The sequence below is a fragment of the Janthinobacterium sp. SUN100 genome (assembly GCF_030397705.1).
Taxonomy (GTDB): domain Bacteria; phylum Pseudomonadota; class Gammaproteobacteria; order Burkholderiales; family Burkholderiaceae_D; genus Janthinobacterium; species Janthinobacterium kumbetense.
In genome coordinates, this window is sequence record NZ_JAPUBU010000001.1 from 687,020 (window position 1) to 742,445 (window position 55,426).

Annotated in this window: 58 protein-coding genes (1 of these 58 only partly in view); 39 read left to right on the forward strand and 19 right to left on the reverse strand. The window is 62.7% G+C overall.

Annotation, left to right across the window (positions count from 1 at the left end; translation table 11 throughout):
* A protein-coding gene (mltG, locus tag O0881_RS02885) for an endolytic transglycosylase MltG (protein WP_289897838.1) crosses the window boundary here: on the reverse strand, window positions 1–101 show its start. Its footprint begins 886 nt before the window's first position; 101 of the gene's 987 nt are visible here — the first part of the coding sequence; the start codon lies at window positions 99–101; its stop codon lies beyond the left edge, outside the window.
* Between the two features lie 176 nt (window positions 102–277).
* Here mltG and O0881_RS02890 point away from each other — a divergent pair, with 176 nt between their 5' ends.
* The 9 genes from O0881_RS02890 to O0881_RS02930 all read left to right on the forward strand — a co-directional run bounded on the left by O0881_RS02890 (window position 278) and on the right by O0881_RS02930 (window position 9,853).
* A complete protein-coding gene (locus tag O0881_RS02890; RefSeq protein WP_289910045.1) occupies window positions 278–1,393 on the forward strand; it encodes a folate-binding protein in 1,116 nt (371 codons plus the stop codon).
* Between the two features lie 7 nt (window positions 1,394–1,400).
* Entirely contained in the window at window positions 1,401–1,691 is a 291-nt protein-coding gene (locus O0881_RS02895) for a DUF4936 family protein (RefSeq protein ID WP_289897836.1), read from the forward strand.
* Window positions 1,682–2,419: an NRDE family protein gene (locus O0881_RS02900; protein ID WP_077404719.1), complete on the forward strand. Its 738-nt coding sequence runs from the start codon at window positions 1,682–1,684 to the stop codon at window positions 2,417–2,419. The genes O0881_RS02895 and O0881_RS02900 overlap by 10 nt, the downstream gene beginning before the upstream one ends.
* A 209-nt stretch (window positions 2,420–2,628) precedes the next feature.
* Complete coding sequence (locus O0881_RS02905; protein WP_289897834.1) at window positions 2,629–3,636, forward strand: LacI family DNA-binding transcriptional regulator; 1,008 nt, start codon at window positions 2,629–2,631, stop codon at window positions 3,634–3,636.
* 32 nt (window positions 3,637–3,668) lie between these two features.
* The gene (xylB, locus tag O0881_RS02910) at window positions 3,669–5,153 is read left to right on the forward strand and encodes a xylulokinase (RefSeq protein WP_354670210.1); all 1,485 of its coding nucleotides are present in this window, start codon (window positions 3,669–3,671) and stop codon (window positions 5,151–5,153) included.
* A 2-nt stretch (window positions 5,154–5,155) separates the two neighbouring features.
* Window positions 5,156–6,106: a transaldolase gene (tal, locus tag O0881_RS02915; RefSeq protein ID WP_289910047.1), complete on the forward strand. Its 951-nt coding sequence runs from the start codon at window positions 5,156–5,158 to the stop codon at window positions 6,104–6,106.
* A gap of 63 nt (window positions 6,107–6,169) precedes the next feature.
* A complete protein-coding gene (locus tag O0881_RS02920; protein WP_077404737.1) occupies window positions 6,170–7,105 on the forward strand; it encodes an ABC transporter substrate-binding protein in 936 nt (311 codons plus the stop codon).
* Window positions 7,106–7,182: 77 nt separating this feature from the next.
* Window positions 7,183–8,682, forward strand: a complete 1,500-nt coding sequence (locus tag O0881_RS02925) for a sugar ABC transporter ATP-binding protein (RefSeq protein WP_099667895.1) — start codon at window positions 7,183–7,185, stop codon at window positions 8,680–8,682.
* 160 nt (window positions 8,683–8,842) lie between these two features.
* The gene (locus O0881_RS02930; protein ID WP_099408562.1) at window positions 8,843–9,853 is read left to right on the forward strand and encodes a ribose ABC transporter permease; all 1,011 of its coding nucleotides are present in this window, start codon (window positions 8,843–8,845) and stop codon (window positions 9,851–9,853) included.
* Window positions 9,854–9,912: 59 nt separating this feature from the next.
* On the opposite strand, the gene O0881_RS02935 is transcribed toward O0881_RS02930, so the two are convergent.
* The 4 genes from O0881_RS02935 to O0881_RS02950 form a co-directional block, all read right to left on the reverse strand.
* Window positions 9,913–10,341 carry a GNAT family N-acetyltransferase gene (locus tag O0881_RS02935; protein ID WP_289910049.1) on the reverse strand — a complete coding sequence of 143 codons (429 nt, stop codon included), beginning with the start codon at window positions 10,339–10,341 and terminating at the stop codon, window positions 9,913–9,915.
* Between the two features lie 60 nt (window positions 10,342–10,401).
* A complete protein-coding gene (locus tag O0881_RS02940) occupies window positions 10,402–11,406 on the reverse strand; it encodes an NADP-dependent oxidoreductase (protein WP_289911444.1) in 1,005 nt (334 codons plus the stop codon).
* Window positions 11,407–11,467: 61 nt separating this feature from the next.
* The gene (locus tag O0881_RS02945; protein ID WP_289897829.1) at window positions 11,468–11,770 is read right to left on the reverse strand and encodes a Dabb family protein; all 303 of its coding nucleotides are present in this window, start codon (window positions 11,768–11,770) and stop codon (window positions 11,468–11,470) included.
* A 125-nt stretch (window positions 11,771–11,895) separates the two neighbouring features.
* Complete coding sequence (locus tag O0881_RS02950; RefSeq protein ID WP_289910051.1) at window positions 11,896–13,074, reverse strand: acetyl-CoA C-acyltransferase; 1,179 nt, start codon at window positions 13,072–13,074, stop codon at window positions 11,896–11,898.
* Window positions 13,075–13,307: 233 nt separating this feature from the next.
* Between O0881_RS02950 and O0881_RS02955 the strand changes: the two genes are divergently transcribed.
* On the forward strand, window positions 13,308–15,008 hold the full coding sequence (locus O0881_RS02955) for an MFS transporter (protein WP_099667890.1): 1,701 nt from the start codon (window positions 13,308–13,310) through the stop codon (window positions 15,006–15,008).
* Window positions 15,009–15,105: 97 nt separating this feature from the next.
* On the opposite strand, the gene O0881_RS02960 is transcribed toward O0881_RS02955, so the two are convergent.
* A complete protein-coding gene (locus O0881_RS02960) occupies window positions 15,106–15,306 on the reverse strand; it encodes a hypothetical protein (protein ID WP_077404762.1) in 201 nt (66 codons plus the stop codon).
* A 193-nt stretch (window positions 15,307–15,499) separates the two neighbouring features.
* On the opposite strand from O0881_RS02960, the gene O0881_RS02965 reads away from it, so the two are divergent.
* Window positions 15,500–16,249, forward strand: coding sequence for a nucleotidyltransferase domain-containing protein (locus O0881_RS02965; protein WP_289910052.1), 750 nt, complete (start codon window positions 15,500–15,502; stop codon window positions 16,247–16,249).
* On the opposite strand, the gene O0881_RS02970 is transcribed toward O0881_RS02965, so the two are convergent.
* Window positions 16,246–17,151, reverse strand: a complete 906-nt coding sequence (locus O0881_RS02970; RefSeq protein WP_251348622.1) for a LysR family transcriptional regulator — start codon at window positions 17,149–17,151, stop codon at window positions 16,246–16,248. The two genes, O0881_RS02965 and O0881_RS02970, sit on opposite strands and share 4 nt — an antisense overlap.
* 97 nt (window positions 17,152–17,248) lie before the next feature.
* Between O0881_RS02970 and O0881_RS02975 the strand changes: the two genes are divergently transcribed.
* The 3 genes from O0881_RS02975 (at window position 17,249) to O0881_RS02985 (ending at window position 18,998) form a co-directional block, all read left to right on the forward strand.
* Window positions 17,249–17,542 carry a DUF2798 domain-containing protein gene (locus O0881_RS02975; protein WP_289910053.1) on the forward strand — a complete coding sequence of 98 codons (294 nt, stop codon included), beginning with the start codon at window positions 17,249–17,251 and terminating at the stop codon, window positions 17,540–17,542.
* Between the two features lie 101 nt (window positions 17,543–17,643).
* Window positions 17,644–18,042: a VOC family protein gene (locus O0881_RS02980; protein WP_099667886.1), complete on the forward strand. Its 399-nt coding sequence runs from the start codon at window positions 17,644–17,646 to the stop codon at window positions 18,040–18,042.
* A 107-nt stretch (window positions 18,043–18,149) separates the two neighbouring features.
* On the forward strand, window positions 18,150–18,998 hold the full coding sequence (locus tag O0881_RS02985; protein WP_289910054.1) for an alpha/beta hydrolase: 849 nt from the start codon (window positions 18,150–18,152) through the stop codon (window positions 18,996–18,998).
* Between the two features lie 45 nt (window positions 18,999–19,043).
* Here the strand turns inward: O0881_RS02985 and O0881_RS02990 are convergent, their stop codons facing one another.
* Window positions 19,044–21,131, reverse strand: a complete 2,088-nt coding sequence (locus tag O0881_RS02990; RefSeq protein ID WP_289910056.1) for a 3-hydroxyacyl-CoA dehydrogenase NAD-binding domain-containing protein — start codon at window positions 21,129–21,131, stop codon at window positions 19,044–19,046.
* 627 nt (window positions 21,132–21,758) lie between these two features.
* Between O0881_RS02990 and O0881_RS02995 the strand changes: the two genes are divergently transcribed.
* From O0881_RS02995 to O0881_RS03010, 4 genes are read left to right on the forward strand one after another with little or no spacing between them, the layout of a single operon-like run.
* Complete coding sequence (locus O0881_RS02995; RefSeq protein ID WP_251348618.1) at window positions 21,759–23,759, forward strand: PAS domain-containing methyl-accepting chemotaxis protein; 2,001 nt, start codon at window positions 21,759–21,761, stop codon at window positions 23,757–23,759.
* A 3-nt stretch (window positions 23,760–23,762) separates the two neighbouring features.
* Window positions 23,763–24,587 (forward strand): protein-glutamate O-methyltransferase CheR, encoded by an 825-nt coding sequence (locus O0881_RS03000; protein WP_099667882.1) that lies wholly within the window; start codon window positions 23,763–23,765, stop codon window positions 24,585–24,587.
* Window positions 24,584–25,117, forward strand: a complete 534-nt coding sequence (locus O0881_RS03005; protein ID WP_289910059.1) for a chemotaxis protein CheD — start codon at window positions 24,584–24,586, stop codon at window positions 25,115–25,117. The genes O0881_RS03000 and O0881_RS03005 overlap by 4 nt, the downstream gene beginning before the upstream one ends.
* Window positions 25,104–26,630: a chemotaxis protein CheW gene (locus O0881_RS03010; protein WP_289910060.1), complete on the forward strand. Its 1,527-nt coding sequence runs from the start codon at window positions 25,104–25,106 to the stop codon at window positions 26,628–26,630. Before O0881_RS03005 ends, O0881_RS03010 begins: the two co-directional genes overlap by 14 nt.
* Window positions 26,631–26,636: 6 nt before the next feature.
* Here the strand turns inward: O0881_RS03010 and O0881_RS03015 are convergent, their stop codons facing one another.
* On the reverse strand, window positions 26,637–28,289 hold the full coding sequence (locus tag O0881_RS03015; RefSeq protein ID WP_289910061.1) for a 3-(methylthio)propionyl-CoA ligase: 1,653 nt from the start codon (window positions 28,287–28,289) through the stop codon (window positions 26,637–26,639).
* Between the two features lie 262 nt (window positions 28,290–28,551).
* On the opposite strand from O0881_RS03015, the gene O0881_RS03020 reads away from it, so the two are divergent.
* From O0881_RS03020 to O0881_RS03050, 7 genes are all read left to right on the forward strand, one after another.
* The gene (locus tag O0881_RS03020; RefSeq protein ID WP_289911445.1) at window positions 28,552–29,994 is read left to right on the forward strand and encodes a protein adenylyltransferase SelO; all 1,443 of its coding nucleotides are present in this window, start codon (window positions 28,552–28,554) and stop codon (window positions 29,992–29,994) included.
* Between the two features lie 9 nt (window positions 29,995–30,003).
* Window positions 30,004–30,405 carry a peptide-methionine (R)-S-oxide reductase MsrB gene (gene msrB, locus O0881_RS03025; protein ID WP_034756083.1) on the forward strand — a complete coding sequence of 134 codons (402 nt, stop codon included), beginning with the start codon at window positions 30,004–30,006 and terminating at the stop codon, window positions 30,403–30,405.
* A gap of 75 nt (window positions 30,406–30,480) precedes the next feature.
* Complete coding sequence (locus O0881_RS03030) at window positions 30,481–31,110, forward strand: septation protein A (RefSeq protein ID WP_099411909.1); 630 nt, start codon at window positions 30,481–30,483, stop codon at window positions 31,108–31,110.
* On the forward strand, window positions 31,107–31,409 hold the full coding sequence (locus O0881_RS03035; RefSeq protein ID WP_289910063.1) for a BolA family protein: 303 nt from the start codon (window positions 31,107–31,109) through the stop codon (window positions 31,407–31,409). Before O0881_RS03030 ends, O0881_RS03035 begins: the two co-directional genes overlap by 4 nt.
* Window positions 31,410–31,521: 112 nt before the next feature.
* Window positions 31,522–32,301: a peptidyl-prolyl cis-trans isomerase gene (locus O0881_RS03040; RefSeq protein WP_077404793.1), complete on the forward strand. Its 780-nt coding sequence runs from the start codon at window positions 31,522–31,524 to the stop codon at window positions 32,299–32,301.
* 116 nt (window positions 32,302–32,417) lie between these two features.
* Entirely contained in the window at window positions 32,418–33,194 is a 777-nt protein-coding gene (locus tag O0881_RS03045) for a peptidylprolyl isomerase (protein WP_034756072.1), read from the forward strand.
* A gap of 184 nt (window positions 33,195–33,378) precedes the next feature.
* Window positions 33,379–34,059 (forward strand): DNA alkylation repair protein, encoded by a 681-nt coding sequence (locus O0881_RS03050; RefSeq protein ID WP_289910066.1) that lies wholly within the window; start codon window positions 33,379–33,381, stop codon window positions 34,057–34,059.
* Here O0881_RS03050 and O0881_RS03055 read toward each other — a convergent pair.
* Window positions 34,022–34,696 carry a TetR/AcrR family transcriptional regulator gene (locus O0881_RS03055; RefSeq protein WP_289910067.1) on the reverse strand — a complete coding sequence of 225 codons (675 nt, stop codon included), beginning with the start codon at window positions 34,694–34,696 and terminating at the stop codon, window positions 34,022–34,024. The genes O0881_RS03050 and O0881_RS03055 overlap by 38 nt on opposite strands.
* 107 nt (window positions 34,697–34,803) lie before the next feature.
* Between O0881_RS03055 and O0881_RS03060 the strand changes: the two genes are divergently transcribed.
* Window positions 34,804–35,502 carry a hydrolase gene (locus O0881_RS03060; protein WP_180278785.1) on the forward strand — a complete coding sequence of 233 codons (699 nt, stop codon included), beginning with the start codon at window positions 34,804–34,806 and terminating at the stop codon, window positions 35,500–35,502.
* Between the two features lie 4 nt (window positions 35,503–35,506).
* Here O0881_RS03060 and O0881_RS03065 read toward each other — a convergent pair whose 3' ends face one another.
* Window positions 35,507–36,400 (reverse strand): GNAT family N-acetyltransferase, encoded by an 894-nt coding sequence (locus O0881_RS03065; protein ID WP_289910070.1) that lies wholly within the window; start codon window positions 36,398–36,400, stop codon window positions 35,507–35,509.
* A 165-nt stretch (window positions 36,401–36,565) separates the two neighbouring features.
* On the opposite strand from O0881_RS03065, the gene O0881_RS03070 reads away from it, so the two are divergent.
* Window positions 36,566–37,459: a neutral zinc metallopeptidase gene (locus O0881_RS03070; protein ID WP_099667876.1), complete on the forward strand. Its 894-nt coding sequence runs from the start codon at window positions 36,566–36,568 to the stop codon at window positions 37,457–37,459.
* 55 nt (window positions 37,460–37,514) lie between these two features.
* On the opposite strand, the gene O0881_RS03075 is transcribed toward O0881_RS03070, so the two are convergent.
* The 5 genes from O0881_RS03075 to O0881_RS03095 form a co-directional block, all read right to left on the reverse strand.
* Complete coding sequence (locus O0881_RS03075; protein ID WP_289910072.1) at window positions 37,515–38,597, reverse strand: TIGR03118 family protein; 1,083 nt, start codon at window positions 38,595–38,597, stop codon at window positions 37,515–37,517.
* 115 nt (window positions 38,598–38,712) lie between these two features.
* Window positions 38,713–39,471 carry a transporter substrate-binding domain-containing protein gene (locus tag O0881_RS03080; protein ID WP_289910074.1) on the reverse strand — a complete coding sequence of 253 codons (759 nt, stop codon included), beginning with the start codon at window positions 39,469–39,471 and terminating at the stop codon, window positions 38,713–38,715.
* The gene (gene nadC, locus O0881_RS03085) at window positions 39,471–40,337 is read right to left on the reverse strand and encodes a carboxylating nicotinate-nucleotide diphosphorylase (protein ID WP_289910075.1); all 867 of its coding nucleotides are present in this window, start codon (window positions 40,335–40,337) and stop codon (window positions 39,471–39,473) included. The genes O0881_RS03080 and nadC overlap by 1 nt, the downstream gene beginning before the upstream one ends.
* Window positions 40,334–41,467 carry a quinolinate synthase NadA gene (gene nadA, locus O0881_RS03090; protein WP_289910076.1) on the reverse strand — a complete coding sequence of 378 codons (1,134 nt, stop codon included), beginning with the start codon at window positions 41,465–41,467 and terminating at the stop codon, window positions 40,334–40,336. Before nadA ends, nadC begins: the two co-directional genes overlap by 4 nt.
* 236 nt (window positions 41,468–41,703) lie before the next feature.
* Window positions 41,704–43,302, reverse strand: coding sequence for an ABC-F family ATPase (locus O0881_RS03095; RefSeq protein WP_034756044.1), 1,599 nt, complete (start codon window positions 43,300–43,302; stop codon window positions 41,704–41,706).
* Between the two features lie 283 nt (window positions 43,303–43,585).
* Here O0881_RS03095 and O0881_RS03100 point away from each other — a divergent pair, with 283 nt between their 5' ends.
* The 4 genes from O0881_RS03100 to O0881_RS03115 all read left to right on the forward strand — a co-directional run bounded on the left by O0881_RS03100 (window position 43,586) and on the right by O0881_RS03115 (window position 45,829).
* Window positions 43,586–43,846 carry a hypothetical protein gene (locus O0881_RS03100; protein ID WP_289910078.1) on the forward strand — a complete coding sequence of 87 codons (261 nt, stop codon included), beginning with the start codon at window positions 43,586–43,588 and terminating at the stop codon, window positions 43,844–43,846.
* A 198-nt stretch (window positions 43,847–44,044) separates the two neighbouring features.
* Window positions 44,045–44,587: a DUF2939 domain-containing protein gene (locus O0881_RS03105; protein ID WP_289904872.1), complete on the forward strand. Its 543-nt coding sequence runs from the start codon at window positions 44,045–44,047 to the stop codon at window positions 44,585–44,587.
* A 69-nt stretch (window positions 44,588–44,656) separates the two neighbouring features.
* Window positions 44,657–45,319 (forward strand): hypothetical protein, encoded by a 663-nt coding sequence (locus tag O0881_RS03110; protein ID WP_289910079.1) that lies wholly within the window; start codon window positions 44,657–44,659, stop codon window positions 45,317–45,319.
* Window positions 45,320–45,382: 63 nt separating this feature from the next.
* Window positions 45,383–45,829, forward strand: coding sequence for a GNAT family N-acetyltransferase (locus O0881_RS03115; RefSeq protein ID WP_289910081.1), 447 nt, complete (start codon window positions 45,383–45,385; stop codon window positions 45,827–45,829).
* 59 nt (window positions 45,830–45,888) lie between these two features.
* On the opposite strand, the gene O0881_RS03120 is transcribed toward O0881_RS03115, so the two are convergent.
* Complete coding sequence (locus tag O0881_RS03120; RefSeq protein ID WP_289897809.1) at window positions 45,889–46,581, reverse strand: DUF3334 family protein; 693 nt, start codon at window positions 46,579–46,581, stop codon at window positions 45,889–45,891.
* Between the two features lie 397 nt (window positions 46,582–46,978).
* Here O0881_RS03120 and O0881_RS03125 point away from each other — a divergent pair, with 397 nt between their 5' ends.
* From O0881_RS03125 to O0881_RS03135, 3 genes are all read left to right on the forward strand, one after another.
* Window positions 46,979–48,649, forward strand: a complete 1,671-nt coding sequence (locus O0881_RS03125; protein ID WP_289910082.1) for a DUF6138 family protein — start codon at window positions 46,979–46,981, stop codon at window positions 48,647–48,649.
* A 98-nt stretch (window positions 48,650–48,747) separates the two neighbouring features.
* Window positions 48,748–49,434 carry a hypothetical protein gene (locus O0881_RS03130; RefSeq protein ID WP_289910084.1) on the forward strand — a complete coding sequence of 229 codons (687 nt, stop codon included), beginning with the start codon at window positions 48,748–48,750 and terminating at the stop codon, window positions 49,432–49,434.
* A 26-nt stretch (window positions 49,435–49,460) separates the two neighbouring features.
* Window positions 49,461–49,793, forward strand: a complete 333-nt coding sequence (locus tag O0881_RS03135) for a hypothetical protein (RefSeq protein ID WP_289910086.1) — start codon at window positions 49,461–49,463, stop codon at window positions 49,791–49,793.
* Here O0881_RS03135 and O0881_RS03140 read toward each other — a convergent pair.
* Window positions 49,790–50,218, reverse strand: a complete 429-nt coding sequence (locus tag O0881_RS03140; protein WP_289910087.1) for an SMI1/KNR4 family protein — start codon at window positions 50,216–50,218, stop codon at window positions 49,790–49,792. The genes O0881_RS03135 and O0881_RS03140 overlap by 4 nt on opposite strands.
* Window positions 50,219–50,380: 162 nt before the next feature.
* Here O0881_RS03140 and O0881_RS03145 point away from each other — a divergent pair, with 162 nt between their 5' ends.
* Window positions 50,381–51,022, forward strand: a complete 642-nt coding sequence (locus O0881_RS03145; protein ID WP_251348597.1) for a hypothetical protein — start codon at window positions 50,381–50,383, stop codon at window positions 51,020–51,022.
* Window positions 51,023–51,119: 97 nt separating this feature from the next.
* Window positions 51,120–51,983: an alpha/beta hydrolase-fold protein gene (locus O0881_RS03150; protein ID WP_289910088.1), complete on the forward strand. Its 864-nt coding sequence runs from the start codon at window positions 51,120–51,122 to the stop codon at window positions 51,981–51,983.
* Window positions 51,984–52,010: 27 nt separating this feature from the next.
* Here the strand turns inward: O0881_RS03150 and O0881_RS03155 are convergent, their stop codons facing one another.
* The gene (locus O0881_RS03155) at window positions 52,011–52,898 is read right to left on the reverse strand and encodes a LysR substrate-binding domain-containing protein (RefSeq protein ID WP_289910090.1); all 888 of its coding nucleotides are present in this window, start codon (window positions 52,896–52,898) and stop codon (window positions 52,011–52,013) included.
* A gap of 172 nt (window positions 52,899–53,070) precedes the next feature.
* Between O0881_RS03155 and O0881_RS03160 the strand changes: the two genes are divergently transcribed.
* The 3 genes from O0881_RS03160 (at window position 53,071) to mntP (ending at window position 55,372) form a co-directional block, all read left to right on the forward strand.
* Window positions 53,071–53,691, forward strand: a complete 621-nt coding sequence (locus tag O0881_RS03160; protein WP_289910091.1) for a LysE family transporter — start codon at window positions 53,071–53,073, stop codon at window positions 53,689–53,691.
* Between the two features lie 77 nt (window positions 53,692–53,768).
* The gene (locus O0881_RS03165) at window positions 53,769–54,623 is read left to right on the forward strand and encodes an undecaprenyl-diphosphate phosphatase (protein WP_289910093.1); all 855 of its coding nucleotides are present in this window, start codon (window positions 53,769–53,771) and stop codon (window positions 54,621–54,623) included.
* Window positions 54,624–54,802: 179 nt separating this feature from the next.
* On the forward strand, window positions 54,803–55,372 hold the full coding sequence (gene mntP / locus O0881_RS03170) for a manganese efflux pump MntP (protein WP_070218395.1): 570 nt from the start codon (window positions 54,803–54,805) through the stop codon (window positions 55,370–55,372).
* The last annotated feature ends 54 nt before the right edge of the window (window positions 55,373–55,426 follow it).

A 55,426-nucleotide genomic window follows, 5' to 3' on the forward strand; every position in this document is an offset into this window, starting at 1 on the left:
CCGTCCGTGGTGATGGGCTGCTGCGCCCAGTACACAAAAGTACCACCGACGCCGATGGCGGCGATGACCGAGCTGACTACAAGTTTTTTAAAGAAAGCCATTGTTCCGATTCTTGTGATGCGGGCGCTGATGGCCAACGTCCGCTTGTTATGATCGTTCATTTGTGAAGCAAGTGCGCGCAAAGCGGCGCCAACACTGGCAATCTTGCCGCTGCCGACGCAATCTGCCCGACATCACTATAATGAACCCGTAATGATAATGCTTAATCGCTGATCTAATGGAAATTATGAATAACTGGAATCAATTTTTAACCGCACAAGGCGCCCGCCCCGTTGCCACCGATGGCGCGCCTGACAGCACCGCCCCCATCGCCGCCGCCCCTATCGCCGACTTCGGCCAGTCCCTGACAGTGTCCCAACTGCAAGAAGGTTTTGTCGCGGCCATCACGGACCAGGGCTTGATCGGCTTGAACGGCGACGAGGCAGCCAGTTTCCTGCACGGCCAGCTGACCAACGACGTGGAACACCTGAGCCCGGAGCAAGTGCGCCTGGCCGGCTACTGCACGCCGAAAGGCCGGATGCTGGCCAGTTTCCTGATGTGGCGCAACGCCACCACCATTTATCTGCAATTGCAGCGCACCATACAGCCAGCCATCCAGAAGCGGCTGCAGATGTTCGTGCTGCGCGCCAAGGCCAAGCTGCACGATGCCTCCGGCGACGACGCGAACCAGGTCGTCCTGGGCCTGGGCGGCAAGCAAGCCAACGCGGCCCTGTCCGCCTGGTTCCCCGTCCTGCCCGCCACACCGTTCAGCAAGGTCGAACACGCGTCCGGCACCCTGCTGCGCGTGGCCGACGCCTTCGGCAGCCCCCGCTATGAATGGCTGACGTCGGCCGCCACGGCGCGCGACGCGTGGACGCCATTGACGACGCAGCTGGCCAAGGGCGGCAATGACGCCTGGCATTTGTCGGACATCCACGCGGGCATCCCGCAGATCACGGCCGCCACACAAGAGCAATTCGTGCCGCAAATGGTCAATTTCGAGCTGCTGGGCGGCGTCAATTTCAAGAAAGGCTGCTACCCGGGCCAGGAAATCGTTGCGCGCAGCCAGTATTTGGGCAAGCTCAAGCGCCGCACCACCCTCGTCAGCATCGCTGACGCAAGCGTCGCCGCCGGTGGCGAACTGTTTGCCGTCAGCGACCCCGAGCAGCCTTGCGGCATGGTCGTCAACGCGGCGCCCAACGGCGACGGCGGCATCGACGCCCTCGTCGAAATGAAGCTGGGGGCGATCGAAGAAGGTTCAAGCGCCGCCGGCGCCGTACGCTACGGCTCGGCCCAGGGCGCCGCCGTGCAGTTCCTGTCCATGCCTTACGTGCTCGACGCACTCGACTTGTGAGAATGCCATGAAAGATCTGTACGTTTACTATCAGGTAAAAGAAGAGCACGCCCAGGCGCTGGAAGCGCGGGTCCGCGCCCTGCAAGGCAAGCTGGCGGCCGCTTCCGGCGTGGCGCCGCAGCTGAAGCGCCGTCCGGAAGCCAAGGATGGCTTGCAGACGTGGATGGAAATCTACCCCGTCGTCGGCGAAGGCTTTACGGAACTGCTGGCCAGCGTGGCCGAGGAAGCAGGCTTGCTGTCCCTGACGGCTGGCGCGCGGCATACGGAAGTGTTCATGGATTTGCCCCCATGTGCCTGATCGTTTTTGCCTGGAAAGTCAATCCGCACATCCCGCTGATTGCCGCCGCCAACCGCGACGAATTCTATGAACGCGCCAGCGCCCCCGCCGGCGCCTGGCCCGAGCACCCGCAAGTGTATGCGGGCCGCGACCTGCAGGCAGGCGGCAGCTGGATGGGCATCACCCAGGCCGGCAGCGGCAGCTCGCGCTTTGCCGCCATCACGAATATCCGCAGCCCGCAAGACCGCAACCCGGACGCCCCCTCGCGCGGCGCCCTGGTGGCAGACTATCTGGCCGGCGACATGTCGCCACAGGACTACATCGCGCAAATCCGTCCCGGCTGCAAAGCCTACAACGGTTTCAACCTGGTGCTGGGCGACGCGGATACCCTGATCTGGTTTTCCAACCGGGGCGACGGCGATGCGCGCAATGGCCAGCCCTTGGAACCGGGCATCTACGGCCTGTCGAACGCCCTGCTCGACGCGCCGTGGCCGAAGGTGCTGAAAACCAAGGCCCAGTTCGCCAGCCTGCTGTGCCAGGGCGCGCCCGACGAAGCGTATTTCGACATGCTGGCCGACACCACGCGCGCGCCCGACTTCCGCTTGCCGGACACGGGCGTGCCGCTCGACCTCGAGCGCGTGCTGTCCGCCGTCTGCATCGAAACGCCGGGCTACGGCACGCGCACGTCCACCGTCGTGAAACTGTTCCCGGACTCGCCCGGCGAATTGCACGAGCTGGTGATTCAGTAATTGCTGCGGGGCCGGCACCGTCCGGCTCCGCCCCGTTTCCCTCATCCATTCCCTCCCGCGCGGCTTGCTTGCCTTGGAAAAATATCGTTCGCGCAAAAAAAGAAAGCGCTTGCGCAAGCGCTTTCTTTTGTTTACGATAGCTTCAATCGCGGCGACACAGCCGTACCCAATCGCAGTACACAATAATAAAAAAAACCTCAGGAGACACCATGGCCACCATGGAAGATGTAGCGCGGGCGGCGGACGTATCGCTGTCGACCGTCTCTCACGTAGTCAACGGCACCCGCAAGGTCAGCCCGAAAACCGTCGCCGCCGTCAACGCTGCCATGCAGCAGATCGGCTATGTGCCGAACATGCTGGCGCGCGCGCTGGCCGGCTCCTCGTCGGGCACCATCGGCGTGGCCATTTCCGCCTTCACCAATCATTACTTCAGCGAAACCGTGCGCGCCATCGAGGCGGCTTGCACGCGCCATGGCTTGATGATGCTGTTTTCCGATACGCATGACGACCCCGAACAGGAGTTGAAAGTGGTGCAGAACTTGCACCAGCGCCGCGTCGACGGCATCGTGCTGGCACCGTCCGGCGATCCGCACAACCGCGCCCTCGACTATTTAAATAGCAACAAGATCGCTTCCGTGCTGGTCGACCGCATGTCGCCCCAGCCGTTCGACCAGGTGGGCGTGGAAAACACGCACGCCACGGCCGAGCTGGTCAGCCACCTGATCACGGTCCACGGCCACCGCCGCATCGGCTTCATCGCGGGCGCGCCCGGCCTGTCCACGACGGACGAGCGCATCGACGGCTACCGGCTGGCCTTGCAGCGCGCCGATATCGCCTTTGATGGGGACTTGCTGCGCTCGGGCGACTCCAACCTGGAACGCAGCGGCGCGGCCACGCGCGAATTGCTGGCCCTGCCCGCCGCACAGCGTCCCACGGCCATCGTCGCCGGCAATAACCTGATGACCATCGGCACCATGCACGCCTTGCGCGACGCGCACATTGCGGTACCTCAAGACGTCGCGCTGGCCGGCTTCGATGATTTCGACTGGGCCGATTATTTCAGCCCCCGCCTGACCGTGATGGCGCAGCCGCTCGAAGAGCTGGGCGCCATGGCCGTCGACCTGTTGATCGACCGCATCGCCAATCCGGGCCGCGCCCAGCACGTGCAACGTTTGTCGCCAACCTTGCGCGTACGCAACTCCTGCGGCTGCCCCTGACCTTTACATATAGACACACCATGCATCCAGCGATTTCCCTCGGTATCGACCTCGGTACCTCCGAACTGAAAACCGTGCTGATGGACAGCGCAGGCAGCGTGCGCGGCCAGGCGTCCGTGCGCATCGACACCAGCCGCCCGCAAGCAGGCTGGTCCGAACAAGCGCCGCAAGACTGGTGGGCCGCCTGCGTCCAGGCGCTGGCCCAGCTGCGCGCCGGCTGGCCGCAGGACTATGCACAGATCGCCTGCATCGGTCTGTCGGGCCAGATGCACGGCGCAGTACTCCTCGACCTTGATGACAACGTCATCCGTCCCGCCATCCTGTGGAACGATGCGCGCGCCGAAGCCGAGGCCGCAACCCTGGCGCGCGACTATCCCGCGTATGCGGACGTGACGGGCAGCCTGCCCATGGCGGGCTTGACGGCGCCGAAACTGCTGTGGCTGCAAACGCACGAGCCTGACGCCTTCGCCGCCATCGCCTGCCTGCTGTCGCCAAAGGACTATCTGCGCCTGCAATTGACGGGGATCAAACTCACGGACATGTCCGACGCGGCCGGCACCCTGTGGCTGGACGAGGCCCGACGCGCCTGGTTCGCCCCCATGGTCACGGCCTGCGGTTTGCGCCTGGATCAAATGCCGGCCCTGGCCGAAGGCGACGCCGCCACCGCTACCGTGCCGGATGCCATCGCCGACCAGCTGGGCTTGCCGGCGGATGTGGTGGTGGCGGGCGGCGGCGGCGACAACCCTGTCTCGGCCGTGGGCATCGGCGCCGTCAACGGCGGCGACAGTTTTATCTCGCTGGGCACCAGCGCCGCCATCGTGTCCGTGACCGAAACGCCCCTGGGCAACCCGGCCGGCGGCGTGCACAGCTTTTGCCACGCCCTGCCCGGCCGCTGGTATGCGATGGGCGCGATCTTGTCCGGCGCCAGCTGTCTGCGCTGGGCGACGGGTATGCTGGGCCAGCCCGACGAGGCAGCCCTGCTGGCGCTGGTGGAAGCGGGCTTGCCGCTCGACGCCCCCATCGCCCCTTCCGCGCCCCTGTTCCTGCCCTACCTGTCGGGCGAGCGCACGCCGCATAACGACCCGCAAGTGCGCGGCGCCTTTTTGCAACTGGGCCACGACAGCACGCCGGCGCAGCTCGGTTACGCCGTGCTCGAAGGCGTGGCCTTCGCCTTGCGCGACGCCATGGTGGCCGTCACGTCGACGGGCGCCGTCGTTCCCCACTGCATGCTGGTGGGCGGCGGCGCGCGCAGCCAATACTGGGCGCAATTGCTGGCCAATGTGCTGGGACGCGAAATGCGCACCCTGCACAACAGCGAACTGTCGGCCAGCCTGGGCGCGGCCAAGCTGGGCTTTGCCGCCATCGGCCAGCGCCAGCTGCTGTCCACCGGCTTGCCCATCAAAAACACTTTCCTGCCCGATGCCGCGCACAGCGCAGCCTTGAGCATCCGCTACGGCCGCTACCGTAGCCTGTTTCCCGCCGTGCAAGCCTTGCACCAACTCAGTGATAAGGAATAGTAATGAATCAGCTGCAACAATTGAAGCAACACAGCACCGTCGTCGCCGACACGGGCGACTTCCTGCAACTGGCGCGCTTCGCGCCGCAAGACGCGACCACCAACCCGTCGCTGATCTTGAAGGCCGTGCTGCAGCCCGAGTACGCGCCCTTGCTGGAAAGCACGGTTGCCGCGCATCAATCCGCCAGCCTGGACGATATCGTCGATCAGGTGCTGGTGCGCTTCGGCCTGGAAATTTTGAAAGTCGTGCCGGGCCGCGTGTCGACGGAAGTCGACGCCCGTTTGAGCTTTGACCGCGACGCCACCGTCGCCCGCGGTCGCCGCCTGATCGCCCTGTACGAGCAAGCCGGCGTGGCCCGCGAACGCGTGCTGATCAAGGTCGCCGCCACCTGGGAAGGCATCCAGGCCGCGCGCGAACTGGAAAAAGATGGCATCTTTTGCAACCTGACCCTGTTGTTCGCGTTTTGCCAGGCCGTCGCCTGCGCCGATGCGAAAGTGCGCCTGATTTCACCGTTCGTGGGCCGCATCTACGACTGGCACAAGAAGTCGCAGGGTGCGGCATGGGACGAAGCGGCGCGCAGCCTGTCCAACGATCCGGGCGTGCAATCGGTCACGCGCATCTTCAATTACTACAAGCAACATGGCATCGCCACCCAGGTGATGGGCGCCAGCTTCCGCAACGTGGGCCAGATCACGGCCCTGTCCGGCTGCGACTTGCTGACCATCAGCCCGGACTTGCTGGCCAAGCTGGAAGCGGCGGATGCGCCGTTCGAGCGCGCGCTGGGCGGCGACCTGGGCGCGGCGCAGCCGGCCGTCAGCTACGACGAAGCAGCTTTCCGCTATGCCTTGAACGACGACGCGATGGCGACCGAAAAGCTGGCCGAAGGCATCCGCGGCTTCGCCGTCGATGCGGGCAAGCTGGATGCCATGATCGAGAAATTGCGCACTCGCTAAGTTTTCACCCAGTTTTTACCGTAGCACCGTTTGTTTTTACAATAAAAACCCTTGGAGATCCTCATGAAAAAAGTCATTACCGCCTCCCTGCTGCTGTCCGCCGCCTGCGGCGCTTTCGCTGCTGACAAACCGCTGAAATCGATCGGCGTGAGCGTGGGCGACCTGGCCAACCCGTTTTTTGTCGCCATCGGCCGCGGCGCGGAAGAAAGCGCGAAAAAACTGGGCGGCCCTGGCGTGAAAGTCACGACTGTTTCCAGCAAGTATGACCTGAACACCCAGGTGGACCAGATCGAGAACTTCATCGCCAACAAGACCGACATCATCATCCTGAACGCCGTCGATTCCAAGGGCATCGCGCCAGCCATCAAGAAAGCGCGCAATGCGGGCGTGGTCGTGATCGCCGTCGACGTGGGCGCCGTGGGCGCTTCGGCCACCGTGATGTCCGACAACACCATGGCGGGCGACGTGTCGTGCGCCTACCTGGCCAAGCAGATCGGCGGCAAGGGCAATGTGGTGATCCTGAACGGCCCGCCCGTGACGTCCGTGATCGACCGCGTGAATGGCTGCAAGAAAACCCTGGCCGCGTTCAAGGATATCAAGATCCTGTCCGACAACCAGAATGCGGGCGGCAGCCGCGACGGCGGCATGACCGTGATGTCGAACTTGCTGACAGCCCATCCGAAGATCGACGGCGTGTTCGCCATCAACGATCCGACGGGCATCGGCGCCGAACTGGCGATCAAGCAATCGAAGCGCACGGACGTGAAACTGATCACGGCAGTCGACGGCGCGCCCGATGGCCAGAACGCCCTGAAAAACAAGGCCGGCCTGTTTGCCGCCACCTCGGCGCAAAACCCGTACCGCATGGCCACGGACGCCGTGCAGATGGGCTACGACATCATGAACGGCCGCACGCCGAAACAGACCATGGTGCTGTTGCCGACCCCGGCCATCACCAAGGAAAACGTCGCCACCTACACGGGCTGGGTAAAGAACTGATCTGCCTGACCTGAACCACGCGGCGCCGCCGGCCAGTTACCAGGCGGCGCCAGTTTCACCAGCAAGGAAGGACAGTCATGAGCGACGATATTATTTTTGAAATGCGCGGCATCGAGAAGCGCTTTGGCGCCACGCGCGCGCTGCGCGGCGTGCACCTGACGGTGCGCAGCGGCGAAATCCATGCCGTGATGGGCGAAAACGGCGCCGGCAAGAGTACCCTGATGAAGATTCTGTCGGGCGTGTACACGCCGGACGCGGGCGAAATCATCCTCGACGGCAAGCCGATCCGCATCCGCAACCCGGGCGAGGCCCGCGCGCTGGGCATCAACCTGATCTACCAGGAATTGAGCGTGGCCAAGAACATGACGGTGGCGCAGAACGTCTTCATGGGCAGCGAGCCGCAAGGACCGTTCTGGACCGTCAAGGGCGGCGAAATGCGCGCGCGCACGAACGCCATCCTGGCCGACCTCGGTTCCCGTTTCGACGCCGACACCATGGTGTCCACGCTGTCGATCGCCGAGCAGCAGCAGGTGGAAATCGCCCGCGCCCTCGTGCACGAAAGCCGCATCCTGATCATGGACGAGCCCACTGCCGCCCTGTCCGACCGGGAAACAGAACAATTGTTCCGCATCATCGAAGAACAGCGCGACAAGGGCCTGGCCGTGCTGTACATCAGCCACCGCATGGCCGAGGTGGAACGCCTGGCGCGCCGCATCACGGTGCTGCGCGACGGCGCCTATGTGGGCGAGCTGGGCAAGGATGAGCTGGATCAAAAGAAAGTCGTGCAAATGATGGTGGGCCGCCCCGCCGACGACTTTTATTCGCACCAGCGGCGCACCACGCGGGGCGCCGAGCGCTTGCGCGTGGAAAACGTGGGCGGCGGCAAGGTCAAGCCCGCCTCGTTTTCCCTGCATGCGGGCGAAGTCACGGGCCTGGCCGGCCTCGTCGGCGCAGGCCGCACGGAACTGGCGCGCCTGATCTTTGGCGCCGACAAGAAACAATCGGGGCAAGTGTGGCTCGACGGCCAGGAAGTGCATATCCAGCGCCCGCTGGCGGCCATCCGCCACGGCATCGGCTACCTGCCCGAGGACCGCAAGAGCCTGGGCTTGTTCATGCAATTGTCGGCCATGGAAAACATGTCGATGAATATCCTGTCCAAGCATGCGACGGCGGGCGTCGTCAACCGTGGCGCCCTGACGCAGCTCACGCGCGAGGCGATCAGCAACCTGAACGTCAAGGTGTCGGGGCCGGATGGCATCGTCGGCGGATTGTCTGGCGGCAACCAGCAGAAAGTCTTGCTGGCGCGCTGGCTGGCCATCGCGCCGAAAGTGCTGATCCTCGACGAACCGACGCGGGGCGTGGACGTGGGCGCGAAGAGCGAGATCTACAAGATCATCCACCAGCTGGCCGATGCGGGCACGGCCGTGCTGTGCATTTCCAGCGAACTGGCCGAGCTGGTCGGCATCTGCGACCGCGTGATGGTGATGTGCGAAGGACGCCTGACGGGCGAAGTGACGGGCGACGACATCACGCAGGAAAACATCCTCGCCTATGCCACCCAGCTGGAAGCGGCATAAAAACACCTGTCAAAACCTACTGCGCGTCGCGGGTTGCGGTTTCCGATGCTCACTGTGCATTCGCACAGTTCCGCGTCTCAACCACAACCCACATCCGCTCGCTACGGTTTTGTCAGGCGTTTTAAGAATACGTCTTAAATAATCATTCAGGAGACTCATGATGACAACTAGCACCACCCGCGGCGCCGCGCGCGCCGGCGAACCCTTCAATGCCTCGAACCTGATGCGCCGCCTGGGCATGCTGCCCGTGCTGGTGGTGCTCTACCTGGCCATGTATGGCTTGACCGTGTATTTCTCGGCCGACGGCACGTCCACCTTCATGACCAGCAATAACACCATGAACATCTTCCGCCAGGTGTCGATCAACATCGTGCTGGCGTCCGGCATGACCTTCGTCATTCTGACCAGCGGCATCGACCTGTCCGTCGGCTCCGTGCTGGCCGTCTCGGCCGTGGCAGGCATGCTGATGTCGCTGTCGGCCCAGTTCGCCGGCTTTTCGATTCCCGCCTTCCTCATCGTCGGCCTGCTGCTGGGCGCGCTGAACGGCGTGCTGGTGGCCCTCGTCGGCCTGAACCCCTTCGTCGTGACCCTCGGCACCATGACGGCCCTGCGCGGCGCCGCTTACCTGCTGGCGGACGGCACCAGCGTGCTGAACACGGAAATCCCAAGCTTCGAATGGATGGGCAACGGCAGCTTCCTGGCCGTGCCCTGGCTGATCTGGCTGGCGGCGGCCGTCGTCGTGCTGACGTGGTTCATCTTGCGCAAGACCACCCTGGGCCTGCATATCTACGCCGTCGGCGGCAATATCCAGGCGGCCCGTTTGACGGGGATCAAAGTCGGTCTCGTCTTGATGTTTGTCTACACGATCAGCGGCCTGTTCGCGGGCCTGGGCGGCGCCATGTCGGCCAGCCGCCTGTATGCGGCCAACGGCAACTGGGGTACCGGTTATGAACTCGATGCCATCGCGGCCGTCGTGCTGGGCGGCACCAGCCTGATGGGCGGCGTGGGTTCCGTCTGGGGCACCGTCATCGGCGCCCTGATCATCGGGGTGATGAACAATGGCTTGACGATCCTGGGCCTGTCGTCGTTCTGGCAGTATGTGGCGAAAGGTGTCGTGATCGTGCTGGCCGTGATTCTGGACAAATGGCGCCAGAGCCACGCGCAAAATTAAGCGTAGCCGCGCGGCGTCCGTATTCGCGGACGTCGTGCGAACCACGCCTGCTTGATTAATCAGGCAAACTGCAGGCGCATTTCCACATGCGCAATCCCCGCCTCTTCAAATTGTTCCCCCTGCTGCACGAAACCGTGGCGCGCATAGAATGGCGCGGCTACGGTTTGCGCGTTCAGCACCACCGCCAAGTCTCCCCGTTCGCGGGCTTTCTCCATCAGCAAGGTCAAAATGGCGCCGCCCACGCCCGTGCCGCGGCCCGGCTGGCGCACGGCCATGCGGCCGATGTGGCCGTCAGGCAATAAGCGGCCCGTGCCGATGGCGTTGCCGGCATCGTCGTAGGCCACGGCATGCAGGCAGACGGCGTCCATGTCGTCGAGTTCGATCTCGGCCGGCACTTTCTGTTCATCGACGAAAACTTCAAAACGGATGGCGGTGGCGTCGGGGCCCAGGGTGGCCCAGTCGCCGAGGCGGATGGTGTGCTTGGTCATGGTGTAATGTAGAAAAAGACAGGCCGCAATTGTCGCACGACCTGCCTTTTCAAAGACAGATCAGCTGAGCTTGACCAGCTGCTTGCCGAAGTTGCGCCCTTTTAAGAGGCCGATGAACGCTTCCGGCGCGCTGGCCAGGCCGTCAGCCACGGATTCGCGGAATTTCAGCTTGCCCGTCGCCACCAGCGTGCCCAGTTCACTCAAGCCTTGCGGCCAGAATTCCGGCTGCTCGGAAACGATGAAGCCGCGCACGGTGAGGCGGTTGGTGAGGATCAGGCGCGCATTGTCGAGCGGCGTCGGTTCGCCGTTGTAGCCGGCGATCCAGCCGCACACGGCGATCCGGCCAAACGCGTTGGTGCGCGCCAGGGCCGCATCGAAGATGGCGCCGCCCACGTTTTCAAAGATGGCGTCGATACCGTCCGGCGTGGCCGCAGCCAGGTCGGCCTCCAAGTTGCCCGCCTTGTAGTCGACGCAGGCGTCGAAACCCAGCTCATTCACCACATACGCGCACTTGTCCGCGCCGCCGGCGATGCCGACCACGCGACAACCTTTCAATTTCGCCAACTGACCCACGACGCTGCCCACGGCGCCGCTGGCCGCCGACACGACCACCGTTTCGCCCGCTTTCGGCGCCATGATCTGGTTCAAGCCATACCACGCCGTCATGCCCGGCATGCCGACGGAACCCAGGTAGGCGGAGGCGGGAATGTGCGTCGTGTCGACCTTGCGCAGCATGGTGCCGTCCGATATGGCCACTTCCGTCCAGCCCAGAGTGCCCACGACGGTATCGCCCACGGCAAACTTCGGATGCTTCGATTCCAGCACCACGCCCACCGTGCCGCCTATCATGGTTTCATCGAGCGCCTGCGGCGCCGCATAGCTTTTATTGGCGCTCATGCGTCCGCGCATATAGGGGTCGAGCGACAGGTACTGGTTGCGCACCAGCAATTCGCCATCCTGGATGGCGGGAATGTCTTTGGTTTCCAGGCGAAAATGTGCCGGCTGCACTTCCTCATTGGAGGCGGGGCGCGAGGCGAGGACGATGCGTTGGTAGGTGGTCATGATGCTCCTGTCAATAAAGTGAGAGAGTTACATGCTGATGAACAAGGTGTCTGCTGCGTAAAGACTAAATCTCATAATCCATACATTGGCGCGCTTCGCGCACGGCGCCGAAGAATGGCTTGATTTTCACGTGCTCGGGGTGGTTCTGGTAAGCGTCGAGCGCCTCGCGGCTGGCAAATTCGCTGTACAGCACGATGTCGTAGGTCGCTTCCAGGCCAGGCTGGGCCACGGCTGCCTCGAATTTCAGGATGCCGGGCACCAGGTCCGAGCAGGAATCGAGCAGGGCTTTCAGTTTCAATGCATTGGTGGCGCGGTCGGCGCCTTCGGCGTGGTCTTTGAGTTTCCAGAAAACGATGTGCTTGATCATGGCGGCAGGCTGCTTGTTTATTAATGAAGCATTACTGTAACCGCTATCGGCGCGTCTTGCAGGAACAGGGCGCGAAATGCAAACGGGCGGCCCTGGAAGCCGCCCGCAGACAAGGTTTACCTATATCACAGCACTTCGAACAGCCCGGCCGCGCCCTGCCCGCCGCCGATGCACATGGTCACCACCACGTATTTGACGCCACGGCGCTTGCCTTCGATCAAGGCGTGACCCGTCAGGCGGGCGCCCGACACGCCGTACGGGTGACCGACGGCGATCGCGCCGCCGTTGACGTTCAGGCGGTCCATGGGAATGCCCAGGGTGTCGGCGCAATACAGCACTTGCACGGCGAACGCTTCATTGAGTTCCCACAGGCCGATGTCGGCTACAGTCAAGCCCGCCTTTTTCAGCAGTTTCGGGATGGCAAACACGGGGCCAATGCCCATTTCATCGGGTTCGCAGCCGGCCACGGCGAAGCCGCGGAAGATGCCCAGCGGCTGCAGCCCTTTCGCTTCGGCCACTTTCGCATTCATGACGATGGCCATCGAAGCGCCATCGGAAAACTGGCTGGCGTTGCCGGCGCTGATGACGCCGCCCGGAATGGCCGGGCGGATCTTCGACACGCCGTCATACGTCGTGTCCGCGCGGATGCCTTCGTCTGCCGAGATCGTCACTTCGCGCGACACCAGCATGCCGCTGGCCTTGTCGGCCACGCCCATGATGGTGGTCATCGGCACGATTTCCGCATCGAACAGGCCGGCAGCCAGGGCCGCGGCGGCGCGCTGCTGGCTTTGCGCGCCGTAGGCATCCTGGCGTTCGCGCGAAATCTGGTAGCGCTTGGCCACGGTTTCAGCCGTTTGCAGCATGGGCCAATACACTTCCGGCTTGTGCTGCTGCAGCCAGACGTCGCGGTACATATGCGTATTCATCTCGTTTTGCACACAGGAAATCGATTCCACGCCGCCCGCCGCATAGATATCGCCTTCACCGGCGATGATGCGCTGCGCCGCCAGGGCGATGGCCTGCAAGCCCGAGGAACAAAAACGGTTGACGGTCATGCCGGCCGTCGTGACGGGGCAGCCGCCGCGCAAGGCCACCTGGCGCGCGATGTTGCCGCCCGTGGCGCCTTCGGGAAAGGCGCAGCCGACCAGCACGTCTTCCACTTCCTCCGCCTCGATGCGCGCGCGCTCGACGGCGGCGGCCAGCACATGACCGCCCAGGGTGGCGCCATGCGTCATGTTGAACGCGCCCTTCCAGGACTTGGCCAGGCCCGTGCGGGCGGTCGATACGATGACGGCTTCATTCATGCTGTGTCTCCTTGTGGGAATGTTATATGGTCGGGTGGTATATCTGCGGAATCAGAATAGCACATTTAAGTACGGTCGTTCGCAAAGTTGAAATGAATGGCAACTTGTAAGCTTGCTGTAAGTTTCAAGCAAGCATGACGTAAGGTTCGGAGAACACACTCGCCTCCAGCTGTTGCAAGAATGGTCAAAAAGACCGCGGCAATGGTTCACTATAAAACATAGGGAGACAAACCATGGCATCACCATCCGGCTCTGCCGACGTACGGAAAATTTCCACCAAAGGAACGCCGATTACGCCAGAGGAACGCAAGGTCATCTTTGCATCCTCCTTGGGCACCGTCTTTGAATGGTACGATTTTTACCTGTACGGTTCGCTGGCATCGATCATCGCCAAGCAATTCTTCATCGGCGACCCCACCACCACCTTCATCTTCGCGCTGCTGGCCTTTGCCGCCGGCTTCATCGTGCGTCCGTTCGGCGCGCTGGTCTTCGGCCGCCTGGGCGACATGATCGGCCGCAAGTACACTTTCCTGATCACCATTCTGATCATGGGCGGCTCCACCTTCATCGTCGGCTTGCTGCCGGGCCATGCGTCCATCGGCATCGCCGCACCGATCATCCTCGTCATCCTGCGCATCCTGCAAGGCCTGGCGCTGGGCGGCGAATACGGCGGCGCAGCCACCTACGTGGCCGAGCACGCGCCTGAAGGCAAGCGCGGCGCGTTCACGGCGTGGATACAGACGACGGCAACCCTGGGCTTCTTCCTGTCGCTGATGGTCATCCTGGGCACCCGCCTGGCGACCGGCGAGAAGGATTTCGAAGCGTGGGGCTGGCGCATTCCCTTCCTCGTCTCCGTCATCCTGCTGGGTATTTCCGTATGGATCCGCCTGGCCATGAATGAATCGCCGGCGTTTGCCAAGATGAAGGCCGAGGGCAAGACCTCGAAAGCCCCGCTGACGGAAGCGTTCGGCAAGTGGAAAAACCTGAAGATCGTCATCCTGGCCCTGATCGGCCTGACCGCCGGCCAGGCTGTCGTGTGGTACACGGGCCAGTTCTACGCCCTGTTCTTCATGATCCAGACCCTGAAAGTGGACCTGGCAACGGCCAACGTGCTCGTCGCCGTCGCCCTGCTGCTGGCCACGCCGTTCTTCCTGTTCTTCGGCAGCCTGTCCGACCGCATCGGCCGCAAGTACATCATCCTCGGCGGCTGCCTGATCGCCGCGGCCACCTACTTCCCGATCTTCAACGGCCTGACCCACTTCGCCAACCCGCAGCTGGAAGCGGCACTGAAGAACTCGCCAGTGGTGGTGGTCGCCGATCCGGCTTCCTGCCACTTCCAGTTCAACATGACGGGTACCAAGAAGTTCCCATCGTCGTGCGACATCGCCACGGGCTTCCTGTCGAACAGCTCGGTGAATTACACGAAGGAAGACGCGCCGGCCGGCAGCATCGCCAAGGTGCGCATCGGTACGAAGGAATTTAGCTCGTTCAACGCCGTCATGACGCCGGATGGCCTGAACTTCGATGCGGACAGCAAGGCCCACGAAGCGGCGCTGAAGAAAGAACTGGGCGCCGGCATCAAGGAAGCGGGCTACCCTGCGAAAGCGGATCCGGACCAGATCAACAAGCCGATGGTCGTCTTGCTGCTGTTCATCCTGGTGCTGTACGTGACCATGGTGTATGGCCCGATCGCCGCCATGCTGGTGGAAATGTTCCCGACGCGTATACGCTACACCTCGATGTCCCTGCCCTACCATATCGGTAACGGCTGGTTCGGCGGCTTGCTGCCGACCACGGCCTTCGCGCTGGTGGCCTTCAAGGGCGACATTTATTATGGCCTGTGGTATCCGATCGTCGTCGCCCTGGCGACTGTCGTAATCGGTACCCTGTTCGTCAAGGAAACCAAGGACAACAATATCTACGCCGACGATTAAATGGATGCCAGCCCCGGCCGCAAGACCGGGGTCCGCAAAGCAAAACGCCGCTGACTGGACAGCGGCGTTTTTTTATGTGGCGTCTATGGCGGCAGGCTTACTTGTCGTTTTTCTTTTTCAGCTGGTCGCGCTGCTGCACGTATTCCTGGTAGCTGGTCTGGTTGCGCTTGCGGCAGGCGTTGCGGTCGTCAAAATTATTGAGGCTGTTGCAATACTCGCCGATCTTGTCCCGGTTTGCGTCATACAGTACTTCACAGCCAGTAATGGCCAGCAAGAAGGGAATGATCAGATATTTCATTGCTACTCTCATGGATAGGGACGGGATTGCGCGAAAAACACCAGATTGCCCACTGGATAAGCGGGCAGCTTTATCTTAACGCGATCCTGACGAAAAGTACAAGCGCTCGGTATTACTTATTAGAAAGGATTACCTGCGCGCGCGCCACTGCATGCTATGGTGGAAGTTTCTCTTACCGGACTCGTCCACAGGCATGCCGACCATCGCCCGCGCCCCCTGCGGCCCGCTGCAGCACCATTTCGACGCCTTGCTGCAAGACGTCTGCGCCAGCCTGGCTGCGCACGCCGGCAACTTGCTGGACGGCATCTACCTGTATGGCAGCATCGCCCGCGGCGATGCCACGCCGGGCGTGTCCGACCTCGACCTGACCCTGGTGCTGCACCAGCCGCCCACGCCGCCGCAACTGGAAACGCTGGAAGCGCTGCGCCTGGCCCTGCAGGCACGCCACCGGGAAGTACTGAAAATCGATTTCGATATCGGCCACCGGGCCCAGGTGCTGGCGCCGGAGCACCTGTACAGCTGGGGCTACTGGCTCAAGCACCAGTGCCGCTGCCTGTGGGGCGAGGACCTGGCGCCGCACTTTGCGCCGTTCTCTCCCTCGCGCGCCATCGCCCTGGCCGTGAATGGCGACTTTGCCCGCGTGCTGGACGATTATGCGCGGCGCCTCGATGACGAGCGCGACCCTGCCGCCATCGCCCGCCTGCAGCGCGAAGCGTCGCGCAAGCTGATCCGTTCCTGCAACATCCTGCGCCGGGATGGCGATCCCGGCTGGCCCGCCAGCCTGGACGAGCATGTCGCGCTGTTGCTGCGCCGCTATCCCGCCATGCAGGCGCAGGCAGCCTATTTTCTTGCCCAGGCCCGGCCTGGCGCCGCGCCGGCCAGCGGCTTTGCGCCGGCGCTACGCCGATTCACGCAGTGGCTGGTGCAGCAACAGGCGGGCTAGACGCCGGCCTCGTCGTTCAACAGCGGATTGCCGGCCGCAAACGCCGCCAGGTGCTCGAGCAGCACGCGCACGCGGGCCGGCAGGTAGCGCCGCTGCGTCCACACGGCGTACACGTGGCGCGGCTGCGGCATCCAGTCGGGCAGCACGCGCACCAGCGAACCGCTGGCCACTTCGTCGCGGCATTGCAGAAGCGGACACAGCAGGATGCCGATGCCCGCATCGGCCATCTCCACGGCCAGGCGCATCTCGTTCACGCGCAGGCGCGCCTGCGGTTCGATCACCATTTCGGCGCCGTCGCCGGGCCGCCGCAAGCGCCAGGTGCGCAGCGGTTCGGCCACGATCAGCTCATGCTTTTCCAGCTCCTGCAAGTCGCGCGGCACGCCGGCGCGCGCCAGGTAGCCGGGCGCGGCCACCATCACCAGCGCGGCGCTGCCCAGGCGGCGCTGCATCAGCGAGGAATCGTCGAGCGAGCCCACGCGGATGGCCAGGTCGGCGCCGCTGCCCACCAGGTCTTGCAGCAGGTTCGACAGTTCCAGCTCCAGGCGGATGTCCGGATACTTTTGCATGAAGCTGACCCAGGCCGGCGTCAGCAAACCGCTGGCGAAGTTGACGGGCGCCAGCACGCGGATGCTGCCCGAGACGGCCGACAGGCTGGCATCGAGCTGCTGCGTGGCTTGTCGCAGGGCATGGACCAGGGGACGGCACTGCTCGTAGTATTGCCAGCCTTCCGCCGTCGGCTGCAAGCGGCGCGCGCTGCGGTTGAGCAAGCGGTAACCGAGCTGGCTTTCCAGCTTTTGCAGCCGGCGCGTGACGGTCGCGGCGGGCAAGTCTTCCTTGACGGCCGCCGCATGCAGGCTGCCCGCCTCGACAATGGAAACAAACAGGGCTAAATCATCGAGCATAATTGCATTTTCGGAATTTGAAATTAAAAATATGGCTCTAGTATAGATTGCTGCAAGTTGTTACGCTGCCCTTTCCTTACCATTTTGAAAGTGTCCCATGTCCGAAGCCCTGCGTTTGCGTTGCGTATTTGCCTTCCTGATGTCGCTGGTCATGACCCTGCTGATGAGCGCCTGGGTCACCTGGCTCAATATCGGCCTGCAGGCGGACTTCCTGCCCCGCTGGCGCCACGCGTTCTTTGCCGCCTGGCCCGTGGCCTTCTGCGCCGTGATGCTGTTCGCGCCCCGCGTGCAAGTCATCAGCCGCAATATCGTCACCCGGCTGGCGCGCCCGGCGCCAGGCTGCCCCGCCTGCGCGGCCGATGGGCCATGTGCGTGCGCCCGCCGCCCTTAACCAGCAGTCGGCCACCGGCAGTATCACTCGGTCACTCCCGCCCACGGCCGCCCTGATCCGGGCTATGCTATGGCCGTCCTTGTTTTTACTGCGGAGTGACCATGCTCGACCACGTTTCCCTCACCGTCAGCGACCTGGAACGCGCCGAGCGCTTCTACGACGCCATCTTCGCCGCGCTCGGCGTGCCCAAGGTGGGCAGCGACCATGCCAATGCGTGGATAGGCTATGGCGAGCGCAGCGATGCGGAACACCCCGAACGCAGCTATTTTTCCGTCCGCCTGGGCCCCGCGCCCGGCGACGCGCCGCGCCGCCATTGCTGCTTCAAGGCCCCCTCGCGCGCGGCCGTGGAAGCGTTCTGGCACGCGGGGCTGGCGCAGGGCGGCATCGACCTGGGCGCGCCCGGCTTGCGCCACTATCACGCCAGCTATTACGCGGCCTTTTTGTTCGATCCGGACGGCAACCGCATCGAAGCCGTCTGCCACCGCGCCGACGCCGGCTGACAGGACGGGAAATCCACCTCTGTTCGGCATTTCCACTTCGTGACGATTTGCCTATAATGGCTGGCACGCCATACCGGTCCCCGGTCCCTGCACCAAGAAGGAGATTCATGCACCATCTATTCGTCGGCCGCCCCGCGCGCACCATGCTCCTCTCCAGCGCCGGCTTGCTGCTGGCAGGCTGTTTTTCCGGCTGCTCCCTGTTGCCATCGACCCCGGTCATGCCCGGCGTGCCGGCTACCGCCGCCCTGCCCGACGCCAGCATCGCCTACACCCTGAGCGGCCAGGGCGGCGTGCCCGTCGTGTTCCAGTCGGCCATGGGCGACGGCAAGGATGTGTGGGCCAAGGTGGCGCCCGAAGTGGCCAAACAGCACCGCGTGCTCGTGTACGACCGTCCCGGCTACGGCGACAGCAAGAAAACCACCACGCCGCGCGACCCGTGCACCATCGCCGCCCAGCAGCGCGCCCTGCTGGCGCAAGCGGGCCTGAAACCGCCGTATGTGCTGGTCGGCCATGGCTTGGGCGGGCTGTACCAGTATGTGTATGCGAAGCTGTACCCGCAGGACGTGGCCGGCCTGGTCTTGCTCGATCCCACGCACCCGCAGCAATGGAACCGCCTGCAGACGGACGCATCCACCTACGCCATGCTCGTCAAGACGCGGCGCAAGCTGATGTTCAACAGTACGGAATCGGCCGAATTTGATGCCCAGACGCAATGTCTGCAGCACGTCGACATGGGCAGCCCGCTGCGCGTGCCCGCCATGCTGCTGGTGCGCGACAAGTTCGGCATCGAGGAAATGGGCTCGTTTGAAAACGTGGTACGGGTCCAGGAAAAGGATTGGCAGCGCCTGTCCGGCGCGCCGGCCATCGAGCGCATCACGGGCGCCGGCTACTACATCCAGAAGGACAACCCCGTCATCGTCAACGAAGCGGTCAAGATGGTAGCGAAGAAGAAATAAAAAAAGGGCAGAGAAATCTGCCCTTTGTCATTCAACAGCCCAACATCAGCTATTGAAACCCTTGCCTTCGCCCGCCAGCTTCACCAGCAGGGGCGCCGGCGTCCACGCTTCGCCGTGGCGGCCTTTCGCGTAGCCGGCGATCGCGCCCTGCACGTTCGGCAAGCCGACCGTGTCCGCGTAGAACATGGGGCCGCCGCGGAACAGCGGGAAACCGTAGCCCGTCAGATACACCATGTCGATGTCCGAGGCGCGCAGGGCGATGCCCTCTTCCAGGATGCGCGCGCCTTCGTTGACGAGCGCATACACGAGCCGTTCGACGATTTCCTGGTCGCCGATCTTGCGCCGCGCCACGCCGATGTCGGCGGAGTGCTGGACTATCATGGCGTTGACCTGTTCCGAGGCGTACGCCTTGCGGTCGCCCGGCTTGTAGTCATACCAGCCGGCGCCCGTCTTCTGGCCATAGCGCCCCAGTTCGCACAGCAGATCGGCCGTCTTCGAATACGTCACTTCCGGTTTTTCCACGTAGCGGCGCTTGCGGATGGCCCAGCCGATGTCGTTGCCGGCCAGGTCGCCCATGCGGAACGGGCCCATGGCAAAACCGAATTTCTCGACGGCCTTGTCGACCTGCTCCGGCAGGCAGCCTTCTTCCAGCAGGAAACCGGCTTGGCGGCTGTATTGCTCGATCATGCGGTTGCCGATGAAACCATCGCACACGCCGGAAACGACGCCCGTCTTTTTCAGCTTTTTCGACAGCGCCAGCGCCGTGGCCAGCACATCCTTGCCCGTTTCCTTGCCGCGGACGATTTCCAGCAGCTTCATGACGTTCGCCGGGCTGAAGAAATGCGTGCCGATCACGTCTTGCGGGCGCTGGGTGAACGCGGCGATCTTGTCCAGGTCCAGGGTCGAGGTGTTCGAGGCGAGGATGGCGCCCGGCTTCATGACGGCATCGAGCTGCCTGAACACGGTTTCCTTCACGCCCAGTTCCTCGAAGACGGCTTCGATGACGATGTCCGCCTGCGCGATATCCGCATACGCCAACGTGCCGGAAACGAGCGCGATGCGCTGCTCGGCCTTGTCCTGCGTCAATTTGCCCTTCTTGACCGTGTTTTCATAATTCTTGCGGATGGTGGCCAGGCCCTTGTCCAGCGCTTCCTGCTTCGTTTCCAGCAAGGTCACGGGGATGCCCGCGTTGGCGAAATTCATGGCGATGCCGCCGCCCATGGTGCCGGCGCCGACAATCGCCGCGCTGGCGATGGCGCGCACGGGCGTGTCGGCCGGCACGTCGGGCACCTTGCTGGCGATCCTCTCGGCAAAGAAGGCGTGGCGCAGGGCTTTCGATTCCGGCGACTGCACCAGCTGCATGAACAGTTCGCGCTCATACTTCAAGCCCTCGTCGAATTTCATCGTCACGGCGGCCGCCACGGCATCGACGCATTTCAGCGGTGCGGGGAACGGGCCGGACATGGCTTTCACGGTATTGCGCGAAAATTGCAGGAACGCTTCGTGGTTCGGGTAATCGACCTTGCGCTCGCGCACTTTCGGCAGCGGGCGCACGTCGCCCACTTTCGTGGCAAAGGCCACGGCGGCGGCCAGCAAGTCCGCGCCGGGCGCGATGACTTCGTCGAACAGGGCCGTGCCGGCCAGTTTTTCCGACGCCACGGGCGTGCCCGAGACGATCATGTTCAAGGCCATTTCCAGGCCCAGCACGCGCGGCAGGCGCTGCGTGCCGCCCGCGCCCGGCAAGATGCCGAGTTTGACTTCAGGCAAGGCCATCTGCGCGCCAGGCGCGGCCACGCGGTAGTTGCAGCCCAGCGCCAGCTCCAGGCCGCCGCCCATGCAAACGCTGTGGATGGCTGCCACCACGGGCTTGGTCGATTGCTCGACGACATTGATCAAGGTGTGCAGCGTTGGTTCCGTGAGCGCCTTGGGCGAATTGAATTCCTTGATATCGGCACCGCCCGAAAAGGCCTTGCCGGCGCCCGTGATGACGATGGCTTTGACGGACTCGTCCGCCAGCGCCTGGCGGATGCCGGCCACGGCGGCCGTGCGCGTCGCCAGGCCCAGGCCGTTGACGGGCGGGTTGGCCAGGGTAATGACGGCAACGGCGCCGTTCACTTGATATTCAGCACTCATGTCTCTTCCTTGTTGGTCTATAGGTTTTTGCTTGGCGATGAGGTGGTTGCAAGGGATGAAGCTGCACTATACCGCATAAAAGAACGCTCGTATTATTTTTGTCGTGCGCGCGCAGGCGCCAGCATGGTACGCCATGGTACAACATCATTTGCGGAAAGATTCTGCTGCATGCAGCAAGGTCCAGTAGAAGCTATCACTTGAATATTCATTTAAATAATAAAAGCACAATAATAATAACGCCGTTTTATTATGTAAGAAAATGCGTTTGTTATATGCCGGCATGGGCCAATTGCGACAGTTTTTACATTATTTATTCCCGCCCCTTGTTTTTCGCCAGATGCTGGGGAATAATAAAATTGTTGATACAAATCAATACTCTACAATTTATCTACAATAAGGCATACCGCAGGAAAAACACTGGCGGCCGTTCTGCGCGCACATTCTCACCGATTATCACCAGATGTCGACCGCGGCAATAACATTGCTGCCTTTTATGGATAGCAGCAAAAGTAATAGCAGCGGCATTATCGTTCCCATTCCTCTTCTCACCCCGAAGGAAATACTATGGACGCAGCCAGCCATGTCAGCCACTCCCAGGATCTGGACTTACAAGCGATAAATACTGCATTGAACCGTGTCCAGGCCGTGATCGAATTCGAACTCGACGGCACCATCCTGCATGCGAATGACAATTTCCTGCGCGTCGTCGGCTATACCCTGGCGGAAGTACAAGGCAAGCACCATGCCATCTTCTGCGACCCCGAATATGTCAAGACGGATGAATACAGCAACTTCTGGGCCAAGCTGGGACGCGGCGAGTTCGACCATGGCGAATACAAGCGCCGCGCCAAGGATGGGCGCGAAGTGTGGATCAACGCATCCTACAACCCCATCCTCGACGCGGACGGCAAACCATATAAAGTCATCAAGTTTGCCACCGACATCACGGCCACCAAGCGCCGCAACGCCGATTACGAAGGCAAGATCGACGCCATCAGCAAGGCCCAGGCCGTGATCGAATTCCGGCTCGACGGCACCATCCTCGACGCCAACGACAATTTCCTCAAGTCCGTCGGCTACACGCTCGACGAGATCAAGGGCAAGCATCACCGCATGTTTTGCCTGCCCGACTACGCCAACAGCGACGACTATGCGCAGTTCTGGCACAAGCTGGGGCAAGGCCAGTTCGATGCGGGCGAATACAAGCGCGTCACCAAGGACGGCCGCGAAATCTGGCTCAATGCCTCGTACAACCCCATTTTCGATACGGAAGGCCGGCCCTTCAAGGTGGTCAAGTTCGCCAGCGACGTCACGGCCCTGAAAAAGCGCAACGCCGAATACGAAGGCAAGGTCAGCGCCATCGGCAAGGCGCAGGCCGTGATCGAATTCGACATGCAGGGCAATGTGCTGGACGCGAACGACAATTTCCTCGCCGTCATGGACTATGACTTGAGCGATATCAAGGGCGAGCACCACCGCATGTTTTGCGAGCCCGAGTATGCGAGCAGCGCCGAGTACAAGAAATTCTGGCAAAAGCTCAACCGCGGCGAATTCGACGCGGGCCGCTACAAGCGCCTGGGCAACCATGGCAAGGTGGTGTGGATACAGGCCACCTACAACCCCATCCTGGACCTGAACGGCAAGCCGTATAAGGTGGTCAAGTTCGCCATCGACATCAGCGAACAGGTAAACCTGGAAAACAGCATCCAGTCCAAGGCCGCCAACGACAGCCGCAAGGTCAATGCCCTGCTCGAATCGGTGGCGCGCGCGGCGCAAGGCGACCTGACCTGCAATATCGTGCCCGAGGGCGACGAGCCGATCGACCTGCTGGCCGGCGGCATCAGCAAGATGATCATCGACTTGCGCGGCGTGATCGGCAACGTGGTGTCGGCGGCGAACGGCTTTGCCGACGCCTCGCACGCGATCGCCGAACGGGCCACGGGCGTGGCCGTGGGCACGCAGGCGCTGGGCGCCACGGTGGAAGAAATGAACGCCTCCATCGACGGCCTGACCTTTTCCATCAATTCCATCGCGGAAAATACTTCGAACGCCGATTACCTGGCGAAAGCCACGCAGCAGGAAGCGGAAGCGGGCGCGCGCGCCGTCGCCAAGTCGATCGAGGCGATGGACTTGATCAACCGCTCGTCGGAAGACATCGGCGAAATCGTCAAGGTCATCAGCGAAATCGCCAACCAGACGAATATGCTGGCCTTCAATGCGGCCATCGAGGCGGCCCGCGCGGGCGAGCACGGCCTGGGCTTTTCCGTCGTCGCCGACGAGGTGCGCAAGCTGGCCGAGCGCTCCTCGCAGGCGACCAAGGAAATTTCCAAGCTGATCAACGAATCCGTCAAGCGCGTCTCGACGGGCAGCGAAATCTCCCGCCAGGCCAGCGACGCCTTCGACAAGATCGTCTCGGGCGTGGCGAAGACCACCCTGGCCATCTCGGATATCTCGAAGGCGGCCAACGAGCAGCTGCTGACGGCGCGCGAAGTGTCCACGGCGATCCAGTACATTGCCGAGGAGACGGAAAAGTCGGCCGCCAACTGCGACAGCATCGCCCGCTCGACGGATGGCTTGAACGAGCGCGCAGGCAGCCTGAACCAGACTGTCTCCGGCTTCGTGGTGTAGGCCATGAGCCACGCGGCCACCTTGACGCCCGAGGTGCTGACGACCCTGATCGCGCTGGTGCGTCAGCATACGGGCATCGCCATGACGGCACGCAAGAGCGTCTTGCTGGAACGGCGCTTGCAGCCACGGCTGCAGGCGCTGTCCCTGCACAGCTACCAGGCGTACCTGGACCGCGTGGCCAGCGACCGCGACGAGGTGGCCCATTTCATCGACCTGGTGACCACCAACGACACCCTGTTCTTCCGCACGCCGTCCATCTGGGATTACTTCCGCGACCGCTACCTGCCCGCCTGGGCCCGCGCGCATCCGGGAGGCTGCCTCGCCATCTGGTCGGCGGCCGCCGCCAGCGGCGAAGAACTGTATTCGATCGCCATGCTGTGCGAGCAATTCAAGCTGCAGGCGCCCGCCTTCCGCTACCAGATCCTGGCCAGCGACATTTCGCAGCAGATCCTGGGCGCGGCGCGGGCCGGCCAGTACAGCGGCCGCTCCGTCGAGCGCATCCGCCTGTCGCACCCGGACTTGCTGCGCAAATATTTCACGCCCGCGCCGTATGGCGTCAAGGTCAACGAAGAATTGCGCCAGCACGTCAGCTTTGCCCAGCACAATTTGCTGGAAGCGCTGCGCCCGGCCCAGCGCTTCGACCTGGTCTTCCTGCGCAATGTGCTGATTTATTTCGACGCCGAGCACCAGGAAACGGTGCTGCGCCAGGCGCGCCTGAGCCTGAAGGACGAGGGCAGACTGATCCTGGGCGAGTCGGAAACCATCGCCCGCCTCGGCACCGGCTATCAATTCGAGTTTCCCATGATTTATAAGGCGGGTACCGCATGAGCATCATCATCGAGCATAACTTGCCGCTGCAACATGTTGGCATGGGGCAACTCAGCGTGGGCACGCAGGGCGAGCAGCTGCAAGCCTTGCTCGGCTCCTGCATCGGCATCGGCTTCATCTGGAAGAATGGCCCGTGCTGCGGCCTGGCCCACTGCCTGCTGCCGGAAGCGCCCGGTACCGCCGGCGCCCCTGGCGCCCAGAATGCGCGCTATGTGAGCCAGGCCGTGCCCTCGCTGCTGCGCCTGATGGGCGTGCGCCAGGCCGATTACGCCGATATCGAAGTGGTGCTGGCGGGCGGCGCCAGCATGTTTGGCCCGCGCAACGGGCGCTTGCAAGTGGGCCGGCAAAACGCGGAAGCGGCGCAAAAATACCTGGACCAGTGCGGCTTGCACGTCAGTTTTTGCGCGCTGGGCGGCCGCCACGGGCGCCAGTTGCTGATCGATTGCGCCCGGCACAGCTATGCCGTCACCGATGTGGTGGCGCAACCCGAATTGATTCCACGCAAGGAAGGCGCATATGGATATGCATGAAGCAACGGGCTTGCAGGCGCAGGGCGCCAGCGACACGGCCACCGAACTGTTCGGTTCCTTCCACCTGGGCGACGATGAATTCGCCCTGCCCGCCAGTTGCATCCGCGAGGTCGTCAATTACCCCGCGAAAGTCACCGCCCTACCCCTGTCGCCCGCCTACCTGGAAGGCATGTTCACCTTGCGCGGCAGCGTCATTCCGGTGGTCAACCTGGGCCGCTTGTTCCGCGCCGACGCGCCGCGCGCCGTGGCCACAGACAAGATCGCCATCCTCGACTTCCAGCAGGTGCTGATCGGCATCGTCTTCCAGGATACGGGCGAAATCCTGCGCGTGCCCGCCAGCGCCCGCAGCGCCCTGCACTATGCGGCCGGCGACAGCCACGCCGTCATCGCCGGCACGATCCTGCAGGACGGCGGCGCGCGCCTGCTGCAGGTACTCGACCCGCACGCCCTGCTGCGCATCGAAAACGTGCCCCACGTGCTGGCCCTGCAGGCCACGGGCGCCAGGCTGAGCACGTCCCGCTATCACGCGCAAAGCGAACGCCGGCAGTGCGTCAGCTTCCATGCGGCGGGCGCCACGTTTGCCTTCGAAATGCTGGCCATCCAGGAAATCATCCGAGTGCCGGAACTGCACAGCTCCCTGCTGAACAGCGAACTGTGCCTGGGACGCATGCATTTTCGCGGCAGCCAGGTGGCCGTCGTCGATTTCGGCGCCCTGCTGCAGGCGGGCGAACCCGGCAAGGCAGCCACCGGCGACCAGCGCATCATCGTCGTGCGCCTGGAGGACACGACCGTGGGCTTCCTCGTCGACTCCGTCGACAGCATCGTGCATTTCTTTGGCGACGAAGTGCTGCCGATTCCCCTGCTGAGCAAGGCGCGCGCCGCCATGTTTGCCGGCTGCATCACGAAAGAAAGCCTGGGCGACATCATTTTCCTGGATCACAAGGAAATCCTGTCGCAGGCGGAGATCGTCGAAATGCGCGACGGCCACGCGCGCCTGTACCCCAGCGACCCGGAAACGGCCACCGCCGCCACGCGCAAGGCGCAGCGCCGCGTCTACATCACGTTTACGGTGGAAACCCGCTTCGCCGTGGAAATCGGACAAGTACGCGAAATCATCGATTTCAGCGGCGCCATCACCACGCCGCCGGGCATGCCGGCCTGCATGCGCGGCATGCTGAATTTACGCCAGCAAATGATCAGCATCATCGACTTGCGCCAGCTGTACGCGATGCCGGCCTTGCCGGACGCCAGCGCGGGCAAGATCCTGATCGTGGAACGGGGTGACGAGCGCTACGGTTTTCTCGTCGACCATGTCGATAACATCATGACGATTTCCGACAGCCAGCGCTTTGCGGCGCCGCAAATCATCCGCACGGGAGAGCATGACGACTTGCGCAGCGAAATGGATGAAATGATCGATATCGGCACGGATGCGCAGCGCCAGACCCTGTCCGTCTTCCAGTGCGATCATTTGCTGGAAAAACTGGGGTCGGCGCTGCCGCAGGCGGCCTAGGCTGCTTTACATGCCCGGCAGCTGGTGCCCCTTGAACTGCTCGCGCAGCTTGTTTTTCTGGATCTTGCCCGTGGCGCCCATGGGCAAGGCGTCGATGAACAGCACGTCATCGGGCGTCCACCACTTGGCGATCTTGCCTTCGAAAAATTGCAGCAAGGCGTCGCGCGTGACCGTCATGCCGGGACGCAGCACCACCACCAGCACGGGGCGCTCGTCCCATTTCGGGTGGAACACGCCGATGCAGGCCGCCTGCAGCACGGCCGGGTGCGCCATGGCCAGGTTTTCCAGGTCGATGGTGCCGATCCACTCGCCGCCCGACTTGATCACGTCCTTGCTGCGGTCCGTGATCTGCATGTAGCCGTCCGCATCGATGGTAGCCACGTCGCCCGTGGGGAACCAGCCATCCTGCAGCACCTCGCCGCCCTCGTTCTTGTAGTACGAGGAAATGATCCACGGCCCTTTCACCAGCAAATGCCCGTAGGCCACGCCATCCCACGGCAATTCCTTGCCATCGTCGTCGACGATCTTCATGTCCACGCCATAAATCGCATGGCCCTGCTTTTGCAGGATCTTGCGCTGCTCCTCCTTCGGCAAGTCCAGGTGCTTGGTCTGCAAACCGCCTGCCGTGCCCAGCGGCGACATTTCCGTCATGCCCCAGGCGTGGATGACCTCGATGTCGAACTTGTCGATCAGGGTATCCATCATGGCGGGCGGGCACGCGGCGCCGCCGATCACCGTGCGGCGGAAGGTGGAAAACTGCAAGTTATTCTGCAAGGCGTGATTGAGCAAGCCCAGCCAGACGGTGGGCACGCCGGCCGAGAACGTCACCTTTTCCGCCTCGAACAGTTCATACAGCGACTTGCCATCGAGCGCCGCGCCGGGAAACACCATGCGCGCGCCGGACAGGGGCACGGAATACGGCAAGCCCCACGCGTTCACGTGGAACATGGGCACGACGGGCAACACGGTGTCCGAGGCGCGCACGTTCAGGGCGCTGGGCATGGCCGACGCGTACGCGTGCAGCACGGTCGAGCGGTGCGAATACAGGGCGCCCTTGGGGTTGCCCGTCGTGCCCGACGTGTAGCACAGGGTGGCGGCCGCATTTTCGTCGAACAGGGGCCAGGCGTAATCGTCGGAATGCGTGGCGATCAAGTCTTCATAGCACAGCAGGTCGGGGATCGTGCTGCTGGCGGGCATGCGGTCGCGGTCGCACATCAGCACGAAGTGGCGCACAAAGGTGCAGTCGGCGGCGATTTTCTCCACCACGGGCAAGAAGGTCAAATCGAACAGCAAGACCTGGTCTTCGGCATGGTTCGAGATGTAGGCGATCTGGTCGGGGAACAGGCGCGGATTGATGGTGTGCAGCACGGCGCCCGAGCCGGACACGGCATAATAGGCTTCCAGGTGGCGGTAGCCATTCCAGGCCAGAGTGGCGACCCGGTCGCCCATGCCGACGCCGAGGCCATGCAAGGCGTTCGCCAGGCGCTGCGCGCGCTGGTGGCAATCGCGGTAGGTGTAGCGGTGCATATCGCCCTCCACCCGCCGCGAAATGATTTCGCTGCCTCCATAATGACGCGCTGCAAACTCGATAATGCTGGAAATCAGCAAGGGCTGATTCATCATCTGGCCCATCACTGGACTCAAGGGAAATGCCGACATCGTGTCTCCTGGTTTGGATACTCGGTTATTGTTGGAATTTAAAGATTTTCCTTAGTTTCGTACGGTCGTGCGGAAATCGTCAACGCATTTCGATATTGCATTGCAGCATGGAATTTTCGATTCCGTTTTTTGCCGCCTTGGCCCCCATTTCCGCGCCCGCCACGCAGCTTGGCGCCGTGCGGTAAAATCGCCTTCCAGGCTGGCGCACCTTGCCGGTCCCTCTTATCTGACTGGAATTGCCATCACCGCTCATACCTTACCACTGGATAACGCCTTTGCGGCCTTGCCGCCCGCGTTCTATACGCGCTTGATGCCCACGCCCCTGCCCGCCCCGTATTTCGTGGCGGCCAGCGCGCCGGCCGCCAGCCTGGTCGGCCTCGATGCCGCGCGCCTGGCCGGGCCCGATTACGTGGAGCTGCTGAGCGGCAACACGGTTGCCGAGCGCTCGATTCCCCTGTCGGCCGTGTATTCGGGCCACCAGTTCGGCGTCTGGGCCGGCCAACTGGGCGACGGCCGCGCCATCTTGCTGGGCGATATCGCCACCGAATACGGCCCGATGGAGCTGCAGCTGAAAGGCGCCGGCGCCACGCCGTACTCGCGCATGGGCGACGGGCGCGCCGTGCTGCGCTCATCCATCCGCGAATTCCTGTGCTCGGAAGCCATGGCGGCGCTGGGCATTCCCACCTCGCGCGCGCTGTCCATCATGGGTTCGCAGCAAGGCATCATGCGCGAAACGGTGGAAACGGCCGCCGTCGTGACGCGCATGGCGCCCACTTTCGTGCGCTTCGGCTCGTTCGAACACTGGTTTTACCGCAAGAAGCCGGACGAGCTGAAAATCCTTGCCGATTACGTCATCGACGGTTTTTATCCCCATTTGCGCGCCGCATCAAATCCATATCAAGCCTTGCTGGCCGAAGTGTGCGTGCGCACGGCGCACATGATTGCGCACTGGCAAGCCGTGGGCTTCATGCATGGCGTCATGAACACGGACAATATGTCCATCCTGGGCCTGACGCTCGATTACGGCCCCTTCGGCTTCATGGAAGCGTTTGACGCCGAGCACATCTGCAACCATACGGACCAGCAGGGCCGCTATTCCTACGCCAACCAGCCGCAGGTGGGCCACTGGAACTGCTATGCGCTGGGCCAGGCCCTGCTGCCGCTGATCGGCGAAGTGGAGCTGGCGCAGGCGGCGCTGGACGGCTACCAGCCCGCGTTTGCGGACAAGATGAATGCCTTGCTGCGCGCCAAGCTGGGTTTGCGCACGGTGCAGGACGACGACACGGCCCTGTTCGACAGCATGTTTGCGCTGATGCAAGCCAATCACGTGGATTTCACCAACTTCTTCCGCGCGCTGGCGACCTTGCAAGTGGCCGCCCCCGAACACGACACGATGCTGCGCGACATGTTCATCGACCGCCCCGCCTTCGATGCGTGGGCGACGACCTACCGCGCGCGCCTGCTGCAGGAGCACAGCGTCGATGCCGAGCGCAGTGCCGCCATGAACCAGGTCAACCCGAAATACGTGCTGCGCAACTACCTGGCGCAAGTGGCCATCGAGAAAGCCCAGCAGCACGATTACACGGAAGTGGCGAAATTGCTGGAAGTTTTGCAAAAGCCATTTGACGAACAGCCCGAACACCAGCACTATGCGGCCCTGCCGCCCGACTGGGCCAGCCACCTTGAAGTCAGCTGCTCATCCTAAGGAGTCCTTATGACCACGAATAAAGTCAAGAAAACCGACGCCGAATGGCGCGCCATGCTCGACTCGATGCAATACGAAGTCACGCGCCACGCGGCCACGGAACGGGCCTTCACGGGCAAGTTCTGGGACCACCATGAACACGGCGTCTACACCTGCGTCTGCTGCAACACGCCATTGTTTGCTTCGGACACGAAATTCGACTCCGGCTGCGGCTGGCCCAGCTATTTCCAGGCGCTCGACCCGGCGAATGTCACGGAAATCGTCGACCGCAGCCACGGCATGGTGCGCACGGAAATCGTCTGCGCCGTCTGCGACGCCCACCTGGGCCACGTGTTCCCGGACGGCCCGCCGCCGACCGGCTTGCGCTATTGCATCAATTCGGCTTCCCTGCGCTTCGATCCGCAGCCGTGATGCTGGCAATGGCTTGGGCCTTGCTCCTAAGCCATTCCTAAGATGATTTTAATAAGACCAGTGTAAAGTCTCGCCATGAAATTTCTATTCGACCTCTTCCCCCTGATCGCCTTCTTCACCGCCTTCAAACTGGGCGGCATGTATGAAGCGGCCACGCACGATTTCGTGCAGCAATATCTGTCCGGCTTCGTCTCCGGCGGCCTGATCAAGGCCGACCAGGCGCCGTGGATACTTGCCACCCTCGTCGGCATCGTCGCCACGGCTTGCCAGGTCAGCTATCTGCTGCTGCGTGGGCGCAAGGTGGACGGCATGCTGTGGCTGTCGCTGTTCATCTTTGTCGTGTTTGGCGGCGCCAGCATTTACCTGCATGACGATTTCTTCCTGAAATGGAAGCCGACCCTGATCTACTGGCTGTCCGGCCTGGCCCTCTTGATCGCCCATGTGGGTTTCAAGAAAAACCTGATCCGCAAGACCATGGAAGCGCAAGTGCAATTGCCGGATGCCGTCTGGAACCAGCTGCTGGCCGCATGGATCATTTTCTTTGGCGCCATCGGCGCACTGAACCTGTTCGTCGCCTTCGTGCTGTACAAGGGCGACATGGCTGCCTGGGTCAGCTTCAAGGCGTTTGGCGCGACGGGCATTTTCTTTGCCTTCATCGTGGCGCAAACCCTGTTCCTGGCCAAACATATCAAGGAAGACGCATGATGCACACCACCAACGAGAATACCGCGCCGGAAACGCGCATGCAGCGCATTCGTACCCGCCTGGAAACGGCACTTTCCCCTCTGGAATGCGTGCTGGAAGACGACTCGGCGCGCCACCGGGGCCATGCGGGCGCCGCCTCGGGCGGCGGCCATTACAATCTACGCATTATTTCTAGTCAATTTGAGGGGCTCAGGCTCGTCATGCGCCATCGACTGGTGTATGATTCCGTGCACGATATGATGCATAATGAGATACATGCATTGGCGATTGTGGCATTGGCGCCGTCCGAGGTAGCATAAGGATGGCGTTTTTGGCGTACCCGGATCACTTGGGTATGCCCTTGCTTCTGGCGCCATGCCTGGATTTCTTTCCATGCGTTTTTTACGAAACTTTCCCTAACAGGATTTAATAATGACTTTTAAGCCAGCCCGCTTGCTGATCGCACTACTCGCCGTTGTCGCGGTACCTGTTTTTGCGCAAAATGTTGCCGTTGTTAATGGCAAGCCTATCCCATCGTCGCGCGTTGATGCAGTCGTCAAGCAAGTCGTCGCCCAAGGCCAGCAACCGGATTCGCCGCAATTGCGCGAAATGATCAAGAAGGACTTGATCGGCCGTGAAGTGCTGATGCAAGAAGCGGAAAACAAAGGTTTCGGTAAAGATGCAGCAGTCAAGCAGCAAATCGAGAACGCGCGCCAGGCCATCGTCATCAACGCCCTGGTCGGCGACTACCTGAAAAAGAACCCCGTCAACGACGCTGAAATCAAGGCGGAATACGACCGTTTCGTGGCCCAGACCGGCGACAAGGAATACCACGTACGCCACATCCTGGTAGCTACCGAAGCGGAAGCGAAAGACATCATCGCCAAACTGAAAGGCGGCGCCAAGTTCGAAGACCTGGCCAAGCAATCGAAAGATGCCGGCTCGGCCGACAACGGCGGCGACCTGGATTGGGCAGCACCATCGTCCTTCCCGAAAGTCTTCTCCGACGCCTTCGTGAAACTGCAAAAAGGCCAGGTCACCGACACCCCGGTGCAAACGCCTAACGGTTTCCACGTGATCAAGCTGGACGACACCCGCGCGGCAAAACTGCCGACCCTGGAAGAAGTCAAGCCACAGATCGCCGAAGCGCTGCAGCAAAAGAAACTGCAAGCGTATCAGGAAGAAATGATCAAAAAAGCGAAAGTTCAGTAAGAACTGACCTCCCCGGCGCCCTTTTCGGCGCCGGTCGTGTATTCTGCGCCTGAATGCGTACTGCACGGCAGTCGCGATCTTTTGTATCGGTTTTTGTATACTTATTAGGAATGAACATGATTTTGAAGCCAGCCCGCCTGATCTTAGCCCTGGTCGCCGTTGTAGCGATCCCTGCGTTCGCGCAAAACGTGGCCACCGTGAACGGCAAGGCCATCCCTTCGTCGCGCGTCGACCAGGTCGTCAAGCAAGTCGTCGCCCAAGGCAAACAAGCGGATTCGCCGCAATTGCGCGAAGCCATCAAGAAAGACCTGATCGGCCGTGAAGTGCTGATCCAGGAAGCCGACAAGCAAGGCTACGGCACGCGTCCGGAAGTCAAGTCGCAGATCGACAATGCCCGTCAAAGCATCATCATCAACGCCCTGCTGGCCGACTACGTGAAGAAGAACCCTGTCAAGGACGCTGAAATCAAGGCCGAATACGACAAGTTCAAGGCACAAGCGGGCGACAAGGAATACCATGCACGCCACATCCTGGTCGCCACCGAAGCGGAAGCGAAAGACATCATCGCCAAGCTGAAAGGCGGCGCCAAGTTCGAAGAACTGGCGAAAGTATCGAAAGACGGTTCCGCAGCCAATGGCGGCGACCTGGACTGGGCTAGCCCAGCTTCGTACGTGAAGCCATTCTCCGACGCCATGGTCGCCCTGAAACCAGGCCAGGTCACGCAAACGCCAGTGCAATCGCAATTCGGCTTCCACGTGATCAAGCTGGAAGAAACCCGTCCGACGAAGTTGCCGGCACTGGAAGAAGTCAAGGGCCAGGTGGCCGAGTCGCTGCAACAGAAGAAACTCGCCGCCTACCGCGATGAGTTGATGAAGAAGGCAAAAATCCAATAAAAACGCCTGATATAAGCTACTGCGCGTCGCGCTTTGCGGCCTGCGATGCTCACCGTACCTTCGTACGGTTGCGCGTCTCGGCCACAAATCGCTGCCGCTCGCTACGCTTCTATCAGCCGTTTGGATGGCTGGACAAGAGCGCTCTTCGGAGCGCTTTTTTTACGTCTGAAAAAAGCGAGATGCGATGGATTTACATGCAGAACTGAAGGCGGCGCTGGAAGCGGTTGCCGAACCGGGCCGTGCGGGGCCCATGCAGGCCTATATGCGCGACCAGTTCGTTTTCCTGGGCGTGGCAGCGCCGCAGCGGCGGCTGGCCGCCAGGGGCTTGCTGGCGGGTTTGAAGGGCATCGGTGCCGATGCCTTGCTGGAACACGCGCAACTGCTGTGGCAACAGCCGGAACGCGAATACCAGCACGTGGCGCTCGACATGCTGGCCCTGCACCGGCGCCAGCTGGGCATCGAACACCTCCCCGCCCTTCTGGCGCTGGCGCGCCAGCGCGCGTGGTGGGACAGCGTCGACGGCATGGCGGGCATCGTCGGCGAGGTGCTGCAGGCGGAACAGCAGCGCGGCGGCGACGGCCATGCGCACATGGAGGGCGCCTTGCGCCATGAGGACTTCTGGCTGCGCCGCATCGCCATGCTGCACCAGTTGGGCTGGCGCACCGACACGGATGCCGCCTGGCTGTTCGGCGCGGCGCTGGCGCTGGCCCACGAAGACGAGTTTTTCATCCGCAAGGCCATCGGCTGGGCCTTGCGCGACTACGCGCGCCACGCGCCCGAGGCCGTGACGGCGTTTGCCGACGCGCACCGCCAGCAACTGTCGGCGCTCAGCTACCGCGAAGCGTTGAAGCACCAGCCACGCTGAAGGCCGAGCCGCCCAGCAGGCGCAGCGCCGCATCGATGCGCGGCGCGGCATCCCAGGCCGGCGCGGGCGCCAGCAAGCCCAGTGCCATCTGCCGCAAGGGCTCGGCAATCACCATGGCCAGCAGCAAGCCGGCCAGCTCCCGCCCATCCTGCAACGCCAGATGGCCGCGCGCGGCCTGGCGCTGCAGCCAGTCGGCCAGCAGGGCCGTGCCCCGCTCGATGCCGTTGCGCTGATACACGGCAAGCAAATCCGCGCGGGCGGGAAACTCCGTGCACAGCAGGCGAAACAGCCCCACGGCGTCCGCCGTCAGCACGCGCGCCGCCATCGCCTGCAAGATCTCTTTCAACAGCGGCAACACCTCGCCAGGCCCGGCCGCATCGTGCGCCATGGCCGGCAGGAAAGCATCCGTCCAGCCGCGCACCACCAGGGCGACCAGTTCCTCGCGGTTGGCCGCGTATTGATACAGCGATTTCTTTGCCATGCCCGCGTGGCGCGCCACCGCTTCCATGGTCGTGGCCGCATAGCCTTCGTTCAGCAGCAGCCAGGTAGCCGCCTGCACGGCCGCCTCGCGCGCTTCCTCGGGCGGCCGCGCCGGACGGCCCCGTCCGCGCAAGGCCTTGCTCTCTTCTTCCTGCATGCCAGCTCCAAGCTTGATCGATGAGCAATTTTACACTGAAACATATTTAGGAAACGCTGTGCGTTTCTTTAATATATAATTGGCTCACCTCAACAAAGGAGAACGACATGACGCAGCATATTGAATTCCCATGGAGCATTACCAGCACGGGCGACTTGCTCGACCCATTTCCCCTGCACCTGGAAACGGGCGTCACGCGCCTGGAAAACGGTTGCCTGCTGGTGGCGGCGCGCACGGAACTGCACGGCTGCAGCGGGCGCATGCTGGACTGGTGGTTTACGTTTTTCGAGACGACGCAGCACATCAAATGGTGGCACCCGCACGATCACGTGGCCCATCATGGCTGGAACAGCGCGTGGAAAAAGGGAGAAAGTTACTATGGCGCCTCGATCGAGGCAGTGGAATCGCTGGGCGACATTCCGCCCGTGAAAGCCAAGCTGAAGTTCCATGATCCGAAGGATGTATTTGATACGGCGCAACTGCAACAGGCCAGGGACAGCGGCGCCCTGTCGGCCGCCATCTGCGCGCGCATCGGCTTCGGCGACCACGTGGTGCTCGATCCGCAGGGCGACCCGCTCGATGGCGAAATGCTGCACCTGACGCGCGACACCCCCACGGGCTGCGTGCTGCGCAGCCGCTTCTTGCTAGGCCGCAATAGCCTGAACCCCGTGCGCGACGTGCCCGACGTGCTGGGCCTGAACTTGCTGCGTCATTGCTACAGCGAATTTACCTACCTGTCGCGCTTCTTGCCCTCGCTGTATTACGGCGAGCACGCGAATGGAGAGCAAGCCCCGTTACCCTGGTAAAACATTACAGCCGCTTGTGCATGCGCGCCAGCGGCAGTTTGATGCCATCGGGCAAGTCCAGGTAAAACTCTTCCGTCACGGCAAAGCCGCTGGCCTGGTACAGCGGCACGCCGGGCAAGGTGGCGGCCAGTTCCAGGGCGGTAAAACCGGCGGCCAGCGCCTGGCGTTCGCAATGTCGCATCAGCATGCTGCCCAGGCCCTGACGCGCGGCGCCTGGCTCGACAAAGAAGGCGCGGATGCGGCCCGGCTGGCTGGCCGGATCGAGCAGCGGGTCCGGGCCGCTCTTGGCGCGGTCGGCACCATACAGGGTGGCGCGCCGGCTCCAGCCGCCGCAGGCCAGCATGGCGCCCTCCCGTTCGATGACGAAATACGTCTGGTCGGCAACGAGCTGCGTATCGACGCCGAACACGTGGCGCGTCACGGACTCGGCCTGTTCCGGCGTATAAAACCCCGCACTCAGCGCCACGCCGGAACGGGCAATCAGCGCGTTCATGGCAGGCACATCGGCCGGCAGCGCCACGCGCAAGCTGCTCAAAGCGCCAAAGCTGAACCAGGCGCGGCTGATGCGCCCCTGTTCCACTTCATACGTCGCCACCAGTTCCTGCGCCGACACGCCATCGTCCGTGTCGCCATGGACGATTTCATGGTCGATCACCAGCTTGCCGCAGGCGATGCGGTTGAGCAACTGCGCGTGCGGTTTGCTGGCGGCGAAGCGGGCCGTGAAACGGGGGCCGATTTGCCCGCTGCCCGTGGCCAGCAAGGTATCGGGATGCTGGAATTGCTGTGCGTCGTCGGCATAGATGGCCAGCAAGGCCGGCACGTCGTGCGCGTTGTAGGCGTCCAGTTGGGCCTGGACCACCGCGACGGGAGAAATGCGTGTATCGTTGGCAAGCGCCATGCGTGTACCTGTTGTGATGTGGGTGGAAAGTTGCAAAGCGTAACACTGTCGCTCCTGTCGCGGCGCGGTTTGCTGCGATAATTATAAGACTCGTCATAAGATTCGTCGCCAGACGCATCTTGCGACGTCACCAATCAATCGCAAATCGCAGCAGGAGTAGATATCATGAAATGGGAAGGCAATCGCGAAAGCGACAATGTGGAAGATCGCCGTGGCGAAGACGGCGGTGGGGGCGGCGGCGGTGGCGGCTTTGGTTTTGGCGGGCGCTCGATCGGCATCGGCACCATCGTCATCGCCCTCGTCGGCTCGTATGTGCTGGGCGTCAATCCCTTGACCTTGCTCAACCTGCTCAGCGGCGGTGGCGGCCAGATCAGCACCCAGCAAAGCCAGTCGCCCGCGCGCCAGCCGCCCGAATCGGACGAGATGGCCCGCTTCGTGAAAACCGTGCTGGCCGATACGGAAGACACCTGGGGCGCCCTGTTCAAGGCCGAAGGCGGCAGCTATGTGAAACCCAAGCTGGTACTGTTTTCCGGCAGCACGCCGACGGCTTGCGGCACGGGCCAGAGCGCCAGCGGTCCTTTCTATTGCCCTGGCGACCAGAAAGTCTACCTGGACCTCGATTTCTTCAACCTGATGCAGCAGCGCTTCAAGGTCTCGGGCGAATTTGCCGAAGCCTACGTGATCGCGCATGAGGTGGGCCACCACGTGCAAAACCTGATGGGCTTGTCCGAGAAGGTCGACAATGCCCGCCGCACGCAATCGGAGCGCCAGGCCAACGCCATGTCCGTGCGCCTGGAATTGCAGGCCGACTGCTTTGCCGGCGTGTGGGCGTATCACGCGAACGCCGACCGCAAGATCCTGGAACAGGGCGACGTGGAAGCGGCCCTGAAAGCGGCCACGGCCATCGGCGACGATGCGCTGCAGCGCCAGTCGCAAGGCCATGTCGTGCCCGATTCATTTACACACGGCACCTCGGAGCAGCGCGTGCGCTGGTTCAGCAAGGGCATCGAGAGCGGCCAGATTTCCCAGTGCAACACCTTCGAGGCGCGCCAACTGTAGGCCCTTGCCGGCCGGTTGCAGGCGCACTGGGCACGGCGCGCCTGCCCGTACCACGCTATTTCACGTCGATGCGCCCATATTGTCCGTGCGCCTCGTCAGCCGGCCCGGCCGCATAGAACAGGGTATTGACGGGCTGGCTGTTGAGACCATTGCCGAAGGCGATGCCCCACAAGCCATCGATCACCAGCGGCGTGCCGTCGGGCTTGAGCAGCGGCCCGCCAGCCTTGCCCGTGACGCTGTCATAGGCGTTGATCCTGCCATCGCCAAAATTCCCGATCAACAGCATACTGCCGGCAGAGCCGAAGTCGGCCGGCGCCAGCGCCATGCCCCATGGCGCATTCAAGGCCCCGCCGCTCACCAGCCGCTTGATCAGCGTGCCGCCGGTGTCGTACACATTGACGATGCCCAGGCCCGCGCCAGCCTGCTCGTCGTCGCCGCTGGCTTCGCGCATGGCATAGGCGACATAGATGCGCTCGCCGATGGCCTGGATGCCGAACGGTGCATAGCCGGCCGGCAAGCCGGGATCGCTGAACGCGCCAGGCCAGCTGGCCCTGGCAAAATTGGCATCGAAGACGTCGACGCGCCCGTTATGGAAATCGGCCGCGTACAGGTAGTTGGCGCCCGCACGGGCGGCAATCGCCAGGCCCTTGTAGACGCTGCCGCCGGCGCTGCCGTCATACACGACCAGGGCCGTGACGGGACTGACCGTGGGCGACCAGGCCGAGATGCTGCCGCTTTCGCTGGCGAAGATGAAGGGGCTGGGCGCCGTCACGCCATTCTGGCTCAGCTTGAAATCCTGCGTGCCGTTAAAGACGATGCCCGTCGGCCCTGCCGGCGTGCTGACCACCAGCGATTGCGGCACGCCGTTGCCATCGTACAAGGTCGACTTCGCCGCGCCATTCGCCGCCACCCAGACGAAGCCGCGCGGATTGAACGCCACGCCCCAGGCATTGACGAGGTTAGGGTCCGTGTGCGCGGCCGGCAGCGCGGCCGTATCGGACACGAGGCTGGTCACCGCATATGCGTTCAGGGCCGGCGGCTTGTGATGGTGGTGGCCGCCGCCGCAGGCAAACAGCGCGGTGGCCAGCGCGGCGGCGAGACAGGCGCAAACAATCTGCCTGGTGGTATGCGTTTTCATGGCGTTCCCCTTCTGCGTGATCGGCAGAGTTGCGCTGCCTGCCATCAGGGTATAAGTGGACCGTGCCGGGCGCTTGAGCCGCGTCAAGCGCAGCGCAGATAGGGCTTGCGCCCCGTCAGGGTATGCCGACGTCGTAGCGCTTGCCCAGCTTTTTCAGTTCGCCTGTCTCGATCAGGCTATTCAATTCCTGGTCGAACTGCAGGCGCAACTTGTCGAAGGCGGGCGAGCGGGGAAAGGCAAAATAGCCGTTCTGCACTTCTATAACTTTGGGCAAGGGTTTCACCTGGCGCCCATAGCCGAGGCGGGCGATCACGGGGTCGGTATTGCGGCGGTTGCTGACGAATACGTCGACGTGGTTGTGCACCAGCATCTTCAAGCCGTTTTCCACGTTATTCGCCACGCTGACCTGCAAGCCGGGGCGCACGCGCTCCCAGTCCGCGCCATAGGCCCAGCCATTGAGCAGCACCACCCGGCGGCTCTTCAGCACCGCGTAGTCGCCATCCCAGCCGAAGCTGGCATCCTGGCGCGTATAAAAGACCATCTGGTCCTGGTAAAATGGCTTGTCGGCAAACGCCATGCTGGCGATACGCTCGGGCGTCTTGTAGGGCCCGATCAGGATATCGGCCTGGCCCTGCACCAGCATGGCTTGCGCGCGCGCCCACGGCACCATGCGGAAACGCACGGTATTGCCCGTGCGTGCCGCCATCAGGCGCAGCAGTTCCGCGCCCAGGCCGCCATACTCGCCGCTATCCTGGTACTCGAAGACACGCTCGAACTGCGCGCCCACGGCCAGCAGCTCGCGCGCCTGCAGCGGCGCGGCAAATGCCGGCCACAGCAGCGCCAAGGCCAGCAGGCGCCGCCCTGCTCCGCTCATCAGCCGACGATGCGCAAGGAGTAATCGGTGGCCCGCACGTCCTTGGTCAGGCTGCCGATCGAGATGCGGTCCACGCCCGTTTCGGCAATCGCGCGCACGGTGTCGAAATTGATGCCGCCGGACGCTTCCAGCAAGGCGCGGCCATGCGTCAAGGCCACGGCGTCGCGCATCATGTCGTTGCTGAAGTTATCGAGCAAGACGGAGACGGCGCCCGCGTCCAGCGCTTCCTGCAATTGCGCCAGGGTTTCCACCTCGATTTGCACGGGCACGCCCGCGTCGAGGTTGCGCGCGTTTTCCAGAGCCTGGCTGACGCCGCCCGCGGCCGCGATATGGTTTTCCTTGATCAGGATGCCGTCATACAGGGCCAGGCGCTGGTTCTTGCCGCCGCCCACGCGCACCGCATACTTTTGCGCCAGGCGCAGGCCCGGCAAGGTCTTGCGCGTGTCCAGGATGGACGCCTTGGTACCGGCGACCACGTCCACATACTGGCGCGTGGCCGTGGCGACCGCCGACAGCAGCTGCAGGAAATTGAGGGCGCTGCGCTCGGCCGTGAGCAAGGCGCGTGCCGGCGCTTCGATCGTGCACACGACGCTGTCGGCCTTCATCATGTCGCCTTCGGCGTAATGCCAAACGATGTCGATGCTGCGGTCCAGGCTTTTCATGATGCCTTCGAACCAAGGCGCGCCGCACAGCACGGCTGCTTCGCGCACGATGACACGGGCCGTGACGATATGGTCTGGCGGCACCAGTTCACCCGTCAGGTCGCACTGGCCCACGTCTTCCAGCAAGGCGGCCAGCAAATTGCCTTCGAATGCGCGCGCCAGGGCGGGATCGAAAGGAGCGAAAGAATTAACGAGGGTACTCATGCTGGACCGATTCCTTGGAACAATTTAGTTTCTTTTGCCAGGTCCGCGCCCGGCTTGAGGCCCGCCTTCTTGGCGGCAGCGAAGTCGAGCATGCGGTTGATCGAACGCACGGCCAGCTGGCCGACGGCAGGATCGACGTGGATTTCGTTGTGCATGTTTTCCAGCGTCTGCGCCAGGTTCAGCAAGCCGTTCATGGCCATCCACGGGCAGTGCGCGCAGCTCTTGCAGGTGGCGCTGTTGCCGGCCGTGGGCGCTTCGATGAAACGCTTGCCCGGCGCGGCCGCGCGCATCTTGTGCAGGATGCCGTTGTCGGTGGCGACAATAAACGTGTCCGTGTCCATGCTTTGCGCTGCCGCAATCATTTGCGACGTGGAACCGACCATGTCGGCCAGCGCCACCACATTCGCGGGCGACTCCGGATGCACGAGCACCTTGGCTTGCGGATACTCTTCCTTGAGCAAATCGAGTTCGATGCCCTTGAATTCGTCGTGCACGAGGCAGCTGCCCTGCCACAGCAGCATGTCGGCGCCCGTTTCCTTCTGGATATACGAGCCCAGGTGTTTATCCGGTGCCCACAGGATTTTCTTGCCCTGCGCATGCAAATGGGCAACGATGTCGAGGCCGATGGACGACGTCACCATCCAGTCCGCGCGCGCCTTCACGGCCGCGCTGGTGTTGGCGTAGACGACGACGGTGCGGTCCGGATGGGCGTCGCAAAAGGCCGTGAATTCGTCCACCGGGCAGCCCAGGTCGAGCGAACAGGTCGCGTCGAGGTCGGGCATCAAGACCGTTTTTTCGGGACTGAGGATTTTCGCCGTTTCGCCCATGAAGCGCACGCCGGCCACAACGAGGGTCTTGGCCGGATGGTCGCGCCCGAAGCGGGCCATTTCCAGGGAATCGGAGACGCAGCCGCCCGTGGCTTCAGCCAGATCTTGAAGGTCAGCATCAACGTAGTAGTGGGCAACGAGCACGGCTTCGCGCTCGATCAGCAAGCGCTTGATGCGCGTGATCAGTTCGGCTTTTTCGGCCGGGGAAGGCGTCGCTGGCGTGCGTGCCCAGGCGTGGGCAGTGCAGCTGGCTCCGTCTTGTGGATGTTCATACTCGACGGATTTGATGGCTAAAGTTTGCATGGCTGTGTCAAACAAAAACGGGATAGACCGGCACGATTGCAATAAAGCAGGTGCGCCGGAACGAAAGGACCGCGGCGCGTCGGTGTGGTGATACCAGAGTACACCACCAGCTTTCCAAACGCCTGATAAAACCGTAGCGAGCGGCAGCGATTTGTGGCCGAGAAGCGCAACCGTGCTGAAGCACGGTGAGCATCACAGGCCGCAAAGCGCGACGCGCAGTAGGTTTGATCAGGTGTTTAATCAATACCCTGGCTCTTGAGATAATCTTCATAGTTACCGCGGTAATCGACCACTTCATCTTCCTTGATCTCGATGATGCGGTTGGCCAGCGAAGAGACGAATTCGCGGTCATGCGACACGAAGATCAGGGTGCCCGCGTATTTTTCCAGCGCGATGTTCAGGGATTCGATCGATTCCATGTCCATGTGGTTGGTCGGCTCATCGAGCATCAGCACGTTGTGGCGGCCCAGCATCAGCTTGCCGTACATCATGCGGCCCTTTTCGCCACCGGACAGTACCTTGACGGCCTTCTTGACGTCGTCGCCGCCGAACAGCAAACGGCCCAGGATGGAGCGCACGGCCTGGTCGTCGTCGCCCTCTTTCGTCCACTGGCCGATCCAGTCGGTCAGGTTCGTATCCTTGGCGAAATCTTCCGTCGGATCTTGCGGCATGTAGCCCACGTTGGCGTTTTCCGCCCACTTCACGCGGCCCTGGTCCGGCTGCAAGCCGGCGATGTCGCCCGCGATGCAACGCAGCATGGTGGTCTTGCCGGCACCGTTGGCGCCGATGATGGCGATGCGTTCACCCGCCTCGACCATGATGCTGAAATTCTTGAACAGCTGGCGATCGAAGCCTTTCGAGATATTCTCGACTTCCACGGCCAGGCGGTGCAATTTCTTTTCGCCGTCGAAACGCACGAACGGATAGGCGCGCGACGATGGCTTGATATCGTCGACCTTGATCTTTTCGATCTGCTTGGCGCGCGATGTTGCCTGGCGGGCCTTCGACTTGTTCGCGGCAAAGCGGCGCACGAATTCCTGCAGCTCGGCAACCTTGTCTTTCGCTTTCGCGTTGTTGGCCAGCTGCTGGTTGCGCGCCTGGGTCGAGGCGAACATGTATTCGTCGTAGTTGCCTGGATAAATCTTCAGCGTGCCGTAGTCCATGTCGGCCACGTGGGTGCACACCTGGTTCAGGAAGTGCCGATCATGGGAAATGATGATCATGGTGGAATTGCGCTCGTTGAGCACGTCTTCCAGCCAGCGAATCGTGTTGATGTCCAGGTTATTCGTCGGCTCGTCGAGCAGCAGGATGTCCGGGTTCGAGAACAGCGCCTGCGCCAGCAGCACGCGCAGCTTCCAGCCTGGCGAGACATTGCTCATCGGGCCTTGATGCAGGTCAATGGCGACGCCGGCGCCCAGCAGCAGTTCGCCCGCGCGCGATTCGGCCGTGTAGCCGTCGTATTCGGAGACTTTGCCTTCCAGCTCGGCCGCCTGCATGTAGTCGTCGTCCGTCGCTTCCGGGTTCGCGTAGATCGCGTCGCGTTGCTGGATGGCGGCCCACATTTCCGTGTGGCCCATCATGACGACGTCGAGGACGCGCATGTCTTCAAACGCAAACTGATCCTGGCGCAGCTTGCCCAGGCGCTCGTTGGTATCGAGCATGACGTTGCCGCCCGACGGGTCCAGGTCGCCGCCCAGGATCTTCATGAACGTCGACTTGCCGCAGCCGTTCGCGCCGATCAAACCATAGCGGTTGCCGTCGCCGAACTTGACGGAGATATTCTCAAACAATGGCTTGGCGCCAAACTGCATCGTAATATTTGCGGTTGAAAGCATGTGATATTAGGTCTTTATTCAGTTAAAACAGCTAGTTAAGTACTTTTCCCCCATTATACAGCACCCACCCCCATCGCTCTATAGCGACCAGGCTAAACAGCCGCGGAGCGCAGGCAGGAACGGACATGGCGCGTCGCACCGATGCCCGGCATTTCCATCAAACAACACCACTAGCTGCAGGCGCAACATTGTCCGATAAAAAAATCATAGTAAATAATCTATGTTTTGTTACAATCAACTCGCCTCATTTAACGAATGTGTATCATCACGAAAGGTAATAAGCATGAAATTGTTTTCTGGTTACCCTTATTTATTATTGATCAGCATTTCCGCATTATCGCTGGCTGGCTGCGCGGCCCCCGAACCCGCTGCGGCCGACGGCGCGCCCAAACTTGCCGCCGTCAAATGCAAATCCAGCTCCACCGCCTCGCTCGGCACATGGATCGCCAAGAATTGCGGCAGCAGCTCGGATGCAAAAAACATTGATACCAAGGAGTTCCTCGATTCTATGCAGACACCGGGGTCAATTCCAGGCAAGCCATAATCCCGGGCTTGCTCCCCTCAGGCTGGCGCACAGGCGCGCCGCCTTCGCCAGGCCGGATGTAACAAGCGCATCACTTGCGACCCGATACGCCGTGCAACACGACCGGGTCTGCAAGACACGCCATCAGGCACCGCGCCGCCAGGCGCACGGTAAAATAGCGCGACACGCACCCAGTACCTTTCACCTCACAGGCATCCCTTGAAAAAAACTACCATTGCCGCCGCTGCGGCCGTCATTGCCGTCGCTGTCACCGCCTACGCTTCGCCCTATTACACCTTGCACCAGATCAAGACCGCGCTGGCCGAGCGCAACGCCGATGCCCTGGCCGCACACGTGGACTTCCCCGCCCTGCGCGCCAGCGTCAAGACGCAGCTGGAAGCGAGCATGGCGCGCAGCATCGAGGCGACCGCCGGCAGCGGCAACCCGCTGGCCGCGCTGGGCCAGTCGATCGCCAGCGCCATGCTGGGCAAGATGGTCGATACCATGGTCTCGCCCGCCGGCGTGGTGGCGCTGGTCAACAAGAGCGCCGTCAGCCCGCAAGCAGAGCCAAATCCGGATGCGCCCGCCGATGGCGCGCGCAAGAAGGCCGACTATTCAGCTGGCTATGCCGGCCTGAACACCTTCATCGTGCGCGCAAAGGATGGCAATGCGCAGGAAGGCGCGCTGATCCTGCTGCGCCATGGCGTGTGGGGCTGGAAGCTGAGTTCGATCGAGATTGCGTCGGCGATGGCCGCACGCTAGAAGAAGCGCGCATGCGCAGGCAATCTGATACACAATGCGGGCCACTTGTATACGATTGCAGGAGATTTCATGCTGAAACACACGACCCTGGCGCTGGCCATGGCCTTTGCCGGCGCCGCACCATCCGCCCATGCCCACGATGGGATCGCCGCCGCCGAGCGCAGCCACTCCGTTGCCGCGCGCATGCAGGCGGAAACGTCCAGCGCCGCCGATCCGGACGGCCCGGCACTGCTGCCCGTGCCCAGCGACATTTCGCTGGCCGAGCTGGAGCGCCGCCTGGCGCTGGGACAGGCGCAGGCCGCTGAAAAACACTATACCAGCGCGCTCGATCCAGCCGTGCTGAGTACCCTGGCGCAACAGATGGGCTGCGACGATATCGTCGGCATGCAGCCGTTCGGTTTCCCGCTGGAACAAGCGCAAGCAACCGTCCTGAGCGGCGCGCACCTGCTGGCGCGGTGCCCGGACCGGGCCTATGTGACGATCACGGCCATGTCGATGGCCGGCAAGACGGGCAAGCGCGCCCACATTTCGCCGCAATCGTTCAAGCAACAGGTCGATGGCAGGCCCGCGCGGCGCCTGCACTACAAGGCGCCCAACGGCCGCCAGAAGGAGTCGCTGACCATCATCGACGGCAGTTATGCGTACGCGCTCGAGTACTGGTCGCTCGATGACAGCCAGCAACGCGGCATGGTCGGCATTCGCAGGATGGAAACATTGACGTTGCCACAATAAAACAGGCAAGAACAGGCGAAATACTGTATATTCATACAGTTATCTACTATTCCCCTTTCGAGCATGCCTGCACACCCGCCCATCCAATTACCGTACACCATCTGCGTCAGCGCCACGATCGACGCGGAGGTCGAGCAAACCATCCTCGAGGGCTTGAATGCCTACAACGATGCCATCACCGGCTATAGCGACAGACAGGTATTGAGCGTCGTCGTGCGCGACCGCGACAGCCAGCGGGTGCTGGGCGGCGCCATGGGCCGGACTTCGCTGGGCCTGCTGTTTCTCGATTTGTTTTATTTGCCCGCCGCCTTGCGGGGACTGGGACTGGGCAGCCGGATACTGGCGCAGTTCGAAGAGGAAGGACGCCGGCGCGGCTGCGCCTCGGCGGTGCTGTACACCATCACTTTCCAGGCGCCCGAGTTTTACGAGCGGCGCGGCTGGCGCCGCTTCGGCGAGATTGCCTGCAGTCCCGAGGGGACGAGCCGGGTATTCATGAGCAAGCCCCTGTAGGCGGCATGCGACCAGGGCTGGCGGCAAACCTGCCGCCAGCCCTGGTCAGCGACCTTTGCTTACATGCCCAGGGACTTGAGCAGGTCGGCGTTGTCGTCGTCTTCCGGTTCCACGGCAGGCGCCGGGGCGGCGTCCCGTTCGCGGTTCGCGAATTCGCCATCCATCAGCGAGTCGGCGTCGACTTCGCGGGAATCGAAATCGTGCAACTTGATGAACTCGGTACGGTCGATCGCCAGTTCCAGGTAGAAAATATTGTTCTTTTCCGTGTAGAAAGTGACGCGGCGCATTTCCGGGCGGTCCAGCGGCGTGTCGACGCTGAGCATCACCTGCTTGTTCAGCACCAGCATCTTCGGCTGGCTCTGGGTGATATTCGTTTGCAACTCGCGCCGTACCTTGCCCGTGAAGTCGCCCACGATCTGGTTCATCAGCTCGCCCATGATGTTCGACACTTCGTCCGATGTGTAGAAGCTGGCCAGCTCCGACTTCGGCATACCCATGTGCAACATGTAGCGCTCGTAGATTTCCATCGCCGTATCGGCGGCAAAATTGAGCACCACCAGGCCCGTGAAACCGCCATCGAACATGACGAAACAGCCGATATCCGGCTTCAGGCCCGTCTTGGTGATGCGCTGCACCATGCCTGAATAATTGACCTTGCTTTGCGTTGCAACGTTGAGCACCCGAACCACCGAGTTGCACAAACTCATCAACAAATCTTCTGTACCGTACACAACATCCTTTTCTGCATCCATGAGCAACCTCTCCTACTATTTTAAAGATGACAGCACTGTTCCCTGCCCGCCGCGAGCCGAAACCTGACAGTTTCGCTCAGCTGGCGGACGACTTCACCTTTGCATGCCTGACCTTGCGTGGCGGCGCGCGCCGCGTTGCCGCCGCCCCGAACCGCCCTCTTACCTTTTTCTGTATAGAAATAAGTATCATGCGCAGAATACCCAGATGTAACATTTCCGTCCAGCCATACCTGCATTTACTTGACGATCTGTGCGGAAATACCAATACACTGCAATGCAACATTATGCGGAAGATAAGCATGCAGGAAGATTCAGGCTGGCACGGTTGAAACCATGGCGAAAAGGCAGCATCACGTATACTGCCCCGCGGGACGCAACTACCGAAAGGCATGAGAGGATGAGTACACTGCAGGAACAGGCAACGGCGGAAATGATGGCGGCCGTCGAGGCGTGGTTTGTCGAGCGCCTGAAGCGCACCGATCTGGAAAGCGCCGTGAATCGGACCACCTTGCAAATGGGTATCTTTAACGATCTCTTGCTCGACTACAAACCCGGCCGCACCACGGCCGACGATTACCATCTGGCCGATGCCGGGGATTTCACGCAGAGGACGCCATCGCGCCTGGATGAAGCCGTCGTGCGCGACAGCATCGCGCCCCAGCTGGTTGCCATGGTGCAAGCGAAGCTGGCAACGCTGGCCGACACGCCCCTGATCGACTACCGCTTCAGCTTTCGCGGAAAATTCCAGACGGCACAGGGCACGCTGCACCTGAATCTGCTCGATCATGTCAACGAAGGCAAGCGCAGCGCCCTGCTCGCGCGCATCCACAGCTACGTCGAGCAAAAACTCGAGCGCGGCAACCGGCCGACGAAAAAGTTGGAAACCTTCTTCCTGGCGCGCCACCTGCTCGATCCCCAGCTGTTTCCGCAGCCCGATATCGCCTGGACCATCGCACAATTCGAACGCATCGAGCAGCTGAACAAGTCGCGCCCGCAAGCGCTGGCCGAACATCGCAGCGACATCATCCAGGCCGTGTCGGCCTGGGCGGAAAAACAGTTCTTGCCGCAGTTCTATGACGTGCAAACCTCAAGCTACAGCGGCACGGAATACACCTTGAAAGCGGGCGCGGCGCCCGATGCGCAGGCGCTGGCGCCGATCGACCTGCTGCTGTACGGGGCCGTGATGATCTTGCGCCACGAACCGAGCTACGCCAAATCGACGGGCCTGAAATTCCTGGAAATCGCGCGTGAACTGGGCAGCGAACGGGCCGTGCGCATGCTCAAGGAAGGCAGCGGCACCTTCCCCGACGGCGACATCCACGTGAAAAATGCCTTGCTGGAATGCCGTGCCAACGACGTGTTTGCCACGATCAGCATCACGATTACCCAGGAAGAAGAAGGCGCGTATGCGCAGGCGCTGGCGTTCATCACACACCTGCTGAACAACGGCTTCCCGAAAAGCTACCGGATCAAGCTCAAATCGAAGGTCAAGGAATATCTGCCCTTGAAAGGCCTGGCCCGCTCCGACACGCACCGCTTCTTTGCCAACGCCCTCGCCCATGCATCGCTGCAGCCGCAACTGGAAGCGTATGCGCGCGCCGCCATCGGGCAATTCGAGTTCTATGCCGACACGGAAGGCGAAAAGAATTGCATGCCCGGCAGTTACGCCACGTTTGGCCTGGGCTTGCTCGACGCACGCCATTTCCCCCTGGTGCAGCACTACATGGCCAACGTCGACGAGGAACACCAGTCCGTGCAGGATCAGTTCACGGCCGCCTTCGCCGAACGGCATGGCGTGACGACGGAGTCCGTTCCCGTGCTGGCGGCCTGCCTGCGCGCGTGCACGGATAACGCCAAAGTCAAAATCCAGGCGGAACTGGAAGAGGTGGAGACACTGGAACTGTTCTGCCAGCAACTGCAAGGGCTGGAAGGCTATCTGGTCGAGCACATGCTGTATCCCGTCTGGGGCAAGCTGGAAAAACTGGCGGCCCTGGCGCGCAAGGCGCAAGGCCGGCGCAGGGAGTTGCTGCTGGCTTTGCTCGAAGCGGCCAGCAAGACAGGCGCCTAATGTGCGCAACGTTATGACTTTCACCATATATAATGCGCGGCGCCAGAGTTGCCTTGAGGCATCTTTTGGCGTCTGACATTGAATCGTGGAGAAAATACATGCATCAAACACAACAAACATCGCGCACCTTCCTGCTGGCAGCAAGCTTTGCCGCTGCTGTGGCGCTGGCCCAGCCCGCCATTGCCGCCGACGCCGCGGAACTGGCCCCGCTCGATGCTGCCAACCTGTACATCAAGACCATCATCAACCTGGATGAAGCCAGCGTCGCCAAGCTCAACGCCTACCTGCGCCCCACCCGCCTGGCCGGCCACCAGAGCGCCGAATACGCGTCGTACAGCGACATGAAGGAAGCGGACGCCAAGTTTCCAACGGAAACGGGCAAGCTGATCGCCGACCTGTTCCCCGCAACCATGCGCGCGGCCGTGACGCCGGCCGCCGAATTGCTGGCGGCGAACGTCATCGCCGCCAAGAAGGGCGCCGTGTGCCAGGCCACCAAGGCGGATCCGGTGACGGTGGAAAACGGCATCCAGACGGCCGCCGTCAGCTTCGAATGCCAGATCGTCAAGGTACCGCTGGCATGGGCGCCTGCCGCCCAGCAACTGGCGAAGAGCGGCTGCAAGGTCGAGCAATGCAAGGCCGGCCTGCAAAAGATCGCCGCGACCTACACGAGCTCGCCGAAACAGGCGTGGCGCGCCGTGTTTGCCGTCAGCCGCGAAAAGAACTCGGAAGCCTGGCGCAACGATTTCGCGCGCGAAACCTTCGATGAAATCTGGGAATACCTGTAATCCTTCACTCATCCCTAAGGCTGCCGGTGGATAAACCCAAACTGACACCCGTCGCCCAGCCGGCAGGCCTGGCCCTGCTGCGCCTGCTCGATCCCGACCACGTGGACGGTGCGCTGAGCAAGCAGGTATTGGCGCAAGATCTGGCCAGCCTGCACGGCAAGCAATTGCTGGCGCTGCTGCGCCGGCTGCGTGCCGCGCAATCCAACCAGCAGGATTATGCAGGCGCCAGCCCAGAGCAGGCCGAGCAGCAGTTCGGCGCCGCCATCGCCGCCGTCAAGGCGGTGCTGGCCACGCGCCCGCACATTCCCAACAAGCAGGAAGCGAAGGCCTTGCGCCAGGCGGCGGCCAGGAAGCGTTAATCGAGGCGCAAGCCGGCCGCCAGCAAGGCCATGCCCTCGCCGAACGCGGGGGCGATGACGCGTACCTCGGCCGGATCGAGGTCGCCGAAGTTGACGTACGCCAGGGCCGGCGCCGCGCCCGCGCGATAATCGAGCAGCAGGCATAGCGGCCCGCCATCGGAACCGATCCCCAGGCACTGGCCGCCCAGGTAGCGCTGCAGTTGATACGCGCCATTCAGCGCCACCAGCTCGCGCGCGGGCCACAGCGACAGCGATTGCCCATCGACATCCCCTGCGCCGCCATCGGACCAGCACAGGAAGTCGTGTAAATCCGGCGGCAACGGCAGGCCCATGGCCTGTTCGATGGCAGCCAGGGACGCCGGCGTGGCGCCAGGACTGGCACGCCAGTACGGCGCGATGGCGGCGATGACTGGGGCAAGACGCATAGAGATAGGTTTCCTTTGAATAGGCGCGCGGCGGGCTGCCTCAGCGCGCCATCATCGGCGAGCGGACGCCGGGCGTCAAGCGGCCATCCAGCCGTGCGCGCAAGCTCGTCGGCCCCCTCCTATAATCTGAGGCTCTATTGTTTCCGCTACAGAAAGTTCCCCATGTTCATACAATTTCCCCGCCATGTCATCGGTTGCGCCGTATTGGCCTTTTCCGCTTTGGTCGCCATGCAGGCCGCCCATGCCGAAGAGACGGGGCCCATCGATGCGCGTGCCGTCTGGCAGGAACGCTCGCTGTCGGCCTGCCGCACCGGGCAATCGCACTCCGCGCCCGACGTCTGCCTGCTGCGCACCATGAAGCGTACCGGTGCGCCCCCGCAAGCCATCGCCGCCGCCAGGATGCTGGTCGGGGCAAACATGCCAGGCTACATCTCTGCCTGGCGCCCGCTGGGCAAGGTGGCGCTGGCCACCGTCACCTATCCGTTTCGCGCCAACACGAATGAAAGCACCTTGCTGATCGGCAGCGATGGCGCGGCCATCGATGTCGACGAGCACTCCGTGCGCGAGGAAGACCGGGCCACGCCTGCCTGGCAAGCGTTTACCGCCGCCCACCCGGACGCCATGCCGTTCGCGCCCGCCGAGTTCGTCGGCAGCACGGCCACCGGCGATGGCGGCCAGAGCGTGCTGTTTTCCACGCCCCTGATCACCTGCCACGCCTGTGCCGACGATGGCGCCCTGCTGGTCGCCTACACGATCGACAAGGCCGGTATCGTGCGCGAGAGAAAACTATTGACGATCAAGTAAGGCTGCATCAAAGACAAGAAAGATGAGATAGAATTGCTTGATGGCATGTCTATACGAGTACATGCCATCGATCCAAACTTACTTATCACAGGAAACCATGCGCCGCTCTTGCCTTGCACTGCACCTCACCGCCGCCCTGCTGCTGTCCAGCCCCTTCCACCTCGCCAATGCCGCGCCCGCCGCTACCGCTTCCTCCAGCGCAGCCACGCCGCTCGTCATCGGCGAAAGTTTCAGCATCGATTCACAGGCGCTGAAAGAAAAACGCCACATCAATGTGTACATGGCGCGCGCCTGGGATACGCCCCCCGACGCCCCGCTGCCCGTGCTGTACATGCCGGACGGCGGCGTGGCCGAAGACTTTTTGCACGTGGCCGGCTTGCTGCAAGTGTCCGTGGCGAATGGCACGATGCGTCCCTTCATGCTGGTCGGCATGCAAAACACGCAGCGCCGGCGCGACCTGACGGGGCCGACCGGGAATGCGGAAGACCGCAAGATCGCCCCCGTCGTGGGCGGCGCGGCCGCCTACCGGACCTTCATCCGCGATGAGCTGATGCCGGAAATCAAGCGCCGCTACCGCACAACGGGCGAGACGGCCATCGTCGGCGAATCGCTGGGGGGCCTGTTCGTGGTGGAAACCTATCTGCTGGAACCGCAGCTGTTCGACCATTACGTGGCGTTCGACCCCAGCCTGTGGTGGAATCATGGCGCCCTGCCGCGCCAGGCGGCAGCCCTGCTGGCGAAAGGCACGCCGGGCAAGCACAGCCTGTACCTGGCGTCCAGCAGCGAGGCAGGCATCGCCGTGGAAGTGCAGCGCCTGGCCGACGTGCTGGAAAAACAGGCGCCGCGCGGCTTGCAATGGCATGTGGAAAAGATGCCGGAAGAAACCCACGGCACGATCTATCACCCGGCCGCCCTGAAAGCGTTTCGCAGCGTCTTCAAGCCGGCCACGCCGCCGCAATAAGCGGGACGGGGACGGGAACGGGGACGGCTACGGCGCCGGCAGCGCCTGCCCCATCTGCTCGCGCAGCCAGTGCAGCAAGGTGGTGCGGCGCGCGTCGCCATCGAATGGCAGCGGCGACAGCAGGAAATAGGCGCTGCCGTCGCGCCGGAAACCGAAGGGCGCGACCAGGCGCCCGCTGTCGAGGTCTTCGCGCGCCATGAAGACTGAGCCGATGGCCACGCCGAGGCCGGCGCAAGCCGCTTGCAGGCTCAGATAGAAGTGCTCGTAGGTCTGGCTGCCGCCCTGGCCGCCGCCGTCGGTATCCTTGCCGGCGGCGCGCCAGTGGGTCCAGGCAGCCGGGCGCGACGCCGTGTGCAGCAGGCGCTGCGCGGACAGGTCCAGCCGGCCTTGCCGCAGCAGGGCCGGCGCGCACACGGGCGCGATCCATTCATCGCACACCTTTTCCGCATGCAAGCCCGCATCCCACAGAAAATCGTCGCGGCGCAGCGCCACGTCCACCGCGTCGCGCTGGAACGCCACCGGCCCGCCTGAGGCGAACAGGTGCAGCGGCACCTCGGGATGGCGCTGGTAAAAGTCGCCGAGGCGCGGTATCAGCCATTTCATCGCGATCGTCGGCTCGCACGACACCACCAGCGGCCCCTGGCGCACCGGCTGGCGCACGGCTTCGAGGGCGGCGTCGAGCCGTTCGAACGCTTGCTGGACGGCATCGCGCAGCTGCGCGCCTGCCGGCAGGAGGAACACGCCGCGGTTGCGGCGTTCGAACAGGGGCGTGCCCAGCGACGTTTCCAGCAGGCGGATTTGCCGGCTGACGGCCCCATGCGTGACGTGCAGTTCCGCGGCCGCCTGGACGAAACTGCCCAGCCTGGCCGCAGCCTCGAAGAAACGCAAGGTGCCCAGCGCCGTCTGCCTAGTCATGATCTGTCACTTTTTCTCACACATATCCGCAAGATATCATCGTTTTTCATGGAACGCCATTCTAGCGATAATTTGTCTTCCGGCAGCCCGCATGCGCGCCGCGCCCTTGCCCAACAGGCGAGAAATAGTCACCGATGGCCGTGCGGGCGCCACCACTGCCCAAGGAAGACACATGATTGCATTGCTTGCCGTTGCCCTGATTACCCTGCTGGCCTCCATCGTTCCGGGTCCCGATTTCGCGATGGTCACGCGCAACAGCTATCTGCATGGCCGCCGCGCCGGCCTGCTGGCCGCGCTCGGCATCGCGCTGGGCGTGCAAGTGCACGTGTTCTATACGATGTTTGGCGTAGCGCTGCTCATCGCCGGTTCGCCTGGACTATTTACGGCGATCAAGCTGGCCGGCGCCCTCTACCTGGCCGTGATCGGCTGGAAAACCTGGACCAACCGCGCCGGACTCGTCATCGACCTGCACGGCGGCGCCAGCGTGCCCCGGCATAAGATCTTGCTCAACGGCTTTCTGACCAATGCCCTGAACCCGAAAACGACCCTGTTTGTCATCAGCACCTACACCCAGGTAGTGCAGCCCGGCACGCCGTTGGCAGTCCAGTTCGGTTACGGGCTGTGCATGTCCGCCATCCACCTGGCCTGGTTCGCCCTGGTGGCCGTCTTTTTCTCGCAAGCGCGCTTCCGCTTGCGCATGGTCAGCCACCAGCGGAGCATCGACCGGCTGATCGGCGCGGTCCTGATGGCGCTGGGCGTCGCGCTCGCCTGCGCCAACATGGACAAACTGTAATCTGGCGCGAGACGTGCCCGCCGCATCCGGCGGGTAAAATCGGCGACCTTTCTTCCCCCCGCCGAGTACAGATACCCATGAGTTTTTTGCAACTATTTATTCTTTCCATCGTCCAGGGCTTCGCCGAGCTGCTGCCCGTGTCCAGCTCCGCCCACGTCATCATGGCGGAAAAACTGATGGGCCTGGACCCGACGTCGCCGGAGCTGACCATGCTGCTGGTGATGCTGCACACGGGCACCATGTTCGCCGTCATCGTGTATTTCTGGAAATCCTGGCGCGCCACGTATTTCAGCTCGGCCACTGCCTTCCGCAGCAATGCCTTGCTGCTCGTGGCCGCTACGGCCCTGACGGGCATCGTCGGCTTCGGCTTGCTGAAAGGCATTACGCACGTCATGAGCAAGGATGCGCCCGGCTTTGAAATCGAGCACCTGTTCGGCAACGCGAAACTGATGGCCGCCGCCCTGGCCGCCGCAGGCGTGCTGATCATTGTGTCGTCGCGCCTGCAGGCGCGCCAGCATGGCACCTTGTCCATCGGCAAGGCGATGGTGATCGGCGCCGTGCAGGGACTGTGCCTGCCCTTCCGGGGCTTTTCCCGCTCGGGCGCCACCATTTCCGCCGGCATCGCCATGGGCGTGCCGCAGCGCCGCGCCGAAGAATTCAGCTTCGCCCTGGCCGTCGTGCTGACGCCGGCCGTGCTGGCCAAGGAAGGCTGGCGCTTCTATCAGGCCGTGGCAAATGGTAGCCTCGATCATCTGGAACACGGCAACAGCCTGCTGCACCTGCTCGGCCCCAGCCTGCTGGGCATGCTGCTATCGTTCCTGGCCGGCTTGCTGGCCCTGCGCTGGCTGTCGCGCTGGCTGGAACAGGGGCGCTGGCATTTCTTTGGCGCATATTGCCTGCTGGCCTCCTTGGTGGTGCTGTACGTAGGGTAAAATCGCCGGGTTTGCGTTAAACGCCTATAAAACCTACTGCGCGTCGTGATTTACGGCCTGCGATGCTCACTGTACCTGCGTACAGTTGCGCTTCTCGACCGCAACTCCCTTCCGCTCGCTACGGTTTTCTTCGGCGTTGTTGCTTTACTATCCCAGCCAGGTTTTACTGAAAGCCAACGATGAATTTCGCCGCCACCGCCGCCCTCTCGCTTGCCATGTCCACCGATGCCTTCGCGGCCGCCGTGGGCAAGGGCGCCGCCCTGCACAAGCCGCAATGGCGCGAAGCGCTGCGCACGGGGCTGATCTTTGGCGTCATCGAAGCCATCACGCCCATCATCGGCTGGGCCCTGGGCAGCGTGGCCGCGCCCTACGTGGAAGCGTGGGACCACTGGATCGCCTTCAGCCTGCTGGGCATCATCGGCTTGCTGATGATACGTAATGCCCTTTCCGATGCCGACGAGGAAGAAGCGCCGGCCCAGTCGCACTCGTTCTGGGTGCTGGCCGTGACGGGCCTGGCCACCAGCATCGACGCCATGGTGGTGGGTGCGGGCCTGGCTTTGCTGGGCGCCAACATCGTCGTGACGGCGGCCGCCATCGGCTTTTCCACCTTCGTCATGGTCACCCTGGGCGTGATGCTGGGCCGCGTGCTGGGCACGGTGGCGGGCCGGCGCGCGGAGCTGGTGGGCGGCCTGGTGCTGATCGTCATCGGCTGCGTGATCCTGTACGAGCATATCGGCCATCCGGCCTGAGGCCGGGCAAGGCCTGCGCACGCCATGGCCGGCGGCGCAGGCGACGCGCCACTT

Coding starts and splice junctions, on each gene's coding strand:
- O0881_RS03110 (WP_289910079.1), top strand. CDS start 44,657: ATGCTGAAACACACGACCCTGGCGCTGGCCATGGCCTTTGCCGGCGCC.
- O0881_RS02930 (WP_099408562.1), top strand. CDS start 8,843: ATGACAACTAGCACCACCCGCGGCGCCGCGCGCGCCGGCGAACCCTTC.
- O0881_RS02990 (WP_289910056.1), bottom strand. CDS start 21,131: ATGAGTGCTGAATATCAAGTGAACGGCGCCGTTGCCGTCATTACCCTG.
- O0881_RS03120 (WP_289897809.1), bottom strand. CDS start 46,581: ATGGATGCAGAAAAGGATGTTGTGTACGGTACAGAAGATTTGTTGATG.
- O0881_RS03075 (WP_289910072.1), bottom strand. CDS start 38,597: ATGAAAACGCATACCACCAGGCAGATTGTTTGCGCCTGTCTCGCCGCC.
- O0881_RS02960 (WP_077404762.1), bottom strand. CDS start 15,306: ATGAAATATCTGATCATTCCCTTCTTGCTGGCCATTACTGGCTGTGAA.
- O0881_RS03050 (WP_289910066.1), top strand. CDS start 33,379: ATGGATTTACATGCAGAACTGAAGGCGGCGCTGGAAGCGGTTGCCGAA.
- O0881_RS02975 (WP_289910053.1), top strand. CDS start 17,249: ATGTCCGAAGCCCTGCGTTTGCGTTGCGTATTTGCCTTCCTGATGTCG.
- O0881_RS03005 (WP_289910059.1), top strand. CDS start 24,584: ATGAGCATCATCATCGAGCATAACTTGCCGCTGCAACATGTTGGCATG.
- O0881_RS02965 (WP_289910052.1), top strand. CDS start 15,500: ATGCCGACCATCGCCCGCGCCCCCTGCGGCCCGCTGCAGCACCATTTC.
- O0881_RS03140 (WP_289910087.1), bottom strand. CDS start 50,218: ATGCGTCTTGCCCCAGTCATCGCCGCCATCGCGCCGTACTGGCGTGCC.
- O0881_RS03145 (WP_251348597.1), top strand. CDS start 50,381: ATGTTCATACAATTTCCCCGCCATGTCATCGGTTGCGCCGTATTGGCC.
- O0881_RS02970 (WP_251348622.1), bottom strand. CDS start 17,151: ATGCTCGATGATTTAGCCCTGTTTGTTTCCATTGTCGAGGCGGGCAGC.
- O0881_RS03065 (WP_289910070.1), bottom strand. CDS start 36,400: ATGGCGCTTGCCAACGATACACGCATTTCTCCCGTCGCGGTGGTCCAG.
- O0881_RS03095 (WP_034756044.1), bottom strand. CDS start 43,302: ATGCTTTCAACCGCAAATATTACGATGCAGTTTGGCGCCAAGCCATTG.
- O0881_RS02935 (WP_289910049.1), bottom strand. CDS start 10,341: ATGACCAAGCACACCATCCGCCTCGGCGACTGGGCCACCCTGGGCCCC.
- O0881_RS03165 (WP_289910093.1), top strand. CDS start 53,769: ATGAGTTTTTTGCAACTATTTATTCTTTCCATCGTCCAGGGCTTCGCC.
- O0881_RS03055 (WP_289910067.1), bottom strand. CDS start 34,696: ATGCAGGAAGAAGAGAGCAAGGCCTTGCGCGGACGGGGCCGTCCGGCG.
- O0881_RS03000 (WP_099667882.1), top strand. CDS start 23,763: ATGAGCCACGCGGCCACCTTGACGCCCGAGGTGCTGACGACCCTGATC.
- O0881_RS02925 (WP_099667895.1), top strand. CDS start 7,183: ATGAGCGACGATATTATTTTTGAAATGCGCGGCATCGAGAAGCGCTTT.
- O0881_RS03010 (WP_289910060.1), top strand. CDS start 25,104: ATGGATATGCATGAAGCAACGGGCTTGCAGGCGCAGGGCGCCAGCGAC.
- O0881_RS02955 (WP_099667890.1), top strand. CDS start 13,308: ATGGCATCACCATCCGGCTCTGCCGACGTACGGAAAATTTCCACCAAA.
- O0881_RS02945 (WP_289897829.1), bottom strand. CDS start 11,770: ATGATCAAGCACATCGTTTTCTGGAAACTCAAAGACCACGCCGAAGGC.
- nadA (WP_289910076.1), bottom strand. CDS start 41,467: ATGCAAACTTTAGCCATCAAATCCGTCGAGTATGAACATCCACAAGAC.
- O0881_RS03045 (WP_034756072.1), top strand. CDS start 32,418: ATGATTTTGAAGCCAGCCCGCCTGATCTTAGCCCTGGTCGCCGTTGTA.
- O0881_RS03130 (WP_289910084.1), top strand. CDS start 48,748: ATGCATCAAACACAACAAACATCGCGCACCTTCCTGCTGGCAGCAAGC.
- mntP (WP_070218395.1), top strand. CDS start 54,803: ATGAATTTCGCCGCCACCGCCGCCCTCTCGCTTGCCATGTCCACCGAT.
- O0881_RS03060 (WP_180278785.1), top strand. CDS start 34,804: ATGACGCAGCATATTGAATTCCCATGGAGCATTACCAGCACGGGCGAC.
- O0881_RS03080 (WP_289910074.1), bottom strand. CDS start 39,471: ATGAGCGGAGCAGGGCGGCGCCTGCTGGCCTTGGCGCTGCTGTGGCCG.
- O0881_RS03115 (WP_289910081.1), top strand. CDS start 45,383: ATGCCTGCACACCCGCCCATCCAATTACCGTACACCATCTGCGTCAGC.
- O0881_RS02900 (WP_077404719.1), top strand. CDS start 1,682: ATGTGCCTGATCGTTTTTGCCTGGAAAGTCAATCCGCACATCCCGCTG.
- O0881_RS03100 (WP_289910078.1), top strand. CDS start 43,586: ATGAAATTGTTTTCTGGTTACCCTTATTTATTATTGATCAGCATTTCC.
- O0881_RS03125 (WP_289910082.1), top strand. CDS start 46,979: ATGAGTACACTGCAGGAACAGGCAACGGCGGAAATGATGGCGGCCGTC.
- O0881_RS03070 (WP_099667876.1), top strand. CDS start 36,566: ATGAAATGGGAAGGCAATCGCGAAAGCGACAATGTGGAAGATCGCCGT.
- O0881_RS02950 (WP_289910051.1), bottom strand. CDS start 13,074: ATGAATGAAGCCGTCATCGTATCGACCGCCCGCACGGGCCTGGCCAAG.
- O0881_RS03155 (WP_289910090.1), bottom strand. CDS start 52,898: ATGACTAGGCAGACGGCGCTGGGCACCTTGCGTTTCTTCGAGGCTGCG.
- O0881_RS03035 (WP_289910063.1), top strand. CDS start 31,107: ATGATGCACACCACCAACGAGAATACCGCGCCGGAAACGCGCATGCAG.
- O0881_RS02985 (WP_289910054.1), top strand. CDS start 18,150: ATGCACCATCTATTCGTCGGCCGCCCCGCGCGCACCATGCTCCTCTCC.
- O0881_RS02890 (WP_289910045.1), top strand. CDS start 278: ATGGAAATTATGAATAACTGGAATCAATTTTTAACCGCACAAGGCGCC.
- O0881_RS02980 (WP_099667886.1), top strand. CDS start 17,644: ATGCTCGACCACGTTTCCCTCACCGTCAGCGACCTGGAACGCGCCGAG.
- nadC (WP_289910075.1), bottom strand. CDS start 40,337: ATGAGTACCCTCGTTAATTCTTTCGCTCCTTTCGATCCCGCCCTGGCG.
- msrB (WP_034756083.1), top strand. CDS start 30,004: ATGACCACGAATAAAGTCAAGAAAACCGACGCCGAATGGCGCGCCATG.
- O0881_RS03030 (WP_099411909.1), top strand. CDS start 30,481: ATGAAATTTCTATTCGACCTCTTCCCCCTGATCGCCTTCTTCACCGCC.
- O0881_RS03150 (WP_289910088.1), top strand. CDS start 51,120: ATGCGCCGCTCTTGCCTTGCACTGCACCTCACCGCCGCCCTGCTGCTG.
- O0881_RS03015 (WP_289910061.1), bottom strand. CDS start 28,289: ATGTCGGCATTTCCCTTGAGTCCAGTGATGGGCCAGATGATGAATCAG.
- O0881_RS03160 (WP_289910091.1), top strand. CDS start 53,071: ATGATTGCATTGCTTGCCGTTGCCCTGATTACCCTGCTGGCCTCCATC.
- O0881_RS03040 (WP_077404793.1), top strand. CDS start 31,522: ATGACTTTTAAGCCAGCCCGCTTGCTGATCGCACTACTCGCCGTTGTC.
- tal (WP_289910047.1), top strand. CDS start 5,156: ATGAATCAGCTGCAACAATTGAAGCAACACAGCACCGTCGTCGCCGAC.
- O0881_RS02895 (WP_289897836.1), top strand. CDS start 1,401: ATGAAAGATCTGTACGTTTACTATCAGGTAAAAGAAGAGCACGCCCAG.
- O0881_RS02920 (WP_077404737.1), top strand. CDS start 6,170: ATGAAAAAAGTCATTACCGCCTCCCTGCTGCTGTCCGCCGCCTGCGGC.
- O0881_RS02905 (WP_289897834.1), top strand. CDS start 2,629: ATGGCCACCATGGAAGATGTAGCGCGGGCGGCGGACGTATCGCTGTCG.